Annotated in this window: 35 protein-coding genes and 1 pseudogene; 28 read left to right on the top strand and 8 right to left on the bottom strand. The window is 69.7% G+C overall.

What is annotated here, in order from left to right:
* Window positions 1-150 precede the first annotated feature (150 nt).
* The 7 genes from AW16_RS0114145 (at window position 151) to AW16_RS0114115 (ending at window position 8,039) form a co-directional block, all read left to right on the top strand.
* On the top strand, window positions 151-1,047 hold the full coding sequence (locus AW16_RS0114145; RefSeq protein ID WP_029291433.1) for a carbohydrate ABC transporter permease: 897 nt from the start codon (window positions 151-153) through the stop codon (window positions 1,045-1,047).
* Window positions 1,044-1,865 carry a carbohydrate ABC transporter permease gene (locus AW16_RS0114140; protein ID WP_029291431.1) on the top strand — a complete coding sequence of 274 codons (822 nt, stop codon included), beginning with the start codon at window positions 1,044-1,046 and terminating at the stop codon, window positions 1,863-1,865. The genes AW16_RS0114145 and AW16_RS0114140 overlap by 4 nt, the downstream gene beginning before the upstream one ends.
* A 17-nt stretch (window positions 1,866-1,882) precedes the next feature.
* Entirely contained in the window at window positions 1,883-4,348 is a 2,466-nt protein-coding gene (locus AW16_RS0114135; protein ID WP_029291429.1) for a glycoside hydrolase family 2 protein, read from the top strand.
* A 30-nt stretch (window positions 4,349-4,378) separates the two neighbouring features.
* Complete coding sequence (locus tag AW16_RS0114130) at window positions 4,379-5,227, top strand: LacI family DNA-binding transcriptional regulator (RefSeq protein WP_034649332.1); 849 nt, start codon at window positions 4,379-4,381, stop codon at window positions 5,225-5,227.
* Window positions 5,228-5,357: 130 nt separating this feature from the next.
* Complete coding sequence (locus AW16_RS0114125; RefSeq protein WP_029291426.1) at window positions 5,358-6,278, top strand: ABC transporter substrate-binding protein; 921 nt, start codon at window positions 5,358-5,360, stop codon at window positions 6,276-6,278.
* A gap of 4 nt (window positions 6,279-6,282) precedes the next feature.
* On the top strand, window positions 6,283-7,260 hold the full coding sequence (locus tag AW16_RS0114120) for an amino acid ABC transporter permease (RefSeq protein WP_029291425.1): 978 nt from the start codon (window positions 6,283-6,285) through the stop codon (window positions 7,258-7,260).
* A 23-nt stretch (window positions 7,261-7,283) separates the two neighbouring features.
* The gene (locus AW16_RS0114115) at window positions 7,284-8,039 is read left to right on the top strand and encodes an amino acid ABC transporter ATP-binding protein (protein ID WP_029291423.1); all 756 of its coding nucleotides are present in this window, start codon (window positions 7,284-7,286) and stop codon (window positions 8,037-8,039) included.
* Between the two features lie 120 nt (window positions 8,040-8,159).
* On the opposite strand, the gene AW16_RS0114110 is transcribed toward AW16_RS0114115, so the two are convergent.
* Complete coding sequence (locus tag AW16_RS0114110; protein ID WP_231496066.1) at window positions 8,160-8,711, bottom strand: DUF1990 family protein; 552 nt, start codon at window positions 8,709-8,711, stop codon at window positions 8,160-8,162.
* 181 nt (window positions 8,712-8,892) lie between these two features.
* Window positions 8,893-9,837 (bottom strand): GlxA family transcriptional regulator, encoded by a 945-nt coding sequence (locus AW16_RS0114105; RefSeq protein ID WP_029291420.1) that lies wholly within the window; start codon window positions 9,835-9,837, stop codon window positions 8,893-8,895.
* Window positions 9,838-9,908: 71 nt separating this feature from the next.
* Here AW16_RS0114105 and AW16_RS0114100 point away from each other — a divergent pair, with 71 nt between their 5' ends.
* From AW16_RS0114100 to AW16_RS0114090, 3 genes are all read left to right on the top strand, one after another.
* On the top strand, window positions 9,909-11,120 hold the full coding sequence (locus AW16_RS0114100; RefSeq protein WP_051681966.1) for an MFS transporter: 1,212 nt from the start codon (window positions 9,909-9,911) through the stop codon (window positions 11,118-11,120).
* 97 nt (window positions 11,121-11,217) lie between these two features.
* The gene (locus tag AW16_RS0114095; protein WP_029291417.1) at window positions 11,218-12,198 is read left to right on the top strand and encodes a daunorubicin resistance protein DrrA family ABC transporter ATP-binding protein; all 981 of its coding nucleotides are present in this window, start codon (window positions 11,218-11,220) and stop codon (window positions 12,196-12,198) included.
* Window positions 12,195-13,022, top strand: a complete 828-nt coding sequence (locus AW16_RS0114090; protein ID WP_029291416.1) for an ABC transporter permease — start codon at window positions 12,195-12,197, stop codon at window positions 13,020-13,022. The genes AW16_RS0114095 and AW16_RS0114090 overlap by 4 nt, the downstream gene beginning before the upstream one ends.
* Window positions 13,023-13,106: 84 nt before the next feature.
* Here AW16_RS0114090 and AW16_RS17275 read toward each other — a convergent pair whose 3' ends face one another.
* Complete coding sequence (locus tag AW16_RS17275; protein ID WP_034649340.1) at window positions 13,107-16,370, bottom strand: AAA family ATPase; 3,264 nt, start codon at window positions 16,368-16,370, stop codon at window positions 13,107-13,109.
* 519 nt (window positions 16,371-16,889) lie between these two features.
* Here AW16_RS17275 and nrdH point away from each other — a divergent pair.
* The 7 genes from nrdH to AW16_RS18215 all read left to right on the top strand — a co-directional run bounded on the left by nrdH (window position 16,890) and on the right by AW16_RS18215 (window position 26,269).
* Complete coding sequence (nrdH, locus tag AW16_RS0114075; protein WP_029291414.1) at window positions 16,890-17,135, top strand: glutaredoxin-like protein NrdH; 246 nt, start codon at window positions 16,890-16,892, stop codon at window positions 17,133-17,135.
* A 165-nt stretch (window positions 17,136-17,300) separates the two neighbouring features.
* Window positions 17,301-17,717 carry a class Ib ribonucleoside-diphosphate reductase assembly flavoprotein NrdI gene (gene nrdI, locus AW16_RS0114070; RefSeq protein WP_029291413.1) on the top strand — a complete coding sequence of 139 codons (417 nt, stop codon included), beginning with the start codon at window positions 17,301-17,303 and terminating at the stop codon, window positions 17,715-17,717.
* On the top strand, window positions 17,687-19,834 hold the full coding sequence (nrdE, locus tag AW16_RS0114065) for a class 1b ribonucleoside-diphosphate reductase subunit alpha (protein ID WP_029291412.1): 2,148 nt from the start codon (window positions 17,687-17,689) through the stop codon (window positions 19,832-19,834). Before nrdI ends, nrdE begins: the two co-directional genes overlap by 31 nt.
* Before the next feature lie 52 nt (window positions 19,835-19,886).
* Window positions 19,887-20,867, top strand: a complete 981-nt coding sequence (gene nrdF, locus AW16_RS0114060) for a class 1b ribonucleoside-diphosphate reductase subunit beta (RefSeq protein ID WP_034649325.1) — start codon at window positions 19,887-19,889, stop codon at window positions 20,865-20,867.
* A 604-nt stretch (window positions 20,868-21,471) separates the two neighbouring features.
* Window positions 21,472-22,770, top strand: coding sequence for a hypothetical protein (locus tag AW16_RS0114050; RefSeq protein ID WP_156044192.1), 1,299 nt, complete (start codon window positions 21,472-21,474; stop codon window positions 22,768-22,770).
* Window positions 22,764-25,205, top strand: coding sequence for a ThiF family adenylyltransferase (locus tag AW16_RS0114045; RefSeq protein WP_081861693.1), 2,442 nt, complete (start codon window positions 22,764-22,766; stop codon window positions 25,203-25,205). Before AW16_RS0114050 ends, AW16_RS0114045 begins: the two co-directional genes overlap by 7 nt.
* A complete protein-coding gene (locus AW16_RS18215; RefSeq protein ID WP_081861692.1) occupies window positions 25,202-26,269 on the top strand; it encodes a patatin-like phospholipase family protein in 1,068 nt (355 codons plus the stop codon). Before AW16_RS0114045 ends, AW16_RS18215 begins: the two co-directional genes overlap by 4 nt.
* Window positions 26,270-26,820: 551 nt before the next feature.
* On the opposite strand, the pseudogene AW16_RS0114035 reads toward AW16_RS18215, so the two are convergent.
* Window positions 26,821-27,968, bottom strand: a pseudogene (locus AW16_RS0114035) (IS3 family transposase).
* Window positions 27,969-28,962: 994 nt separating this feature from the next.
* On the opposite strand from AW16_RS0114035, the gene AW16_RS0114030 reads away from it, so the two are divergent.
* The 5 genes from AW16_RS0114030 to prfB all read left to right on the top strand — a co-directional run bounded on the left by AW16_RS0114030 (window position 28,963) and on the right by prfB (window position 33,234).
* Entirely contained in the window at window positions 28,963-30,387 is a 1,425-nt protein-coding gene (locus AW16_RS0114030; protein ID WP_029291402.1) for a hypothetical protein, read from the top strand.
* A 40-nt stretch (window positions 30,388-30,427) separates the two neighbouring features.
* Complete coding sequence (locus AW16_RS0114025) at window positions 30,428-30,754, top strand: Lsr2 family protein (RefSeq protein WP_029291400.1); 327 nt, start codon at window positions 30,428-30,430, stop codon at window positions 30,752-30,754.
* A 122-nt stretch (window positions 30,755-30,876) separates the two neighbouring features.
* On the top strand, window positions 30,877-31,659 hold the full coding sequence (locus AW16_RS0114020; RefSeq protein ID WP_034649322.1) for a hypothetical protein: 783 nt from the start codon (window positions 30,877-30,879) through the stop codon (window positions 31,657-31,659).
* A gap of 191 nt (window positions 31,660-31,850) precedes the next feature.
* Entirely contained in the window at window positions 31,851-32,063 is a 213-nt protein-coding gene (locus AW16_RS0114015; protein ID WP_156044191.1) for a hypothetical protein, read from the top strand.
* Between the two features lie 58 nt (window positions 32,064-32,121).
* Complete coding sequence (gene prfB / locus AW16_RS0114010; protein WP_029291395.1) at window positions 32,122-33,234, top strand: peptide chain release factor 2; 1,113 nt, start codon at window positions 32,122-32,124, stop codon at window positions 33,232-33,234.
* Window positions 33,235-33,404: 170 nt separating this feature from the next.
* Here prfB and AW16_RS0114005 read toward each other — a convergent pair whose 3' ends face one another.
* The 4 genes from AW16_RS0114005 to AW16_RS0113990 all read right to left on the bottom strand — a co-directional run bounded on the left by AW16_RS0114005 (window position 33,405) and on the right by AW16_RS0113990 (window position 38,800).
* Window positions 33,405-34,538, bottom strand: coding sequence for a sugar-binding protein (locus AW16_RS0114005; protein ID WP_029291393.1), 1,134 nt, complete (start codon window positions 34,536-34,538; stop codon window positions 33,405-33,407).
* 56 nt (window positions 34,539-34,594) lie between these two features.
* Window positions 34,595-35,878, bottom strand: coding sequence for a multiple monosaccharide ABC transporter permease (mmsB, locus tag AW16_RS0114000; RefSeq protein ID WP_029291391.1), 1,284 nt, complete (start codon window positions 35,876-35,878; stop codon window positions 34,595-34,597).
* Window positions 35,879-35,913: 35 nt separating this feature from the next.
* Window positions 35,914-37,470 carry a multiple monosaccharide ABC transporter ATP-binding protein gene (gene mmsA / locus AW16_RS0113995; protein ID WP_029291389.1) on the bottom strand — a complete coding sequence of 519 codons (1,557 nt, stop codon included), beginning with the start codon at window positions 37,468-37,470 and terminating at the stop codon, window positions 35,914-35,916.
* A 118-nt stretch (window positions 37,471-37,588) separates the two neighbouring features.
* The gene (locus AW16_RS0113990) at window positions 37,589-38,800 is read right to left on the bottom strand and encodes an ROK family transcriptional regulator (RefSeq protein ID WP_029291387.1); all 1,212 of its coding nucleotides are present in this window, start codon (window positions 38,798-38,800) and stop codon (window positions 37,589-37,591) included.
* Window positions 38,801-39,100: 300 nt separating this feature from the next.
* On the opposite strand from AW16_RS0113990, the gene ftsE reads away from it, so the two are divergent.
* From ftsE to AW16_RS0113960, 6 genes are all read left to right on the top strand, one after another.
* Window positions 39,101-39,790 (top strand): cell division ATP-binding protein FtsE, encoded by a 690-nt coding sequence (gene ftsE, locus AW16_RS0113985; RefSeq protein ID WP_029291385.1) that lies wholly within the window; start codon window positions 39,101-39,103, stop codon window positions 39,788-39,790.
* A 10-nt stretch (window positions 39,791-39,800) separates the two neighbouring features.
* The gene (ftsX, locus tag AW16_RS0113980; protein WP_029291382.1) at window positions 39,801-40,715 is read left to right on the top strand and encodes a permease-like cell division protein FtsX; all 915 of its coding nucleotides are present in this window, start codon (window positions 39,801-39,803) and stop codon (window positions 40,713-40,715) included.
* A 2-nt stretch (window positions 40,716-40,717) separates the two neighbouring features.
* Window positions 40,718-42,118, top strand: a complete 1,401-nt coding sequence (locus tag AW16_RS0113975; RefSeq protein ID WP_029291381.1) for a M23 family metallopeptidase — start codon at window positions 40,718-40,720, stop codon at window positions 42,116-42,118.
* A gap of 98 nt (window positions 42,119-42,216) precedes the next feature.
* Window positions 42,217-42,687, top strand: a complete 471-nt coding sequence (gene smpB / locus AW16_RS0113970) for an SsrA-binding protein SmpB (protein ID WP_029291379.1) — start codon at window positions 42,217-42,219, stop codon at window positions 42,685-42,687.
* Window positions 42,684-44,573 (top strand): DUF2207 domain-containing protein, encoded by a 1,890-nt coding sequence (locus AW16_RS0113965; RefSeq protein ID WP_051681962.1) that lies wholly within the window; start codon window positions 42,684-42,686, stop codon window positions 44,571-44,573. Before smpB ends, AW16_RS0113965 begins: the two co-directional genes overlap by 4 nt.
* Window positions 44,504-45,671 (top strand): DUF2207 domain-containing protein (locus AW16_RS0113960; protein WP_197021631.1); only part of this gene is annotated, 1,168 nt, incomplete at its 3' end. The genes AW16_RS0113965 and AW16_RS0113960, both read left to right, overlap by 70 nt.

Raw genomic sequence — 45,671 nt, 5'->3', positions numbered from 1 at the left:
GGCAAGGACCAGATCTTCGGGGGCCTGAACAAGAAGTGGGCCGCGGCCCGCGCGTCCGTCGGCTGATCGCAGGTCCGACGACAGGTCTGATCAGGGCCCGGCGGGGGGGGCCCCCCCCCCCCCGCCCGCCTGTCCCGGCAAGGAGATCCGATGAGCAACGCCCCCGTCCGCGCCACGCGCCGCGGCTGGCGCATCACCCCGTGGCTGTTCCTGCTCGTCCCGCTCGTGCTGCTCGTGACGTTCACGTACGTCCCGGTGGCCAACATGTTCTGGTACTCGACCACGGACTGGAACGGGATCAGCAAGGTCAAGAGCTCGGTGGGGCTCGACAACTACGTCGAGTTCTTCACGCGGCCGGAGCTGTTCCGGGTGTTCTGGGTGAGCCTGTACTACCTGGCGGCCTCCGTGGTGCAGATCGCGCTCGCGCTGTACTTCGCGACGATCCTCAGCTTCCGCACGCGGTTCAAGAACCTGTTCAAGGGGATCCTCTTCTTCCCCTACCTCATCAACGGGGTCGCGATCTCGTTCATCTTCCTGTTCTTCTTCCAGCCGGGCGGCACGCTCGACACCCTGATCGGGCTGTTCGGGGTGCCGCAGGAGTCGATGCCCCTGTGGCTGGGGGACCCGAGCATCATCAACTTCTCGCTCGCCGGCACCTCGATCTGGCGCTACCTGGGCCTGAACTTCGTGCTGTTCCTCGGCGCGATCCAGTCGATCCCGCCGCACCTGTACGAGGCGGCCGAGCTGGACGGCGCGGGCCGCTGGTCGCAGTTCCGCTACATCATCGCGCCGAGCATCAAGCCGATCATCAGCCTGTCGTTCATCCTCGCGGTCTCGGGCTCGCTCGCCGTGTTCGAGATCCCGTTCATCATGACCGACGGCGCGAACGGGTCCACGACGTTCGTCATCCAGACGATCAAGACGGCGTTCGAGTCCAACAAGGTGGGGCTCGCCTCCGCGATGGCCGTCGTGCTGCTCGTCATCGTGCTGCTCGTGACGTGGCTGCAGCGGCGGCTCGTGCCCGAGGAGGAGGTCGAGCTCTCGTGAAGAAGGTCCTCGCCGCGGGCGGCAAGTACACGAGCCTCGTCGTCGCGAGCCTGTGCGCGCTCGTGCCGATCGTCGTGATCGTCCTGACGTCGCTCAAGACGTCGCAGGACTACGCGACGAGCGGTCCGCTCGACCTGCCGAAGCACCCGACGCTGAGCAACTTCGTCACCGCGTTCCAGGACGCCGACATGGCGCGCGCGTTCGTGAACACGACGATCATCCTGGTGGTGTCGGTCGTCGGGACGATCGTCATCGGCTCGATGACCGCGTACGCGCTCGACAGGTTCCACTTCCGGTTCAAGAAGCTGGTGCTCGGCGCGTTCCTCGTCGCGACGCTCGTGCCCGGCGTGACGACGCAGGTCGCGACGTTCCAGGTGGTCAACCAGCTGGGTCTCTACAACACGCGCCTCGCGCCGATCGTCCTGTTCATGGGGACCGACATCGTGTCGATCTACATCTTCGTGCAGTTCATGCGGTCGATCCCGATCTCGCTCGACGAGGCCGCGACGCTCGACGGCGCGAACCACTTCACGATCTACCGCAAGGTGATCTTCCCGCTCCTCAAGCCGGCGATCGCCACGGTCGTCATCATCAAGGGCATCGCGATCTACAACGAGTTCTACATTCCGTTCCTCTACATGCCCTCGCGAGACCTCGGCGTCATCTCGACGTCCCTGTTCCGGTTCCGCGGCCCGCTCGGCACGCAGTGGGAGGTCCTGTCCGCCGGCGCGCTGCTGGTGATCATCCCGACGCTCGTCGTGTTCCTCGCGCTGCAGAAGTACATCTACAACGGCCTGTCGGCCGGTGCCACCAAGTGAGTGATGGAGCCCTCCCCATGAACCGCACGACCCTGCACGACGGCTGGACCCTGCGCTCGGCGGGCGGCCCCGTGCCGCGCGCGATCGCCGAGGCGACGGTCGCCGCCGAGGTGCCCGGCACCGCGCACACCGACCTGCTCGCCGCGGGCCTGATCGCGGACCCGTACGTGGACCTCGGCGAGAAGGCGCTGGCCTGGGCGCACCGCGCGGCGTGGCTGTACTCGAGGACGCTCACGATCGAGCCCGCGGCCGACGACGAGCGCGTCGACCTCGTCTTCGACGGCCTCGACACGGTCGCCACGATCACGCTCGACGGCCTCGAGATCGGCCGCACCGCCAACCAGCACCGCGGCTACCGGTTCGACGTGCGCGCGCACGCGGGCGAGCACCGCCTCGACGTGCGGTTCGACTCCGCTCTCGAGCACGCCGAGGCCGAGCAGGCCCGCATCGGCGCGCGCCCCGGTGCGTACCCTCACCCGCTCAACATGGTGCGCAAGATGGCGTGCAGCTTCGGGTGGGACTGGGGCCCGGACCTGCAGACCGCGGGGATCTGGAAGCCCGTGCGGCTCGAGCGGTGGCGCGTCGCGCGCATCGCCGCGGTGCGGCCCCGGGTGTCGTTCACCGACGAGGGCGCGGCGCTGGTCGACGTGCACGTGGACGTCGAGCGGTCGGGCCTGGGCGCCCACGAGCCGCTCGAGGTGCGGGTGCGGCTGCGCTCGCAGGACGTCACCGGGGTGGTGGCCGCGGATGCGACGACGGGTGTGGTCCGCGTCGTCGTCCCCGAGCCCGAGCTGTGGTGGCCCGTCGGGTACGGCGAGCAGCCGCTGTACGACCTGCTCGTCGAGGTCGCCGACGACGCGTGGGACGGCCGCGTGGGTCTGCGCTCGGTCGTCGTCGACACGTCCGACGACGAGCACGGCACCGCGTTCACCTTCGTCGTCAACGGCGTGCCGGTCTTCGCCAAGGGAGCCAACTGGATCCCCGACGACCACCTGCTCACGCGCATCACGCGCAAGCGCCTCGCGCGCCGCCTCGACCAGGCCGTCGACGCGAACATGAACCTGCTGCGCGTGTGGGGCGGCGGGATCTACGAGTCCGACGACTTCTACGACCTGTGCGACGAGCGCGGCCTCATGGTCTGGCAGGACTTCCCGCTCGCGTGCTTCGCGTACCCCGAGGAGGAGCCTCACCGCAGCCAGGTCGAGGCCGAGGCCCGCGAGAACGTCGCGCGCCTGTCGTCGCACGCGTCGCTCGTGCTGTGGAACGGCGGCAACGAGAACATCTGGGGCCACGAGGACTGGGGGTGGAAGGAGAAGCTCGGCGACCTCACGTGGGGCGCGGGCTACTACTACGACCTGTTCCCGTCGGTGATCGCCGAGCTGGACCCCACGCGCCCCTACAGCGCGGGCAGCCCGTTCTCCCCGCGCCGCGACCCGTCCGAGGTGCACCCCAACGATCCCGACCACGGCACGCACCACCAGTGGGAGGTGTGGAACCGCATCGACTACACGCACTACCGCGACGACGTGCCGCGGTTCAGCTCCGAGTTCGGCTTCCAGGGGCCGCCCACGTGGGCGACGCTCGAGCGCGCGGTCCGCAACGCCGACGGCTCGCCGCTCGGCAAGGACGACGAGGTGTGGCTCCTGCACCAGAAGGCCGACGACGGCAACGGCAAGCTCGACCGCGGCATGGAGCCGCACCTCGGGGTGCCCGCGGGCTTCACCGACTGGCACTGGGCCGCGCAGCTCAACCAGGCGCGCGCCGTCGCGCACGCGGTCACGCACTACCGCTCGTGGTGGCCGCGCACCGCGGGGTCCGTGGTGTGGCAGCTCAACGACTGCTGGCCCGTGACGTCGTGGGCCGCGATCGACGGCGACGAGCGGGTCAAGCCGCTGTGGTGGGCGCTGCGGGCCGCGTACGCGCCGCGGCTGCTGACCGTGCAGGAGCGCGACGGGCGTCCGGTGCTGGCGGTCGTCAACGACACCGACGTCCCGTGGGGCGGCACGGTGTCGGTGCGACGCGAGACGCTCGACGGCACGCGCCGCGCGGGGGCCGAGCTGCCCGTGGACGTCGCGGCACGCTCGGTGGGCATCGTGGCGCTGCCCGACGACGTGCGCGTGCCGGCCGACGCGGGCGGCGAGGTGCTCGTGGCCGAGCTCGACGGCGTGCGCGAGGTGCACACCTGGGTCGAGGACGTCGAGCTGCGGCTCGACCCGGCCACAGCCGACGTGCGGGTGACGCGGACGGGCGACGGGTACGACGTGACGGTCGTCGCCCGGTCGCTCGTGCGCGACCTCACGCTCCTCGTCGACCGCCTCGACCCTGCCGCGACGGTCGACGCCGCGCTCGTCACGCTGCCCGCGGGCTCGACCGCGACGCTGCGTGTGCGCACCGACGTCGACGGGCTCGAGGCCGCGCTCGCGGCGACGCCGGTGCTGCGGTCCGCGAACGACCTGGTGGCGCTGCGCAGCGTCTCGGCGTGACGCCGGGCACCAGGACCTAGGCTGGCGCGCGTGACGCACCGATCCGACGCCGTGGGCCTCGTGCTCGCGCGGCCCGCCCGGATGCTCGGCCACGAGCCGTTCTTCGGCGAGCTCATCGCGGGGATCGAGGAGGTGCTCGCGACCGAGGACCGTTCGTTGCTGCTGCACGTCGTCCCGGACCACGCCGCGGAGATCGAGGCGTACCGGCGCTGGGCCGCGGGCGGGATGGTCGACGCGGTGGTCGTCGTCAACGTCGTCGAGGACGACTCACGCATCGGGGTCGTGGCCGAGCTCGGGCTGCCGGCGGTCGTCGTCGGCGGCCCGTCGTCGGGCATGGAGTTCTCCAACGTGTGGATCGACGACGCGCAGGCCACGCGCGACGCCGTCGACTACCTCGTCGGCCTCGGGCACACCCAGCTCGCGCGCGTGTCCGGCCCGCACGCGCTGCTGCACACCCGCGCGCGCAGCGACGCGTTCACCGACGAGTGCGCACGCCGCGGCGTGCAGGGCGTCATCGTCGAGGGCGACTACGGCGAGGAGGCCGGCAAGCGCGCCGCGCGCTCGCTGCTGGGCCGGCGCGGGGCCCCGACGGCGATCGTGTTCGACAACGACGTCATGGCCCTCGCGGCGCTCGCTGTCGCGCACGAGATGGGGATCGACGTCCCCGCGCGCCTGTCGCTGCTCGCGTGGGACGACTCGGCGCTCTGCCGGCTGTCGAGCCCGCCGCTGTCCGCGATGACGCTCGACGTGCACGGCATGGGCCAGCAGGTGGGGCAGTGCGTGCTCAACACGTTGGCCGACGGTCCGGTGCGCGCCTACCAGGCGCCCATGCAGCGCCTGTCGGCGCGCGCGTCGACCGGCCGCGTCGCTACTGTCTGACCGGACGTCGCGACGGCGCGAAGTTACCGGCGAGCAACATGTGGGCGTTACGCTCCCGCACACGCCGCGCCCGCGGTGCCCGAGTGCCCCCGTCATTCATCCCGCGCCCCCGCGCGGCAAGGAGGACCCCTTGCGTCTGTTCCGCCCCGCACCCCTCACCGCGGTCGCCCTCGCGTCCGTGCTCCTGCTCGGCGCCTGCAGCACCGACGACGACGCGGGCTCGACCCCGTCCGGCGGCGCGACCGCCGCGACGTTCGACCCGGCGTCGGTCGCGAAGGACGACACGATCGCTGCGCTCGTGCCGCAGAAGGTCGCCAGCACGGGCAAGCTCGTCGTCGGCTCCGACACGTCGTACGCGCCGGCCGAGTACATCGACGAGGACGGCACCACGCCCGTCGGCTACGACGTGGAGCTCGCCAAGGCGCTCGCCGCGGTCATGGGCCTGACGGCGGACGTCCAGACCGCCGACTTCACGGGCATCATCCCGGCCATCGGGTCGAAGTACGACGTCGGCATCTCGTCGTTCACGATCAACCCGGAGCGCATGAAGGCCGCCAACATGGTCCAGTACTTCCAGGCCGGCGAGGCCTACGCGGTGCAGAAGGGCAACCCGAACAAGGTCGACCCGTCCGACCTGTGCGGCCTGACCGTCGGCGTCCAGACCGGCACGGTCGAGGACGACGAGCTCGCGGACATGGTCAAGAAGTGCGCCGACGAGGGCAAGAAGCCGATCAACCCGCTGAAGTACCCCAAGCAGTCGGACGTCACGACGGCGCTCGTCGGCGGCAAGGCGGACCTGATGTACGCCGACTCGCCGATCATCGCGTACGCGATCTCGCAGACCGCCGGCCAGCTCGAGCAGCTGGGGGACGTGTTCGCGAGCGCGCCGCAGGGCATCGTCGTCTCGAAGGACGACCAGGCGCTGACCGACGCCGTGCAGAAGGCGATGCAGAAGCTCATCGACGACGGCGACTACGCCAAGATCCTCACCGCGTGGGGCAACGAGGCCGGCGCCGTCAAGACCGCCGAGCTCAACCCGAAGGTCGACTGACGCCGTGACGACGACCACCGACCGACGCGGCGACGACGTGGAGCGCATCCACGCCGTCCCGGTGCGCTACCCGTGGCGCTGGGTGTCCGCGGCGGTGGTCGTCGTCCTGGCGGCCATGGCGGTCAACGCCCTGGCCACCAACCAGAACTTCCACTGGCCCACGGTGTGGAAGTACCTGTTCAGCAAGCAGATCATGCGCGGCGTGGGCTGGACGCTGTGGCTGACCGTCGCCTCGATGGCGATCGCGATCGTGCTCGCGCTGCTGCTCGCCGTGATGCGCCGCTCGGCGAACCCGGTGATGCGGTACGTGTCCTGGGTCTACATCTGGTTCTTCCGCGGCACGCCGATCTACACGCAGCTCATCTTCTGGGGCCTGGTGCCGGTGCTCTACCAGAAGCTGTCGCTCGGCGTCCCGTTCGGCCCGGAGTGGTGGACGTTCACGACGAAGGACGTGCTGACCGCGAGCCGCGCCGCGATCATCGGCCTCGCGCTCAACGAAGCCGCCTACCTCGCGGAGATCGTGCGTGCGGGCCTGCAGAGCGTCGACCGCGGGCAGTCCGAGGCGGCGCGGGCGCTCGGCATGAAGGACGGTGCGATCCTGCGCCGCATCGTCATCCCCCAGGCGATGCGCGTCATCATCCCCCCGACCGGCAACGAGACGATCTCGATGCTCAAGACGACGTCGCTGGTCATCGCGGTGCCGTTCACGCTCGAGCTCAACTTCGCGCAGTCCGCGGTCGCCAACCGGATCTTCCTGCCGGTCCCGCTGCTGGTCGTCGCGGCGCTCTGGTACCTGGTGATCACGAGCATCCTCATGGTCGGGCAGTACTACCTCGAGCGGTACTACGGGCGCGGGTTCGACGAGCACTCGCCGGCGCGCGGCCGACGAGGCGGCAGGCAGGCTGCCATCAACGCGGCGCACACGACGCCTGAGATCGGACCGATGGACGACATGGGCCGCCCGGCCGGAGGTGGCGTGTGAGCACGCAGGCAGTCGACGCGCCGATGGTCGAGATGCGCGGCGTGCACAAGTGGTACGGCGACGCGCACGTGCTGCGCGGCGTGGACCTCGTCGTCCCGCCCGGTTCCGTCACCGTGGTGCTCGGCCCGTCCGGCTCGGGCAAGTCCACCGCGCTGCGGTGCGTCAACCAGCTCGAGGAGATCGGCGCGGGCTCGATCCACGTCGAGGGCGAGCTCATGGGCTACCGCGAGGACTCGTCGGGCAGGCTGCACCGCCTGCACCCGAAGAAGATCGCGGACCAGCGCACGCGCATCGGCATGGTGTTCCAACGGTTCAACCTGTTCCCGCACATGACCGCGCTCGGGAACGTCATGGAGGCGCCGCGCCAGGTGCTCGGCGTGAGCAAGGCCGAGGCGCGCGAGCGGGCGGCGCAGGTGCTGACCCGCGTCGGTCTCGCGGACCGCCTCGAGCACTACCCGTCGCAGCTCTCGGGCGGTCAGCAGCAGCGCGTCGCCATCGCGCGTGCGCTCGCCATGAACCCGGACCTGATGCTGTTCGACGAGCCGACGTCGGCGCTCGACCCGGAGCTCGTGGGCGAGGTGCTGGGCGTCATGCGCGAGCTCGCCGCGTCGGGCATGACGATGATCGTCGTGACGCACGAGATCGGCTTCGCGCGTGAGGTCGCCGACCAGGTGGTGTTCATGGCCGACGGCGTCGTCGTCGAGCACGGCCCGGTCTCCCAGGTCATCGACGCCCCCCGCGAGCCCCGCACCCAGGACTTCCTGGCCCACGTCCTGTAGCCGACCGCCCCGCCTGCCGGCGGGCCCGCCGACCGTCGACCGCCGACCGTCGACCGCCGAGCAAGCACTTCGTCACGCCAACGGGCTCGATCCCGCAACCAACTGCTTGGTCGCGCGACGTCAGCCGGTCGCGAGGGCTCGCGCGTAGCGGCGGCGGTACCAGCGCTGCGCGATCAGGATCGCCGGGAACGCGAGCCGCCACCCGGCACGGCCCGCGCGCGTGCAGGAGCGGAGCGTGAGGCGGACCGTGCCCGCGTCGTCCCCTGTGCGGTCGCGGTGCACGACGAAGGCCTCCTCACCCGACACCGGGTGGCCGTCGAGCGTGCCGTACGCGAACCCGCAGCGGTCGTCGGTGTCGACGACGGCCACGACGCGCACCGGCTCCCGCACGACGACCGGCCCGAGCTCCGCGAGCACCCAGGTCCGCTCGTCGGCCACCACGGGGCCGTCCGAGAGCACGCGGAACCCGCTGCGCGTCTTGACCTCCCACCGCAGCACCGCGACGCGAGCCTCCTCCCAGAAGCGGTCCCCGCTGCCCACGACGACGGTCCGCTCGTGGGCCCGCCAGCCCCCCGGCGGGTCCCAGCCCGCGGCCCCGGGCGTCGTCAGGCTCCCCGCGGGCGAGGTCATCCCCCGCTCCGCGAGCCCGCCCCGAGCCCGCTCGCCGCTCATCCGACACTGCTCATCCGACACTGCTCATCCGCCACCCCACATCACGCCGCCACGCTACCGACCCCGCTGTCCGGCCCCGCGAGCAAGCAGTTGGTTGCTCGAACGCGGCCCATGGCGCAACCAGGTGCTTGGTCGGCGGGGATCGGACGAGCCGGGCGGCCGGGCGGCCGGGCGGCGGGGGTCAGTGGGTGAAGGTGCGGCGGTAGTCCGCCGGGGTGGTGGCCAGCAGGCGGCGGAAGTGCAGGCGCAGGTTGGTGGCCGTTCCGAGCCCGCACGCCGACGCGATGCGGTCCGCGCCCCAGTCGCGCGTCTCGAGCAGCTCACGCGCGCGGTCCACGCGGGCCGCCGTGAGCCAGCGCAGCGGGGACGTCCCCGTCTCGGCGACGAACGCGCGCGCGAACGTCCGCTCGGAGACGTGCGCGTGCCGTGCGAGGTCCGCGACCGTGAGGGGCTCGGCCAGGTGCGCGAGCGCCCACGCGCGCGTCGCGGCCAGGCCCGCCTCGACCGCGGGTGCAGCGACGCGCGGGATGAACTGCGCCTGCCCGCCGTCGCGGTGCGGTGCGGCGACGACCGTGCGGGCCACCTCGTTCGCGACGGCCGCGCCGTGGTCCGTGCGCACCAGGTGCAGGCACACGTCGATGCCGGCCGCGACGCCCGCGGACGTCACGACGTCGCCCTCGTCGACGAACAGCACGTCGGGGTCGACGTCGACCGCGGGGAACTCGCGCGCGAGCTCGTCGCAGAACGCCCAGTGCGTCGTCGCGCGCCGCCCGTCCAGCAGCCCGGCCTGCGCGAGAGAGAACGCCCCGACGCAGATCGACACCATGCGCGCTCCGCGGGCGTGCGCGGCCCGCAGCGCGTCCAGCACATCCGGCGGCAGCGGCTCGAGGTGGTCGCGGAACGCGGGGACGACGACGGTGCGTGCGTCCTCCAGCGCCTCGAGCCCGCGCTGCGCGACGACGGGGAAGCCACCGCTCGTCGGCACCGGGCCGGCGGTCGCGCCGCACAGCTCGACGTCGTACGGCAGCCCGACGCGGTTGACGAGAACCTGGAACGGCATCCCCACCTCCATCGGGAGCGCGCGCGGAAGCGCGAGCACGGCGACGCGGTGCGGGGACGACGACATGGCGGGAATCTATCGCACCGCGGCACTCCTGCCACTCGTCGTCGGCCTCGTGCACCGGAAGGCTCGAGGTCGTGACGACGACCACCACGAAGCCGACCGCCGCCGACACCCACCTCCTGCGCCGCCTGGTCCCCGCGCAGTCCCTGCTGGTCCTGGGGATGTCGGTCGACCTGACCCTCACCGGCATCGTCGGCGCCCACCTGGCCCCCACGCGCGCGCTCGCGACGCTCCCGTTCAGCCTCATCCCGGTGACCGCCGCGCTCAGCACGTTCGCGCTGTCGCGGCTGATCGGGCGCATCGGGTACCGCCGCACGTTCGCGATCGCGGCGTCGGTGGCCGTCCTCGCCGGGCTGCTCTCGGCGCTCGGCGTGCAGCGGCACTCGTTCCCGCTGTTCTGCCTCGGCACCGCGCTCGTCGGCGTGTACAACGCGGGCGGCGGCTACTACCGCTACGCGGCGGCGGAGTCGATGCCGCACGAGCGTGCCCGCGCCGTGAGCGTGCTGCTCGGCGGCGGCCTCGTCGCGGCGCTCGTCGGCCCGTTCCTGGCGACCGCCGCCCGGCACCTGACCTCCACCGAGTACGTCGGCTCCTACCTGCTCGTCGCCGGGTTCGCGGCGCTGGCCGCCGCCTGGAACCGCGCGCTCCCGCGCGAGCTCGACGACCTCACCGCGCCCGGCACGGTCCGCGCCGCGGGCGAGGCGCGGTCGCGGCGCGAGCTGTGGTCGCAGCCGACGCTCCTGCTCGGGGTCGGTGCCGGCGCGCTCGCGGCGCTCGCGATGACCTCGATGATGACCGCGGGACCGATGGCCGGCATGGACATGGGCCACGACGACGGGCTCGCGGCGCTCGCGATCCAGCTCCACCTCGTCGGCATGTACGCGCCCGGGTTCCTCGTCGCGCGGTGGATCGGTCGCGTCGGGGAGCGGCGGGTCGCGGCGCTGGGCGCGGGCGTGCTGGTGCTCGCCGGGGCCGCCGGGGCGGTGGGTGCCCCGACGGCGGCGTTCGTCGCCGCGATGCTCCTCGTCGGCGTCGGCTGGAACCTCGCGTCCAGCGGGGGCAGCGCGATGGTCGCGGCCTCCTACCGGCCGGCCGAGCGCGGTCGCGTGCAGCCCGTCGCGGAGCTCGTCGGGACCGGCACGCAGGTGGTGGGCGCGCTCAGCGCCGGCGTGCTCGCGACGGCGGCCGGCTGGGTCGAGCTCGGGTGGGTGGTCGTCGGGGCGTCGCTCGTCGCGCTCGTCGTCCTCGTGCGACGCCGGGCACGTTCCGTCCCAGAAGTGCGCTGACCTGCGGCGACGCGGCGTGTCGGCGCGTGTCAGCCGGCGTCGCGTCGTGTCAGCGACCTGTCGGCGCCGTGTCAGCGCCGGGGTCGATGGTTGTCCCATGACCACAGACCTGGTGATCGAGGCCGAGGGCCTCGTCAAGCACTTCGGCGAGACGAAGGCGCTGCAGGGCGTCGACCTCTCCGTCACGCGGGGCACCGTGCTCGGTGTCCTCGGCCCGAACGGCGCCGGCAAGACGACCGCCGTCCGCATCCTGTCCACCCTGCTGACCCCCGACGGGGGCTCGGCCCGCATCAACGGCCTCGACGTCGTGCGCGACGCCGAGCGCGTCCGTCAGGCGATCGGCCTCACCGGCCAGTACGCCTCGGTCGACGAGGACCTCACCGGCCGCCAGAACCTCGTGCTGTTCGGCACGCTGCTCGACCTCGGCCGCGCCGGCTCCCGCGCGCGGGCCGCCGAGCTGCTCGAGTGGTTCGACCTCACGGACGCCGCCGACCGGCCTGCCAAGACCTACTCCGGTGGCATGCGCCGCCGGCTCGACCTGGCCGCGAGCCTCGTCGGGCGTCCGGACGTCATCTTCCTCGACGAGCCGACGACCGGCCTCGACCCCGCCAAGCGCGAGGACATGTGGGACGTCGTGCGCTCGCTCGTCACCGACGGCTCGACCGTGCTGCTCACCACGCAGTACCTCGAGGAGGCCGACGCGCTGGCCGACGAGATCACGGTCATCGACCACGGTCGCGTCATCGCGCACGACACCTCGGAGGGGCTCAAGCGCGTCGTCGGGGGCCAGACCCTCGAGGTCCGACCGTCCGACGAGTCCCGCCTCGAGGAGACCGCCGCGATCCTGTCGCAGGTGTCCAGCGGCGCGCGAGCCGACGAGATCCGCAAGGGGATGCTCGCCGTCCCCGTGGTCGACGACTCCGCGATGACCGAGACGGTCGCGCGGCTCGCCGCCGCCGGCATCGGCGTCACCGAGCTGTCCCTGCACCTGCCCAGCCTCGACGAGGTGTTCTTCACGCTCACCGGGCGCACCGCCTCCGAGGACGACACCAACCCCTCCAAGGAGGTGGCGGCATGACCACGCTCACCGCCCAGCGCCCGTCGGCCACCGCGCCGACCCGGGCCGCGGCCCCCGCCAAGCGTCCGTTCCCGCTCGTGCGCCACTCGCTCGCGCTCACCAAGCGCAGCCTCATCAAGACGTGGCGCACGCCCGAGGCGCTGATCGACGTCACGCTCCAGCCGGTCATCTTCCTGGCGATCTTCACCTACATCTTCGGTGGCGCCGTCGCGGGCAGCACCGGGAGCTACCTGCAGTACCTGCTCCCCGGTGTGCTCGGGCAGACGATCGCCATGGGGGCCATCGCCATCGGCGTGAACCTCAACACCGACATGGAGAAGGGCATCTTCGACCGCTTCAAGTCGCTGCCGATCCCGCGCAGCGCACCGCTCATGGGCGCCGTGCTCGGCGACGTCGTGCGGTACGTGATCGTCGCGGTCGTCACGATCGCCACCGGCTACGTGATGGGCTTCCGCATCCAGACGAGCCCGCTCGAGGCCGTCGCGGGGTGCCTGCTCGCCGTGCTGTTCGCGCTGTGCCTGTCGTGGGTGTCGGTGTGGGTCGGCATGCTGGTGCGCACCTCGGGTGCCGTGCAGGGCGTGATGTTCCTGCTGATCATGCCGCTGACGTTCGGCTCCAACGTGTTCGTGCAGACCGAGACGCTGCCCGGCTGGATGCAGTCGTTCGTCAACGTGAACCCGCTGACCCACCTGGTCGACTCGATGCGTGGCCTGTTCCTCGGCACGCCGATCGGCAACCACGTGTGGTGGACGCTCGCGTGGTGCGTCGGGCTGGTCGCGGTGTTCATGCCGCTCGCGCTGCGGGGCTACCGCCGCAAGGTCTGAGCACGCACGACACATCGGCACGACGAACGAGAGCGCGTCGCCCGCACCCGCGGGTGGCGCGCTCTCGTCGCACGCCGTGAGGGGTCAGGCCGGCAGCACCTGGGCGACGAGCCCGCGGGCACGCGCCGCGATCTCGACCGGTCGCAGCTCGCGCAGCGGCGCGGCGAGCTCGAGGCGCGCCGCGTCGTCGCCGACGATCTCGTCCAGCCGCCCGCCCAGCTCGGTCTGGAACAGGCGCGCGAGGTTGGCGCCCACGCGGTACCCGAGCGCGCACAGGTCGCGCGCGAGATCGTCCTGCTGACGGGCGGCCGCGAGCTCGGCGCAGCCGAGCAGGAACGAGCCGAGCACGGGCAGGTCGGTCGACGACATCCCCTCGCCCTGGGCCGTGCGCAGCAGGGTCTCGGCGCGACGGACGAGCGCAGCCGCGTCGGGTCCGGCGGGAACGCCGCTCGCGGTGCTCGTGCTCGTGGTCAGGCCGGTCGTCGATCCCGCGACCCGCAGGTGCATCACGGCGGCCGCGACGAGGAAGCCGACGCGCGCCTGGAACGCGTGGACGCCCGCCGAGTCGACGAGCGCCGCGGCGCCGTCGGCGAACCGCACGGCGTCGTCGAGCCGCCCGTCGGACCACGCGATGAGCGCGAGCCCGAGCCGCGCCTGCGCGCCGTCCTGCAGGTCGGGCGCCTCGCGCGCGAGCTCCTCGATGCGGGCGCGCGCGTCGGCGTCGCCGCGGCCCGCGCGCTCGACGTCGAGGAGCACGCGCACGCTGCGGGCGTCCTGCGTCGCGCCGATCAGCTCGAGGTGGTGCACACCGCGCTCGAGCCACGTCTCCGCGTCGTCGGACCCGCGGCCCGCGACCCACTGCCCGATGCCCTGCGCGACCATGCCCATGCCCCAGTGGTCGCCCGCGGCCTCGAACCGCTCGTACGCGGCGTGCGCCTCGACGATCGACTGCTCGGGGTCGCCCGCGTTCTCGCCGACGGCCGCGCGCAGGAACATGCCGATGCCCTGCAGGAACGGGTCGTCGCGCTCGAGCAGGTCGCGCGCGATCTGCTCGTTCACCGTGGGCTCGACGCGCATCGCGGGCAGCGCGGCGACGAGCGCGCCGATGCGGGGCGTGGTCTCGCCCGCGCGCTCCTCGACGACCACGCGCGCGGCGCGCGACCCGAGCGCGGCGAGCCGCCCGGACTCGACCACGCCGCTGTTGACCGCGGTGAACATCGCGACGACCGCGGCGCTGTCGGCCTTCGACGGCCGGCCGCCCGAGCGTGCGCCGTTGAGCAGCGCGGACCGGCGGCGCCGTCCGAGGTCGTCGATCCCGAGCAGGCGCTCCGACCACGTCACCGCCTCGAGGTGCAGCCCGCGCACGGTCCACATCCAGAACAGCGCGGACAGGATGTCGACGACGTCGGGCTCGTCGTCGTGCTCGTCGGCCCACCGCGCCGCCGCGAGCATCGCCTCCTGGTCCTGCGCGCACGAGTCGAACGCGGCGACCTGACCGGGTCCGACGAAGTCGTCCCGCACGGCGACCGCGCGCGCCGCGGCCCACCGCACCAGACCCGCCATGGCGTCGGCGCGGCCGCCGTCGTCGTCGAGCCGCGCCTCGCCGTACTCGCGGACGGTCTCGAGCATGCGGTACCGGGCCGGCCCGTCGTCGTGGTCGGTGAGCGTCAGCAGGGACTGCTCGACGAGCACCGCGAGCCCCCGCCGCACCGCCGCCGCCGGGACGTCCCCCGCGACGGCCGCCGCGGTGTCGGACGCGAACGATCCCGCGACCACCGCGAGCCGCTGCAGCAGGTCCTGCTCGGGCGGGGCCAGCAGCTCGCGGCTCCAGTCGACCATCGCCCACAGCGTCGCGTGCCGCTCGGGCAGGCCGCGGAGCGCGTCGTCGAGCAGCGTGAAGCGCGCGCCCAGCCCGTCGAGCACGTCCTGCACCGGCATCGACCGCAGGCGCGCGGCCGCGAGCTCGAGCGCGAGGGGCAGGTTGTCGAGGCGGTGGCACAGGTCGAGCGCCAGCTCGGGGTCCCAGGCCGCGTCGGGGCGGCCCGCGCGCGTGCGCGCCTCGAGCAGCGCGAGCGCGTCCTCGTCGGGCAGCGTGTCGAGGCGGTGCACGGTCTCGCCGACGAGGCCCAGGGGCGCACGGCTCGTCGCGAGCACCGCGAGGTCGTCGGGGGCGACCTCGAGCAGGTCCGCGACCACCTGCGCGGCGCCGTCGAGCACGTGCTCGCAGTTGTCGAGCACGAGGAGCCCCTCGAGCTCCTGCGCGCCGAGCCGCAGGCGGTCGAGCGGCTCGAGCGCGCGCCGCTCGACGGTCAGCTCGCCGAGCGTCGCGGTCGACTCGGAGGCGCCGACCGCGGCGAGGACCGCGGGCAGCACCTCGTCGGGCGAGCGCAAGCCCGCGAGCTCGATGACGACGACACCCGCGCCCCGGCCCGCGCGCAGCCGGGCCAGCTCCGCGGCGAGGCGCGTCTTGCCCGAGCCGCCGGGTGCGACGAGCGTGACCAGCGGCGACGCGTCGAGCTCGGCGTCGAGCGCCGCGAGGTCCTGGTCGCGGCCGACCAGCGCCGTCGCGGACCGCCGCCACGAGGCGGGCAGCCGGACCGTCGGGACGTGCCGGTCGGCCGTCGCTGCCGCTGCTGCCGCCGGGCGCGGCGGTGCGGACGGTGCGGGCGAGAGCTCACCGCGGAGCAGGGCGAGGTGCGCCTGCGCGACGACGGGGGACGGGTCGGCGCCGTAGCGGTCGGCGAGCTCGGTGCGCACGCGTTCGACGAGCTCGAGCGCCTCGGCGTCGCGGCCCTGCGCGGCGAGCACGCGAACGAGCAGTGCGACCGCGGGCTCGTCGGGCGGTGTCCGGTCCACGAGGAGCTGGAGGTCCGTGCCGTCGAGGTCCCCTGCGCCGGCGAGCGCCGCCTGGGCGCGGACCGCGGCGACGTCGGTGAACAGGCGCGCGGTGAGGGGGTCGTCGAGGTCAGGCACCGCGGGTAGCAGGGAGCGGGCCTCGTCGGCCGCGCCGCGCGCCGACACCGCGTCGGCGGTGCGCATCGCGCGGGTCGCGGTGTCGACGAGCGTGCGCACCTCGTCGGCGTCGACCTGCACTCCCTCGACGGCGAGGCGGTAGCCCGTGGGGGTGCCGACGACCGGCACGCCCGTGCGCCGCAGGCGCGAGACGAGCGCCTGCACCGCACCGGTCGCGTCGTGCGGCTCGTCGTCCTCCCACACCGCGTCCACGAGCGCCGCGACGGAGACGCTGCGGCCACGTGCGTCGACGAGCGATCGCAGCACGGTGCCGAGCCGCTCCCCACGCACGGGGCGGCCGTCGACGGCCAGCTCGCCGAGGGTGGTGATGCGCACGGGTCCCAGCATCCCCTACCGGTGGGGTCGGGTGCGGCACCCGACCTGTGGCTGTCTCTCGTCGGCCGACACGACTCTCGGGGCCTGTTGGCGGTCGGATGCTGGTCGGTGCGTGCCCGGTGGGTCACGTATGTCCCGAGGTGCCGCACGCCACCCCTGTGGACGGGACTGGGGACGCGCCGCGTGTTGTTGTGGACGGTGTGTGGGTGACGCCGCGGCGTCGTGCCGAGGTCCGGCCGAACCCGCAGGCCAGGGGCTCGTGTCAGTGCCCACAGGTAGTGTGCAGAGCGACGCACAGGGTGAAAAACGACACGGATGTAACACAACACCTAGTGGTTCGTTGCGGTGTCAGACACTAGGTGTAGTGTCTTCCACACGCGCTCGGCACCGACCGAGGAGAGGGCCGCGAGGCTCTGTCCACGGATATCCACGGATGTCCACGGACGTCGCAGACGGGCGCCAGCGACGAGTTCAGCCACCAGTTCCACCCAGTTCCACCAGCTTCCACGGAGAGCCACGATGACGATCACGGTCTACAGCAAGCCGGCGTGCGTGCAGTGCAACGCGACGTACCGTGCCCTCGACAAGCTCGGTGCCGACTACACGGTGGTCGACATCAGCGAGGACGCCGACGCGCGCGACTACGTCATGTCGCTCGGCCACCTGCAGGCGCCTGTCGTCATCGTGGACGGCGAGCACTGGTCGGGCTACCGGCCGGACCGCATCAAGGCGCTCGAGCAGCGCCTGGCGGCCGTCGTCGCCTGACGCCCGTCGCGTCACCGCCGCACCACCGTCGAGCAGCATCTCGACGGATCGCGGCCACGGACGCCCCGGAGCGGCACCGACTCCCAGATCGTGCCGCTCCGGTCGGCTTCCACCCGGGTCCCCGGACCCGCCACCGCACCACCTGTCCGACCTGAGGGGGCGACGATGAGCTCGCTCGTCTACTTCTCCTCCGCGTCGAACAACACGCACCGCTTCGTCGAGAAGCTCGGCCTCCCCGCCACCCGCATCCCCCTGCGTCCCACCGACCCGTTCCTGCGCGTCGACGAGCCGTACGTGCTCGTCGTCCCCACGTACGGCGGTGGCAACGAGGGCGGCGCGGTGCCGCGTCAGGTGGTCAAGTTCCTCAACGACGAGGGCAACAGGGCACTCATCCGCGGCGTCATCGCCGCGGGCAACACGAACTTCGGCGAGGCGTACTGCATCGCGGGGGACATCATCGCGGCCAAGTGCCGCGTCCCCTACCTGTACGGCTTCGAGCTGATGGGGACCACCGAGGACGTCACCCGCGTCCGTGAGGGATTGGGACGATTTTGGCAGCGACAGTCACAGATTCCCGCGTAGAGACGCAGGGGCTCGACTACCACGCCCTCAACGCCATGCTGAACCTGTACGGCGCGGACGGGGAGATCCAGTTCGACAAGGACCGTGAGGCGGCGCGGCAGTACTTCCTGCAGCACGTCAACCAGAACACGGTCTTCTTCCACGACCTGGACGAGAAGCTCGAGTACCTCGTCGAGAACAAGTACTACGACCCCGAGGTGCTCGCGCAGTACGACCGCGCGTTCATCAGGACGCTCTTCGAGTACGCGTACTCGAAGAAGTTCCGCTTCCAGACGTTCCTCGGCGCGTTCAAGTACTACACGTCGTACACGCTCAAGACGTTCGACGGGAAGCGCTACCTCGAGCGCTTCGAGGACCGCGTGTGCATGGTGTCGCTCGCGCTGGCCGAGGGCGACGAGGACTTCGCGATCCACCTGGTCGACGAGATCGTCTCGGGCCGCTTCCAGCCGGCCACGCCGACGTTCCTCAACCTCGGCAAGGCGCAGCGCGGCGAGCCGGTCTCCTGCTTCCTGCTGCGCATCGAGGACAACATGGAGTCCATCGCGCGCGGCATCAACTCCGCGCTGCAGCTCTCCAAGCGCGGCGGCGGCGTGGCGCTGCTCCTGAGCAACATCCGCGAGCACGGCGCCCCCATCAAGCACATCGAGAACCAGAGCTCCGGCGTCATCCCCGTGATGAAGCTGCTCGAGGACTCGTTCAGCTACGCCAACCAGCTGGGTGCGCGCCAGGGCGCCGGCGCGGTCTACCTGCACGCGCACCACCCGGACATCTACCGCTTCCTCGACACCAAGCGCGAGAACGCGGACGAGAAGATCCGCATCAAGACGCTGTCGCTCGGCGTCGTCATCCCGGACATCACGTTCGAGCTGGCGAAGAAGAACGAGCCGATGTACCTGTTCTCGCCGTACGACGTCGAGCGCGTGTACGGCAAGCCGTTCGCGGACATCGACGTCACCGAGAAGTACTACGAGATGGTCGACAACGCGTCCATCCGCAAGACGAAGATCAACGCGCGCGAGTTCTTCCAGACCCTCGCGGAGCTGCAGTTCGAGTCCGGCTACCCCTACATCATGTTCGAGGACACGGTGAACCGGGCCAACCCGGTCAAGGGCAAGATCACGCACTCGAACCTGTGCTCGGAGATCCTGCAGGTCTCGACGCCGTCCACGTTCAACGAGGACCTCTCGTACGACCACGTGGGCCGCGACATCTCGTGCAACCTGGGCTCGATGAACATCGCGCTGTCGATGGACTCGCCGGACCTCGGCAAGACGGTCGAGACCGCGATCCGTGCACTGACCGCCGTGTCCGACCAGACCGACATCGAGTCGGTGCCGTCGGTCAAGCGCGCCAACGCGGGCGGCCACGCGATCGGCCTCGGCCAGATGAACCTGCACGGGTACCTGGCGCGCGAGCGGATCTTCTACGGCTCCGACGAGGGCCTCGACTTCACCAACATCTACTTCTACACGGTCGCCTACCACGCGATCCGGGCATCCAACCTGCTCGCGCAGGAGCGCGGGCGCGCGTTCGACGGCTTCGAGGACTCGAAGTACGCGACGGGCGAGTACTTCGACAAGTACGTCGACCGCACGTGGGAGCCGCGCACCGAGCGCGTCCGTGAGCTGTTCGCGACGGCCGGCGTGCACGTGCCGACGCAGGACGACTGGCGCGCGCTGGCCGAGCTGGTCAAGCAGCACGGCATCTACAACCAGAACCTGCAGGCCGTCCCGCCGACGGGATCGATCAGCTACATCAACCACTCGACGAGCTCGATCCACCCGATCGCGTCGAAGATCGAGATCCGCAAGGAAGGCAAGATCGGCCGCGTCTACTACCCGGCGCCGTTCATGACGAACGACAACCTGGAGTACTACCAGGATGCGTACGAGATCGGCTACGAGAAGGTCATCGACACGTACGCCGAGGCGACGCAGCACGTGGACCAGGGCCTGTCGCTGACGCTGTTCTTCAAGGACACCGCCACCACGCGTGACCTGAACCGCGCGCAGATCTACGCGTGGAAGAAGGGCATCAAGACCATCTACTACATCCGTCTGCGTCAGCTCGCGCTGGAGGGGACGGAAGTGGACGGTTGCGTCAGCTGCATGCTGTGACGCTCTGACCTGCGGTTATGCCCCTCACGACGAAGAAATGGCGAGTGCTCACATGATGTCCACCGGGAAGCTGAAGCTGATCGACCGGGTCTCGGCGATCAACTGGAACCGGCTCGAGGACGACAAGGACGCGGAGGTCTGGGACCGCCTCGTCGGCAACTTCTGGCTGCCGGAGAAGGTCCCGGTCTCGAACGACATCCAGTCGTGGGCGACGCTCACCGAGCAGGAGAAGACGCTCACGATGCGCGTCTTCACCGGCCTGACGCTGCTCGACACGATCCAGGGCACGGTGGGCGCGGTCTCGCTCATCCCGGACGCGATCACGCCGCACGAGGAGGCCGTCTACACGAACATCGCGTTCATGGAGTCGGTGCACGCCAAGTCCTACAGCTCGATCTTCTCGACGCTGTGCTCCACCAAGGAGATCGACGAGGCGTTCCGCTGGTCGGAGGAGAACCCCAACCTCCAGCGCAAGGCCGAGATCGTCATGGAGTACTACAAGGGCGACTCGCCCCTGAAGCGGAAGGTCGCGAGCACGCTGCTCGAGTCGTTCCTCTTCTACTCGGGCTTCTACCTGCCCATGTACTGGTCGAGCCGCGCGAAGCTGACGAACACGGCCGACCTCATCCGCCTCATCATCCGCGACGAGGCCGTGCACGGGTACTACATCGGCTACAAGTTCCAGAAGGGCCTCGAGCGTCTCTCGGATGCCGAGCGCACCGAGCTCAAGGACTACACGTTCGAGCTGCTCTTCGAGCTGTACGACAACGAGGTCGAGTACACGCAGGACCTCTACGACGGCGTCGGCCTCACCGAGGACGTCAAGAAGTTCCTGCGCTACAACGCCAACAAGGCCCTCATGAACCTGGGCTACGAGGCGCTGTTCCCGCGCGACGAGACCGACGTCAACCCGGCGATCCTCTCGGCCCTGTCGCCCAACGCCGACGAGAACCACGACTTCTTCTCGGGCTCCGGCTCGTCGTACGTCATCGGCAAGGCCGTGAACACCGAGGACGAGGACTGGGACTTCTGACGTGGACGCCGGCTGGTACGACGACTGTGAAGTGACAGCCATGTCTGTGCTTTGACATCGATCATTGTGGTGGTTGCCTCGAGTTGCAGGTCCGCGAGTACGCGAGTCCCGCGGACCGATCGATCGCTGGTAAGAATAGGCACTGCAGATAGGAAAAGCTTTGCTGTTCGATGGATCGCTCTTGATAGATCAGCATGCGGTGTACGCCGAGCCATCCGAGCCCGACGTTCGGGTGTGGGCATCGGGTCGGCGCGTAGTCGTCTCAAGCTTGATCCCGACGATGCCGTCAGAGCGTGCCGTGACGCGCAAGGCGATCGAGAAGGTCGGCGCTTCGCCCGTGATGTTCGAGGATCTCGGTCCTCTCGACGTCACTGCACAGCTGTGGCGTGCCAGTTTTCTCGGGACTGTGACACCAGACCCTGTGGTGTACACGGACGCCGTTCCCCGCGACCTCCGCTGTCTGAACCTGTGCTCGAGCGTGAGTTAGGGGTCGTAGCGGGAGGGCTCCCCAACCGCGCACAGCCTTGTCAGTGCTCATCGGTACGGTGCGTCACGGCGGGCGCCGCTGATTGAGCGTCATCACGAGACAACGGAAGGGATCGAGATGTCGGAGGGCTTGCCTGTTCGTGGTGTCGTGTTCTGGCCTGTGGGCACGGGCGACAGCTCGACGATCGTCGTCGACGAGTCGCTTGTAGTTCAGGTCGATCTGCACGACATGAGGAAGGCGCAGGCCGAGGCGAACCCCGAGGCCGCTGTTGTCGACGAACTCGTTGCCGCACTTCCGACCGTCGGCGAGGAGCCCTATCTGGCGGTTTTCGCACTCACGCACATCGACAAGGACCACTGTCTGGGGTTCGCCGACCTGCTCGCCCGTGTACGAATCGGCGAGATCTGGGCCACGCCGCGGATGTGGCGAGAGTACCTCGACGAGGAGATTGAAGAGCCGTGCGCGGACGCGGTCGCGTTCCGCGAGGAGTGCGAACGCCGTATCGCGGCCGTTACGCGCGACCTGGGCCTGGGTATCACCCCCTCGAGCGGCGATCGCATCCGCGTCATCGGGTACGACACCGACCACGACAAGCACGCGTACAACGAGCTCCCTGACGAGTACCTCGCGTGGCCTGGGCAGACGCTGACCGTTCTTGACGGCGAGGACTGCAGCGGACGGTTCGAAGCATTCATTCATGCGCCATTCAAGAACGATGAAGCCGAACCCCGCAACGACACGTCACTGGCAATGCAGGTAACGCTCATCGACGGGTCGGGCGTCGACGGCAAGGTGCTGCTCTTTGGTGACCTGGCGCACGACACGATCATGAAGATCTTCGATTACTCGGAGGCTCACGACCGTCCCGAGCGCCTCGAGTGGGATCTGCTTCTCGCGCCACACCACTGCTCGAAGTACGTGATGCACACCAGGGTCGACGGGGAGCTCATACTCCAGCAGGACGTGCTTGATGCTCTTGAGAAGCACGCCCGAGTGGGTGCCAAGATCGTGGCCAGTAGCAGTGAGTTTCCCGACGTGGATGTCGACGGCAACAACCCGCCGCACCGTGCCGCAGCGGACCGCTACGCCGAGATTTGCGACGAACTGATCTGCACCATGTCTTGGTTCGGCGACGGTGAGCCGGAACCGGTCGTTTTCGGCGTCGACGCGTCCGGCGCGCGGATTATCTCCGGCGAGTTGGTCGAACTGTCGGCGCAGGAGGCCGGCCGTGAGCTCCGCGCTTCCGCGGCTGGCGGTCGCTTCGCGGCGATCACCGCGGCAGCCAAGAAGGTCGCATCGACTCTTCCGGCCGCGTCGTCGTTGCGGACCACCGGGCCAGAGCGTGTGGCCGCGGCTGTCGCGGCGGACCGGGGAGGCGCGCGTGCGCCAGAGAATCCGGTCGGCTTCGGATGCTGAGCGGCCTGGCGGCGGTACAACTGCAGGATCTCGCTCGGGCCAGTGCGGGGGCCGTCGAGCTGCTTTCTTCGGCAGACGCCGCCTCGGGGCGATCGGTGTTCACGGTGTCCATCGACACCTCGGGTATCCCGCGCAGCGACGCTGGAATCACGGTTCGTACCCGCGAGCGCTTCGAGTTGAGCGTTCCGGCGGACTATCCGTTCAGCCCGCCCGCGGTGACTGTTCCTCACCGACGATGGGCAGGCACCCCCCACGTGCAGTGGGGCCGCCAACTCTGTCTGTACGCCGCACCGTCGGTCGAGTGGAACCCGTCCGAAGGCATGCGAGGCCTGCTCACAAGGTTGATGCTCTGGCTCGATCGCGCCGCAGCGGGTGACCTGGACCCCGCGGGCCAGCCGCTTCATCCGCCCGTCGCGTACAGCTCCTACGACCACGGGTGGATCGTCGTTCGCGCCGATCTCGGTGCCCGCGTGCCATGGGCTCCGTCCGGTGGCGGTCGGGCCGCCGTGGAGTTCGCGTGGTGCGTGCGGCGAGGCGACCGCGTCGACGTGCTTGAGTGGCTGACGTTTGCGGAGGCGCTCATGCGCATCGAGGAAGCGGGGGCGACCGACGATCGTGGTCGTCGAACGTTTGTGGCCCCGGCCGTGCTGGTGTGCGCGCCGCTGGACATGGAGTACCCGGACTCAGCCGCTGAGCTGGTCGCAGCCCTCGAGGACCGGGGAGTGAGCCGCACCGGGTTCTTGCAGGCATTGGTGTTCGCCGCCACGATGAACCGGATGCTCGCCGCGGGCAGGTCGGACGAGCTCGACGCGGCAGCTGTGCTGGTGCTCCTCGGTGCGCCAGCCCGTCGCCTGGAGGCGGGCGGTCCCATGCTCGCTCACCTAGCGGCATGGCGTCTGGACGATCTCGGCGCCGACATCGTGGATCTGCTCGACGGCCTCACGCCGGGGACTGACCTCGAGGCACGGGCCGTGGCGTTGGCTGATAAGTGGATCGACCTCGTTTCAGTGCGGTGGATGGTCGTGCACGAAGCGCGAGGGGAGGTCACCCGACGTCGGGATGGCGAATCGGCCGCCGAGTGGCTGTACGGCAAGCGGGTGGTCCTACTTGGTGCAGGCGCGCTTGGTGGACCCGTCTCCGAACAGTGCGCACGAGCCGGGGTTCGCGAGCTGACCGTCGTCGATAAGGGGGCCGTTACCCCCGGAATCCTTACCCGCCAGCCTTTCATGGACGACGACATCGGGTATTCCAAGGCGGAGATGCTCGCGAAGCGCCTCGGGCAGATCCGCGAGGATCTAGACGTCAAGTCCAGGCGACAGGACGTTGTGCGCCTGCTGTCGTCAGATCCGGCGCCGCTCCTGGCCGCCGACCTCATCATTGATGCGACGGCGGACGTCGGCGTGCGTCTCGCGCTGGAGGCCGCACGCGCTCCGCTGCGGGACCGTTGGCCGGCGACCGTGGGCCTCATGATCGGTCATGCCGCCGTGCATGGGATCGTAACTGTCGCGTTGCCGGGCGCGACCGGTGCCACGCACGACGTCGTGCGTCGCACCGCGATCCGCGTCGTCGCGGAACCGCCTCTGGGCTGGCGAGATGTCGGAGACGACTTCTTCCCCGACCCACCGCGGACCGACGACCCGTTTCTCCCTGAGCCAGGATGCTCGTCACCGACATACCGAGGGTCGGCCACACAGGTCACCGCGTTGGCATCCCTGATGTTCGAGGCAGCGCTGACCACGCTCGGGAGCGCATACTCGGAACCGATGACGGCGCATGCGGCATCGCTGGTGGGTGACGTAGTCGCGCGACCGCTGGCATGGCCGAACGATCTCGTTGTGCCAGAACCCGATGGCGACTGGGAAGTCAGAATCAGCGCGCGCGCACTCTCGGAGATGCGAGCCGAGGCGCGACGGGGGGCGCGGGTTCGTCCCAGGAACGTCGAGACCGGGGGGATGCTCCTCGGGAGCTTCGACGAAGCGACCCGGACGGTGTACGTCGACGTCACGACCGGACCCTCGCCGGACAGTTGGCTGTCGGCCTTATACCTGAGCCACGGGACAGAAGGCACGCAGGACGTCGTGGCGAGCTACCGGAGGATGACGCACAACCGGGTCGGCTTCGTCGGTATGTGGCACACGCACCCGTACGGCGTGGCTCGACCCAGCATCACCGACATCAACACCATGGACCAGATCGTCTCGCCCGACGGGCTGGGTCGACTTGCGCTCATGGTCATCCTCGGCGGTGACGACACCACGTGGGCTCGATGGCTGGAGGACTCGGGGTTGCCGGACGTGCACGCACGCGTTGTCGTCCGCGACGCCGTCGAACAGTCAAGCTCTTCGCGCTCTCCGGCAGTTGAGGTCGGTATCGCCGGCTTCCCGGGCGGCTACGGGTATCACGACCGGTCCGACCAGCCGGTGGCCGGCGCATGAGTGCACCCCGTATCGGGCTGGCACTTTCCGGAGGCGGCTTCCGGGCCACAGCGTTCGGCCTCGGGTGTCTGCGCGCACTGCACGACAGGGACTTGCTGCGTCACGTCACGGTTGTCTCCGGAATCAGCGGAGGCAGTCTGCTGACAGCCATGTGGGCCTATGGGCCCAGCGACTTCGAGTCGTTCGATGCATCCGTGGTGGACCTTCTGCGTCGCGGTCTGCACGTCGAACTCGCTCGAAGAGCGTTAGCTCCTCGGGCGATGGCGGGAAGCGTCGTGAGCGCTGCCAAGTCCGCCCTGACGCGCGCACCCCGAAAAGCAACACGCACCGATGCCCTGGTGGCCGCGCTGGCCGCGCGACCGTTTGGGGCCCGAACCATGGACCAGATCACCCATGCCGGGCTCAGGTCCGTGATCTCTGCGACCGACATCGCTTCAGGCAATGCGGTGCGGTTCGGAAGCACCGTCAGCTCGTGCTCCGCGTACGGAACTATCGACGGTCCTGTACGTGTCGCGGACGCCGTTGCAGCTTCAGCTGCGTACCCGGTCCTGCTGCCTGCGTTGGCGAGAACCTATGAGTTCCGTCGCCCCGACGGTGTCACCAGACGCCAGCTGTTGATGACCGACGGCGGTGTCTACGACAACCTCGGGGTGTCTCCACTCCTCCCCGGCCGCGAACGGGCGTACTCGGCTCATGTCTACGACCTCGACTACCTAGTTGTCGCGGATGCAGGCCGAGGGCGCGCGAACCGGAGACCGGCGCGCTTCCTGCTCGGCCGGCTGCCGCAGACTTTCGACGTCACCTACACCAAGGCCCAAGATGCCGGTCGCACTCGGGTCCACCAAGCCGTCCTGACCGGTGCACTGACCGGCTCGGTTCACGCGTACCTGGGCATGCCAGACGGTCGTTTACCCATTCCGATCGCGGACCTTGTTCCTCGTGAACGAGTTCATCGATACCCGACCAACTTCGCCCCAATGTCCCGAGGGGACCTGAATGCCATTTCGATCCGCGGGGAACAGTTGACGCGTGCGTTATTGACCACGTACTGTCCGAGCCTCTGAGCGTGACGGGAGCCTGGGCCGCACACTCGGAGACCACGCCTGTCGCGGGAGGACGCCACTCGCAGGGTGCGCTCTTGTGGACAAGGGCGCCGTACAGTCGCGTCTCAAGCTCTGCTGTGGTGCAAGCTTCGACCCGCGCGGCTCCGGTGGCGACCAGGCGGGGGACCGACGTCCCCAAACTGGCGCAAGGAGGACATCTTGCGATGGCATAGACCCCGGCAGAGAAGGACGACGCGCCACGGCTTGGCGTGAACCCGGACGTGACCACGACCACCACGCCCGTGGTCTCGGACAGTCCAGCGCGGTTCGACGGGATAGGCCTGTTCTCGGCCATCCTCACCACATGATCGCCTCACGGATCGGACGGGCGGGGCTGCTGGCAACCGAACTGCGGCCAACGTCGCTCTTCACGGGAAGAATGACGTAAGCCCGCGCCTTCGTTGCCCTGCCCGCTGACGGACGTACCATCACAGGCGATGTGTTTGAACCGCCCCGGGTCTGGTGGAGGCTCTTGGCCTGTCCCGGGTTCCGCGGAGTCGGATTTCTGGTTCTTAGGCCACGGTGATCGGTTGTCTGTTCTCGAACTCTATGGGTGTCAGCCAGCCGATCGCGGAGTGTCGGCGCTGGCGGTTGTGGAAGATCTCGAGGTACTCGAACATCGCGTTCGCGAGCTCGATCCGAGTCCGCCAACGGCGCCGGTTCAGCAGTTCGACCTGCATGCGGGACCAGAAGCTCTCGATGACGGCGTTGTCGTAGCAGTTGCCAATCGAGCCCATCGACGGGATCAGCCCGGAGTCGCGGGCGCGGCGGGTGAACGCCCAGCTGCCGAACTGGACGCCGTGATCCGAATGGATCACTGTGCCCGCCGGCGGGCGGCGCGAGTCGATCGCCATGCCGAGCGCGTTGGTGACCAGCGCGGCCGTCGGTGAGGAGTCGATCGACCAGCCAACCACGCGCCGCGAGCACGCGTCGAGCACGACCGCGCAGTACACCTTGCCCTCCCCGGTCGGGTGCTCAGTGATATCGGTGACCCACAGCTGATCCAGTCCGTCACGGCGGAACTGTCGGTCGACCAGGTCGGCGGAGATCAGGTCCGGATGCGGGCGGTGCCACTTCGGGCGTCCTGCCACGCCTCGCAGCCCGTCACGGGCCATCAGCATCTCGACCGTGCCGTGCCAGACCTGGATGTCGCGCCCGAGCGCCAGTTCAGCGTGGACGCGTCGGGCGCCGTAGATGCCGTTCGAGGCGGCGTGGATCTGGCGGATCGCGTCGGTCAAGATCACGTGCCGGATCGAACGCTGCGAGGGCGCCCGGGTGCGCCAGGCGTAGAAACCGGACTCCGAGGTACCCAGGACACGGGTCGCGACCTGCACGGCGTGGCCCTGGGCGGCCATCGCCGCGATGGCCTCGTACCGCCTTTTGGGGGCGCCACCTTCCCCAGCAACTCACTGGCCCGACGATGGATCGCCAGCTCGGCCTCCAGCTCAGCGATCCGCTTGCGTGCGGCCGACAGCTCGGACTTCTCCGCGCTGGTCAGTCCCGGGACCAGACCGCGATCGATCCGGTCCTGGCGCCGCCAGGTGTAGATCGACTCGGCGCTGATCTCCAGGTCCCTGGCCACGTCGGCCACGGACCGGCCGGCGTCGAGCAGGTCGAGCACTTTGCGCCGGAACTCCGGCGGGTATCCACGACGTCCCACGAGGCCCTCCTTCAAGGGTCAAGTGGCACAAGAATCCAGGAATCCGACTCCACGGAACGCGGGACACACCAGGTGCCGGGGTGCCATATCGGAAGTCCTTTCGCGTGCGAATGTCCTTTAAGGATATGTGTCCGCCCATACGCCGCAGGAAGTCTCGCGCCCATCCCGTACCCACCTGATAGGCACAGTGAAATACACCCCGGGACGGCACTCTGACCTGCATAAACGCACCCACCGTCCCACCATGTTCGTAGAGCGCGCAGTAGGAGGGTAATGAGAGTGTTGTTTGGCCGCCGGCCTCGTAGGTCTTCCGCCACGCAGGGCGGCCCGGTCTGGGAGCAGAGGGCAGGCTTCACCAGCCAGCTTCCACATCGGTCCAGCAGGAGCGGCTCGGGCCTTGCCCAGTGACGACCCAAGGCGACCAGGAAGCGGACCGGTGCGTGGCGCGCGTGGGTCACGGTCATGGTGCAGATGGTGGAGCGACTAACCGGTGGATGGTGGTGCGGGGTGGTGGTCACGTTGAGCGGGACGGTGCGGTCCGCCGGTGCGGTCGCTGACCGGTGCCCACGCCTACGCTCGCGGTGCTCGCTGGGCTGCACCGGTCTGCGACCTGCCGGCTCGTGTGTGGTCAACGGCCCGTGTGGTCGGGTGCCCGTACGCCGTGAGGCCGTGCTCGTTCCTGTGCTGGGAGACAAGCCCCACGAGCTGCTCGTGCTGCTGGGAGGTGGGGGTCGGGTCGGTTCGCCGCCTCGTCGCGGCAAGACGGCCCAGGGCGGACAGTGCGCGGGTGGGTCCCGGGTCGGGTGAGGTAGGAGGGTGACCGGTGCGGGGGACTGGCTGGATGCGTGCTCTCGGGTGCCGGTCCGTGGTCCAGGGGGCATCGGTCCAGAAAGCGTGGCGCATGGGTGCCGATGGTGTACTGGTGCCGACCCGTGAAGCTGAAGCCCCAACGGGATGCGGGCAGCGGGTCAGATCCACCGAGTACCGTCCGGGCATGACGATGTTTCGTGAGGGGCGCCCAACGGACGCCCGCATCGCGCGGTTCTCCGTCGAGTGTGAGGACCTCGTCGAGCGGAGCCCCGAATATGCGATGTGGCGAAGTCGTTTGCTGCGCGACGGTTCACCGTCCAGAGTTGGACTGAGCCTGGACCTGGGCAACAAGATCACGGCTCACCTCGCGGCAGAATCCGAGACCGAACAGCCGATCACCTTTGGCATCGCCAAGATGCCCGCGACACGGCTCAAACTTCGCCACGCTCGCCCCGACGACACTGAAACGCCACTGAGGCTCGAAACAAGCGAGCACTACTGGCTAGAGGCTTGGCGGTCCGACCCGTACCAGCAAATCGTCCGCATGGTGGAAGCGGTGACGCCGATTCGTATCGCGGTTGACGGAAGCCGGCGAGTTGTTACCTCAGTCAATGCGCCCGACCAGCCTCCGCTTGAGCTTCGAGCGGTCGGCACACGGCTCTGCGGCACCTTCACGCCCGATGGCGAGGCGCTCGACGTACTGAGGCTCGCCGAGGCGGAGTCCCTCTATGTGGGCGGGACGGTCGTCCCGATCGCATCGCTGCCGGGCACTCCAGAGGAGACGGCCGCGATCCTCCGGCGACTCTCGTTCCTGTCCGCCCCCGCTGCGAGACGACTCGTTCGTCTCCATGCTCAAGGGGAAGCGACAGAGGAAGTCGTACACCACCTTGTGCGCGGTAGCCTGCCTTCGAGCCCGACACGGCGGCACTGCGTTCTCTGCCAGGAGTGGTTCACGCCCTCGGTGTACGCGCTTGCGGTCGGGCCGGCGCGCGCCCGGATCTGCCCGAGTTGCCACGAAGCGTTCGACCGCGAACTTGCGGACGCAGGACCCAGTGAGCGCCCTCTCGACGTACTCATCTCTATCGCCGAGTTGATCGAGCGCGTTCCCTCACAAGGGTGGCTCGGAGACGTATTCGCAACTGATGACCCCGACCTCTATCTCAATGCGCTCCGCCTTCAAGCTTCACTCGGGCACGGTTGGCGTTCCCAGTACGGGACGTGGTTCGGCGCGCTCGTAGCATCCGGACTGATCAGCGACGGGGCGCAACGGATGGTCGTGGGCACCCGCGTGCTGGCTAACGACGGGCACATGTGCACGTCGCTCGGGGAGAAGACGATCGACGACTGGCTGCACGGCCTCGGAGTCGAACACTCGCGAGAACCGGTCTACCCCGGCAGCCAGAAGCGTGCCGACTTCCGAATCGGTGACATGTTCATCGAGTACTTCGGCTTGGCCGGGGTGCCTGCATATGACCGGAAGTCGGAGCTGAAGCGAAATCTGGCACGGGACGCGGGTATTCTCCTGGTTGAGATAACTCCGAGCGACCTGAGTAACTGGTCCACGACGCAGCATCGCGTCGCCCGTGAGCTCGGATTGACACTCAAGTAGCCCCGCATCAGCTGCGGCAATCACAACCCGTGTAGGGCCCATGGCGCAGCGCACGATTGTCACTTTGACGGACGACCTGGACGGGTCCGAGGCGTCGACCACGGTCGCGTTCTCGTACGCCGGCAAGTCGTACGAGATCGACTTGAACGAGCAGAACGTCGCTGCGTTCGAGGCGGCGGTTGCCCCCTACGTGAAGGCCGGCCGCCGTACCAGTGGGGCGACCACCCGCACGGCCTCCCGACGACCGGGGCGGGGCGCATCCAACACTGACGCCGCGCGGACCTGGCTGCGCGCCCAGGGACACGAAGTCGGCGACCGCGGCCGTATCCGACAGGACCTGCTCGACATCTATAACGCGGCTCACTGAGCGCAGTCCACACTCGGCGCTGAACGCCGCCTCCCGCCCACCAAGGGCGAGGGGCGGCGTTCAGTCGTTCGAGTGCTCGGCTACGCCTGTTCAGTGGCCACCCCTCGGGCTAGGTTCGCAACGTGAACTCTGACGACTGGGCCGTTGTGGCGGCCTTCATCGCAGCTGGTGTCGTGGCGTGGCAGTCGATTGAGACTCACCGCAGCGTCAAGGTGTCTGGTAGAGCGCTGAACACGGCGAACGAGGCACTCGCTGTCGCCCGTCGGGAAGAGTCAAACGGTCGCGAGCTGGTTCTTGAGACCCAGCGGGCGAGCATCAACGCAGCGATGCCGAGCGTGGCGGTGACGCTCTCCGACGTCGCCTGGCCACCACCCGCACTGCGAGGCGTGGAGACGCTTCGTCTGCCCAAGGATGGCGAGGACCGGATCGCGGCTAGTTGCGTCGTCAATGTGCGTAACGACGGCGACACCACCGTCGAGGTGACGATCTCTCACCGTCCACCTAGCGAGTCCGACTGGATGGCGTTCAAGTACACGCTCACGCCAGGCGAGACGCGACGCCAAGAACTCCAGGTCGAGCGAACAGTGGCGGGGTGGATGACTAACGAACGCGGCATCAAGGTTGATGGCGTCGACTTTCCACACGTCATGGTTGTGAGCTACGGCCTGCAGGCGGAAACCGGTGCAGACGACGAGTGGTTCATCGACATCGGAACCTCGATGCTCTGGCTCAACGACACCGAAGGCGATGGCTCAAGCCGCGAAGTCCTCATCCCAGAAAGCCTGCCTCGCGACCTGTTCATCGTTCGCCCTCGACAACGACGGTACTGGCTCTCTCGGTCAGACGGCGCCGCCCTCGCTCATCTCCCATCGCCTATCGCTGACGAGACCCCGTCCGGGCGTTAGGCGTCCGGACGAGCTGCTGCTGACGATCGGTCTCGTCGTGGTCGCGATGCTGCTCGTGACGGTCGTCGGGTCGGCCGCGGGAGTGCACCTGGAGCGCAAGCGGCTGGTCGCGCTGGCCGGACGTGTACTTCGACCCCGACCGCGCCCCGTCCCGCTCGGACCCGACCCGTCCGACGCTCACGGACGGGAGCGTGCACGCCGCCGTGGAGCAGTACCTGGAGGACAACCGCGACCAGGCCGGACGCTGGCGGGACCTCGCGTGGACCGCCGACGCATCGGCCGACGGCCGGACTGCGCGGGTCGAGGTCGAGGCGCTCGTGCGTCCGCCCCTGCTGTCGTGGGTGCTCGAGCCGTGGAGCGATGGCATCCGGATCCGCGCGACGTCCGATGCGCGCGCCGGCTGAGCGGCGCCCCGCACGCACCGACCGGTCGGTGCGCCGCGAGCGGGTAGCCTGGACGGTCGTGGCCACCACTGACTTCCCCGCCGAGATCCGCGACCTGCGCACGACCCTCGAGTCGATCCAGGCGGTGAGCGACCCGACGGCGCTGCAGGCGAAGATCGCGCAGCTGTCGGAGCAGGCCTCCGCGCCGGACCTGTGGGACGACCCGGACTCGGCGCAGAAGGTCACGAGCGCGCTGTCCGCCGCGCAGGCGGAGCTGGACCGCGTGAGCAAGCTCGGCAGCCGCATCGACGACCTCGAGACGCTCGTCGAGCTCGGCAACGAGATGCAGGACGAGGACAGCCTGCTCGAGGCCGAGGCCGACCTGGAGAAGATCCGCAAGGACCTGGGCGAGCTCGAGGTGCGGACGCTGCTCGCGGGGGAGTACGACCAGCGCGAGGCCGTCGTGACGATCCGCGCGGGTGCCGGTGGCGTCGACGCCGCCGACTTCGCCGAGATGCTCATGCGCATGTACCTGCGCTGGGCCGAGCGCCACGGCTACCCGACCACCGTGATGGACACCTCCTACGCGGAGGAGGCCGGCCTCAAGTCGGCGACGTTCGAGGTCAAGGCGCCCTATGCGTTCGGGCACCTGTCCGTCGAGGCCGGCACGCACCGCCTGGTGCGAATCTCGCCGTTCGACAACCAGGGCCGCCGCCAGACGTCGTTCGCCGCGGTCGAGGTCATCCCGCTCATCGAGCAGACCGACTCCATCGAGATCCCCGAGTCGGAGATCAAGGTCGACGTGTTCCGCTCGTCAGGCCCCGGGGGCCAGTCGGTCAACACCACCGACTCCGCGGTGCGCATGACGCACATCCCCACGGGCATCGTCGTGTCGATGCAGAACGAGAAGTCGCAGATCCAGAACCGCGCCGCCGCGCTGCGCGTCCTGCAGTCCCGCCTGCTGCTGGTCCGCAAGGCCGAGGAGGACGCGAAGAAGAAGGAGATGGCCGGAGACATCAAGGCCAGCTGGGGCGACCAGATGCGCTCCTACGTGCTGCAGCCGTACCAGATGGTCAAGGACCTGCGCACCGAGCATGAGGTCGGCAACCCGGCCGCCGTGTTCGACGGGGACATCGACGACTTCATCGAGGCCGGCATCCGCTGGCGCCGCTCGGCCGAGGTCAACGGCTGACGGCCACGCCGACGCGCACGACGAAGGCCCGCCGCGAGTGATCGCGGCGGGCCTTCGTCTTCCCCGGCGGGCTGCACCGAGAGAGAACCCCGAGAAGGACCGTGCCCCCCGGGAACGAAGGTGCCCCCCGGGTCGAGACCCGGGGGGCACCTTCAGTGCTGCTGGTCAGCTCACTTGGTGAGCGGGCCGAGCGTCGGGTCGTTCGCGTAGACCTCGGCAGCGTTCTCCTTGGTCACGACGACCGGCGTCAGCAGGTACGCCGGGACGATCTTCACACCGTTGTCGTAGGACTTGGTGTCGTTGACCTCGGGGTCCTTGCCGGCCTGGAGGTCCTTGATCGTCTTGACGGTCTGCGCGACGAGCTCACGCGTGTCCTTGTAGATCGTGGAGTACTGCACGCCCTCCATGATCGACTTGACCGACTCGACCTCGGAGTCCTGGCCGGTGATGACCGGGACGTCCGTCTGGCCGGCCTGCTTGACCGAGGTCAGCACGCCACGGGCCAGCGTGTCGTTGGGCGACAGGACGCCGTCCAGCTTGGTGCCGCCCGAGTAGTTCGCCGACATGATCGTGTCGAAGCGCTTCTGGACGTTCTCGGCCTTCCAGCCCTGCGTCGCGACCTGGTCGAAGCCGGTCTGCTTCGAGACGACCTTCAGCGTGCCGTCGTTGATCTTCGGCTGCAGGACCTGCATGGCGCCGTTGAAGAACGGGGTCGCGTTCGCGTCGTCCGGCGAGCCGGCGACGAGCTCGATGTTGTACGGGCCCGAGCCCTTGCGCTCGGCCAGACCCTTGAGGAGGGCCTCACCCTGCAGGACGCCGACCTTGAAGTTGTCGAACGCGATGTACAGGTCCACGGCGTCCGTGTTCTTCACGAGACGGTCGTAGGCGATGACGTACGCGCCCGAGTCCTTGGCGGCCTTGAGCTGCGTGCCGAGCTGCGAGCCGTCGATGGCGCCGACGACGATGACCTTGGCACCCTGCTCGACCATGGCCTGGATCTGGTTCTGCTGCTCGGCGACACCCGAGTTGCCGAACTGGACGATCGGCTTGAAGCCGGCGTCCTTCAGGTCCGTGTTGAACAGGTTCTCCGCGAGGACCCAGTTCTCCGAGGTCTTCTGCGGCAGGGCGACACCGATGGTCGAGTCGGCAGCGAAACCGGCGCCGCCGGTCGCACCGTCGGTCGAGCCAGCGGTCGGGGTCGACTTGCTGCCCGAGTCGCCGTCACGGTCGTTCGAGGAGCACGCGGAGAGCGACAGCGCACCCACGGCGGTCAGCGCGATGAACGCGGTGGCCAGCTTCTTCATGAGAAACCACTTTCTTGTCGGGCACCCGTCCTCGGGTGCACTTGGGGTGTGGTGGATCAGCCCTTGGCGGCGGTCTCGCCGGCGCTCACAGGGACACTTGCGGAATCCTCGGCGGCCTCGAGGCTCGCCTCACGGCGGGACTTGCCCCGCAGCAGGGTTCCGATGATGGAGGGACGGCCCTGCACCTTGTTGTAGACGTCGAACGCGACGGCCAGCAGCAGGACGAGGCCCTTGATGATCTGAGTCCAGTCGGAGCCGACGCCCTGGAGTGCGAGGCCGTTGTTGAGGACGGCCATGACCAGACCACCGATGACGGAGCCGAGCACTGTGCCGACACCGCCGGAGACGGCCGCGCCACCGATGAACACGGCCGCGATCGCGTCGAGCTCCCAGCCGACACCGTCGGACGGGCCGGACGAGGTGGACCGAGCGACGAACACCATGCCGGCGAGCGCCGCGAGCATCGACATGTTGGCCATGACGAAGAAGTTCACGTGCTTGATGTTCACACCGGACAGCGCGGCTGCGGAGCGGTTGCCACCCACGGCATAGACGTGGCGGCCCGTGATCGTGCGGTTCGCGACGAAGCTGTACACGAGGACGAGGAAGACGAGGATGCAGCCCGAGATCGGGAACGACGTGCCCGAGCGGCCCGAGCCGAACAGGTAGGTCAGGTAGGCGATCACGGCGCTGATGAGCACGGCGCGGGTGATGATCACCGGTGCGGGCGTCGTCGCGTCGAGGTCCTTGCTCTTGCTGATCTGGCGGAACGCGCTCCACAGCACCCAGGCGATGGCGATGAGGCCGAGCAGCAGCGTGGAGTTGTTGAGGCCCGTGCTGGGCCCCCACTCGGGCAGGTAGCCGGAGCCGATCTTCTGGAAGGAGTCCGGGACCGGCACCGAGTTGTTCTTGCCGATGAGCTGGTTCAGACCACGGAAGATGAGCATGCCCGCGAGGGTCGTGATGAAGCCTGGGATCCCTACATACGCGACCCAGGTGCCCTGCCACGCGCCGATCACGAGACCCACCACGAGGCCGAGCAGGATGCCCACCCACCACGGGATGTTCCAGTCGCGCATCGCGATCGCCACGATGATGCCGACCGCCGCGGCGACCGACCCGACGGAGAGGTCGATGTGGCCGGCGATGATGACGAGCACCATGCCGATCGCCAGGATCAGGATGTACGAGTTGCCGTTGATGATGTTCTGCGCGTTGGTCGGCGTCAGGACCTTGCCGCCGGTCTTCACCTGGAAGTACAGCGTCAGCACGACAAGCGCGATCACCATGCCGAACTGGCGCACCCCACCGCCGAACACCTGCTTGAGATAAGACGTCATCGTCGAGCTTCCTTCTTGTCGTTCGGGGGTGGTGGTCAGCTGGCCTTGGCCTCGGCGCTGCCGCCGGACCCGGTCATGAGGCGCATGAGGCTCTCCTGGTCCGCGTCGCCGCGGTTGAGGACGCCCGTGATGGTGCCCTCGAAGATCGTGTAGATGCGGTCCGCCAGGCCCAGCAGCTCGGGCAGCTCGGACGAGATCACGACGACGCCCTTGCCCTCGTCGGCCAGGCGCTGCACGAGACCGTAGATCTCGTACTTGGCGCCCACGTCGATGCCACGGGTGGGCTCGTCGAGGATCAGCAGGTCCGGCTCCGGGAACATCCACTTGGCCAGCAGCACCTTCTGCTGGTTGCCGCCGGAGAGCTTGGCGACACCCATCTCTACACTTGGCGCCTTGACGTTGAGCGACTTGCGGTACTGCTCCGCCGCCGCGTGGGCCGCGTCGCCGTCGATCACGGTGCGGCGCGAGATCTTCTTCAGGCCGGCCGAGACCATGGTGTCCTCGATGTTGTCGAGGAGGTTGAGGCCCAGGGCCTTGCGGTCCTCGGGCACGTAGGCGATCTTCGCGTCGATCGCCTGCTGCACGGTGTGCAGCGAAACCTCTTCGCCGTTGATCTTGATGGTGCCCTGGAGGTAGCGGCCGTACGAGCGGCCGAAGATCGACCGCGCGAGCTCGGTGCGCCCGGCGCCCATGATGCCCGCGAAGCCGACGATCTCGCCGCGGCGGACGAAGAAGTCGGACCCCTTGCACACGAGGCGGCCAGGGACTAGCGGGTGCTCGACGGTCCAGTCGTGCACCTCGAAGAACTTCTCGCCGATGTTCGGCGTGTGGTCCGGGAAGCGCGACTCGAGCGAGCGGCCCACCATCCCGCGGATGATCCGGTCCTCGTTCACCTCGCCCGCGGTGACGTCGAGCGTCTCGACCGAGCGACCGTCGCGGATGATCGTGATCGAGTCGGCGACAGCCTCGATCTCGTTGAGCTTGTGGCTGATCATGATGCTCGTCATGCCCTTGGAGCGCAGGCCCCGCAGCAGGTCGAGCAGGTGTGCCGAGTCGTCCTCGTTCAGGGCGGACGTGGGCTCGTCGAGGATGAGGAGCTTGACGTCCTTCGACAGGGCCTTGGCGATCTCGACGAGCTGCTGCTTGCCGACGCCGATGTTCTTGATGATCTCGCTCGGGTTCTCGTCCAGCCCGACGCGTGCGAGCAGCTCGCCCGCGCGCCGGTGCGCGGCGTCCCAGTCGATGCCGAGCCGGCCCTTGACCTCGTTGCCGAGGAAGATGTTCTCGGTGATCGAGAGCTCGGGGATGAGCGCCAGCTCCTGGTGGATGATGACGATCCCGGCGTCCTCGGACTGCTTGATGTTGCTGAACTCGACGACCTCGCCGTTGTAGACGATGTCGCCGCCGTACGTGCCGTGCGGGTAGACGCCCGACAGGATCTTCATCAGCGTGGACTTGCCGGCGCCGTTCTCGCCGCAGATCGCGTGGATCTCCCCGGCGTGCACCTTCATGGTCACGTTGTCGAGTGCCCGGACGCCCGGGAACTCCTTGGTGATCGACCTCATCTCGAGGATGACCGGTCCTTGAACCATCTGTCTCGCTCCTGACGCGACTCTGCTGTCGGAGGCCCGCCCTGCGGTCCCGGAAGGACACTAGGGAGGCCGCACCTTGTCGTCAACCTTTGAACACACGGGCGTGCCCATACCCACATCACTTCGATATCAAATCGTCACCTTCCGCGAGCGCGTGACGCAGCGCGAGCAGGCACGCGCCATGGACCTCTGCGTCGTCCGCGAGGTCGGAGAGCACGAACTGGGTGTGGCCGGTCGCCGCGGGCAGCGAACGCTGGCGGATCGACTGGCCGATGCCGTCGAGCAGGGGCTGCGCGACGCGCGTGAGCGGACCGCCCAGCACCAGGACGTCGGGGCTGAGCAGGTTGCAGATGGGCGCGAGCGCGCGGCCGACGAGCGCGCCGGCGTCGAGCAGCAGGCGCGTGACCACGGGGTCGCCGCCCGACGCCGCGTCGACGAGTCCTGCGACGTCGCCGCTGCGCTCGGGGCGGATGCGCGTGAGCTCGGCGCCGATGCGCCGGGTCGAGGCGACGGTCTCGAGGCAGCCTCGGTTGCCGCACGTGCAGATGTCGCCGTTCTCGACGACCTGCGTGTGGCCGATCTCGCCCGAGATCCCCGTGGTGCTGCCGTACACGCGACCGCGCAGCGCGAGACCTGCGCCGATGCCCGTGGCGACCTTGACGTAGACGAGGCACTCCACGTCCGCGAAGCGCCCCGTCACGGCGTGCGCGAGCGCCCCGAGGTTCGCGTCGTTCTCCACGATGACCGGCAGGTCGAACGCCTCGGACGTCGCGTCGACGATGTTGATCCCGGCCCACTCGGGCAGGACGTTGGCCTGCACGACCGAGCCGTGCACCGGGTCGAGCGACGCGGGGATCGCGATGCCCACGAGCGGCACGCGCGAGCGGTCCACGCCGTGCTCGGACAGGAGGGTGCCGATCAGCTCGTCGGCCAGCTTGAGCGTGTCCGCGGGCTCGTGGCCGGCGCGCAGCGGGACGTCGGCCCGCCCGAGCGGCTCGTGCGACGCGTCGAGAGCCATGACGCGCAGGTGCGAGCGGCCGATGTCCACGCCCACCACGACGCGGCGGTCCGGTGCGAGCGTGACCTCCGTCGAGCGACGTCCGCCGGTGACGACCGGGCTCGTCGTGACGCGCTCCGCCGCGGCGAGCTCCCGCACGATGTTCGAGACGGTTCCCGCGGACAGGCCGGTGTGCCGGGCGAGCGCCGCCTGCGACTGCGGGCCGTTGAGCCCGAGCGCCGTCACGACCAGTCGCGTGTTGCGTTCGCGGAGGGCCGTCTGCGATCCCGTGTCTCGTTGGGCGGCACCGGCGCCGCCGGGTCGCCCTGGCATGACACCGATGTCTACGCGGTGTTCACGCAGTCGTCAAGTCTTGAACGCTAGGACGCGTGACGCGTGCGAGCTCTGCATGCGGCTCGTCGGGCGCGAGCGGCGACCTCCGACGCGCGACGGCCGACATACCGGGCGAATCGTTCCGACCCGGTCGTCGTGCGAGCCGCTCACAGGTTCCCGCACGGCGTGTCCCCGGCGGACGCGCCGTGCGCGCTGCCTACTCTCGACGAGGCCAGCAGCACACCCGGCGCCGCCCAGGCGCCCCATGTCCACGCACATGGCGACCCCGCGAGAGCGATCGTGATCCGATTCGAGAACGTCACCAAGGTCTACGCACGAGGCGCCCGACCGGCGCTCGACCGCGTGTCCCTGGACGTCGAGCGGGGGGAGTTCGTCTTCCTCGTCGGCTCGTCGGGCTCCGGCAAGTCCACCTTCCTGCGCCTCGTGCTGCGTGAGGAGCGCGCGTCCGCGGGCCGCGTCTTCGTCGCCGGCAAGGAGCTGGGCTCGCTGTCGAGCTGGAAGGTCCCGCAGCTGCGTCGGCAGATCGGGGCGGTGTTCCAGGACTTCCGCCTGCTGCCCAACAAGACGGTGTTCGAGAACGTCGCGTTCGCGCTGCAGGTCATCGGCAAGCCGCGCCACCACATCTACACGACCGTGCCCGACGTGCTCGAGATGGTCGGCCTCGCGGGCAAGGAGAAGCGCCGCCCGCACGAGCTGTCCGGTGGCGAGCAGCAGCGCGTGGCGATCGCGCGCGCGTTCGTCAACCGTCCGCCGATCCTGCTGTGCGACGAGCCCACGGGAAACCTCGACCCGACGACCTCCCTGGGGATCATGCGCCTGCTCGACCGCATCAACCGCACCGGCACCACCGTGGTCATGGCCACGCACGACGACGAGATCGTCGACCAGATGCGCAAGCGCGTGGTCGAGCTGAGCACGGGCAGCATGGTGCGCGACCAGTCGCGCGGCGTGTACGGCTCGGACCGCTGAGGGGGTCGCCGTGCGCCTGCAGTTCATCCTGTCCGAGATCGGCATCGGTCTTCGTCGCAACCTGTCGATGACCGTCTCGGTCATCCTCGTCACGTTCGTCTCGCTCACGTTCGTCGGCTCGGCCGCGCTGCTGCAGATGCAGATCGGCAAGATGAAGGACGACTGGTACGACAAGGTCGAGGTCTCGGTCTTCCTGTGCCCGTCGAACTCGTCGGCGAAGACGTGCGCGGGCGGCGAGGTGACCGCCGAGCAGAAGGCCGACATCCAGGCAGCGCTCGACGCACCCGAGGTCAAGCCGTACGTGCAGAAGATCTACTTCGAGTCCAAGGAGCAGGCCTTCAAGGCGTTCCAGCGCCAGTTCAAGGGCCAGTTCTGGGCGTCGGCCGCGACGGTCGACGACATGAACTCGTCGTTCCGCATCAAGCTCACCGACCCCGAGAAGTACGCGGTGGTCGCCGAGGTGGTGCAGGGGCGGCAGGGCGTCGAGGCGGTCGAGGACCAGCGGCGCCTGTTCGACCGCCTGTTCCTGGTGCTCGACCGCGCGACGCTGCTCGCGGGCGGCCTCGCGGCGGTCATGCTCGTCGCGGCGGTGCTGCTCATCACGACGACCATCCGGCTGTCGGCGCTGTCACGCCGCCGCGAGACCGGCATCATGCGGCTCGTCGGTGCGTCCACGATGTTCATCCAGCTCCCGTTCATGCTCGAGGGCGCGATCGCGGCGACCATCGGCTCGCTGCTCGCGGTCGGCGGGCTGTGGCTGGGGGTCGAGTACCTCGTCACCGACTGGCTGGGCACGTCGGTGGGCTGGATCCCGTACGTCACGACGGCCGACGTCATGACCGTCGCACCGTTCCTCGTCGCCGCGGCGATCGTGCTCGCGGCCATCTCCTCCCTGGTGACCCTGAGCCGCTACACGAAGGTGTGACCATGCGCCCCGTCTCCCTGCGCCTGTCCGCGACCGCCGCCATGGCGGCCCTCGCCGCGGGCATCACGTTCACGAGCCTCGCGACGCCCGCCGCGGGCGACTCGATCGACGACCGCCGAGCGGCCGCGGAGAAGGCGCAGAAGGCGAACGAGAAGGAGCGCGCCGACGCCGAGGACGCGATGGAGGGCATCGACGACAAGCTCCAGGCGACGTCCGACCGGCTACTCGAGATCAAGTCCCAGATCCCCGCGGCACAGCTCAAGCTGGACGAGGCGAACGCCGCGCGGGACAAGGCGCAGCGCGAGGCGCAGCTCGTCGCGCAACGGCTGCAGGACGCGAAGGACCAGGCCACGACGTTGTCGACCTCGATCGAGAAGGACTCGGCCGAGGCGACCAAGATGCGTGCGGCGATCGGCCAGATGGCCCGCGAGGCGTACCGCACGGGCGGTGCCGTGTCCGGCGTCGCCGCGGTGCTCGACGCGACGAGCACCGACGACTTCGTCGAGCGCTACGGGATGATGACCACCGCGCTGCGCACGCAGGCGCAGGTGCTGGACGACCTGCGCACGTCCGAGGCGACCAACAAGAACGCGAACGTGCGGCTGGGCGCGGTGCAGGACCGCATCGGCGAGCTCAAGGAGCAGGCCGACGAGAAGGCCGCCGAGGCCCAGACCGCGGCCACGAGCGCCGCGAACGCGCGCAAGGCGCTCGACGCGCTCGTCGCCGAGCAGGAGTCGAAGCAGCAGACGCTCGAGTCGCAGAAGGCCCAGGTCCTCCAGCAGATCAAGAAGGCCGAGAACGAGGCCAAGACGCTCGAGAGCGACCTCAAGGCGGCGATCGCCGCGCAGAAGAAGCGCGACGACGAGGCGGCCCGCAAGAAGGCCGAGGCCGAGCGCAAGGCCCGCGAGGAGGCCGAGAAGGCCGGCAAGCCCGTGCCGCCGTCCACCGGCGGTGACGACGACGGCGGGACGAAGCCCTCGGGGTCGATCAGCGGCGCGATCTTCTCCAACCCGACGAGCGTCAGCCCCATCCACGTGACGTCCGAGTACGGGATGCGGTTCCACCCGATCCTGCACTACTGGCGCCTGCACGCCGGGATCGACCTGCGCACCTGGTGCGACACCAAGGTCTACGCAGCGCGCTCGGGCACGGTGCTGTGGTCGAAGTACCGGTTCGGCTACGGCAACCAGGTGATGGTCAGCAGCGGCACCTACCAGGGCAAGTCGCTCGCGGAGTCGTACAACCACCTCACACGCGGGGTCGTCAGCTCCGGCCAGCACGTCGCGCAGGGACAGCTCATCGGCTACTCGGGCAACACCGGGACCTCGGCCGCGTGCCACCTCCACTTCGAGGTGTACGTCAACGGCAGCACCGTCAACCCGCGCCCGCTGCTGGGGCTCTAATCACTCGACCCTCACGCGGGGTGTCCGGGTAGTCTCGACGGCTGGCGCGTGCGGCGGTCCGCACGCGTTCGCGCGAGCGGGGAAGAGGGACGACGACGATGGCGAAGGACACCGGGCGCAAGCTCGTGGCCTCCAACCGCAAGGCGCGGCACGACTACATCATCGAAGACGTCTTCGAGGCCGGCGTGATGCTCACGGGCACCGAGGTCAAGGCGCTCCGGGCCGGGCGCGCATCGCTCGTCGACGGCTGGTGCGAGGTCGACGGCCACGAGCTGTGGCTGCAGGGCGTGCACATCCCCGAGTACTCGCAGGGCACGTGGACCAACCACGCGCCGCGCCGCAAGCGCAAGCTCCTGCTGCACCGCGAGGAGATCGACCGGCTCGAGGCGAAGACGCGCGAGAAGGGGCAGACCATCGTGCCGCTCGCCCTCTACTTCCTCGACGGTCGGGCCAAGGTCGAGATCGCGCTGGCCCGCGGCAAGCGCGAGTACGACAAGCGGCAGGCGCTGCGCGAGCGGCAGGACAACCTGGAAGCCGACCGCGCCATGCGCGAGAAGCGCGACCGATGAGGCGCGCACGGCTCGCGGCGGCGCTCGGGCTCGCCGTCGGGCTCGTCGCTCTCGTCGTCGGCCCGACGTCTGTGGCCGGTGCAGCCACGCCCGACCAGACCAGCGGCCGCGAGATCACGCGCTACGACGTGACCGCGGACGTCGCCGACGACGGCACGATGCGCGTCGACATCGACCTGGACTTCGACTTCGGCGACGACCCGGGCCACGGCCCGTACCTGACGCTGCCGCTGCGCACGTCCTACGACGCCGACCGCGACCGCGTCTTCCGGTACTCCGACATCACGGCGACGAGCCCCAGCGGGGCACCCGCGCAGGTACACCGCGAGGACGACGGCGACGCGATGGTGCTGCGCATCGGCGACGAGGACGTCGACGACGTCTCAGGCGTCCAGACGTACGACATCGGCTACACCGTGCGAGGCTTCCTCAACCCCGCGAACGCGCAGCACACGGGCGACGAGCTGTACTGGAACGTGATCGGCGCGGGCTGGGAGATCCCGCTGGGTGACCTGTCCGTGCACGTCAGCGGGCCGGACGGCGTGCAGGGCGCGGTCTGCTACGCCGGGTCGTACGGGTCGACGACGTCGTGCACGTCGGCTGCGCACGACGCGTCGTCGGCGACGTTCACGCAGGACCTGCTGGGCGTCGGCGACCAGCTCTCGGTGACCGTCGGGTGGCCCGGCGGAACGTTCCCGCAGTCGGCCCTGCTGCTCGAGGACAAGCCCGACCCGCTCGGGCCGGTCCGGCCGCTCTCGGGTGGGGGAGCAGCGGCGCTGCTCGTGGTGGCCGCGGGCTCGTTCCTCGCGGTGCGACGCGTGCGCGCGACCGGGCGCGACCGCGCCTACCTCGGCCTCACGCCCGGCCTGCGGCCCGTCGGGGGTGCCGAGGGCTCCGCGGGCTACCGCGACAAGAGGGCTCCCGTCGCGGTCCAGTTCGCACCGCCCACGGACGTGCGGCCGGGCGCGCTCGGCACGCTCGTGGACGAGAAGGCTGACCCGGTCGACGTGACCGCGACGCTCGTCGACCTCGCCGTGCGTGGCTACCTGCGGATCGACGAGGTGCCGCGCTCCGACCCGCGCAAGAAGGTCAAGGACTGGACCCTCGTGCTCCTGCGCGACGACGACGCGGGCCTGGCGCCCGCCGAGACGACGCTGCTGCACGAGATCTTCTCGGGCTCGCGCAGCGTCAAGCTCTCCGACCTGCGCACCACCTTCGCGTCGTCGATGAAGAAGGTGCAGTCGCGCCTGTACGACGAGGTGACCGACCGCGGGTGGTTCCGCCGCAACCCGTCGTCGGTGCGTGGCTCGTGGGCGGCCGCCGGGATCGGGCTCGTCGTCGCGGCCGTGCTGCTGACGATCTTCGTGATGGCGTCGGGCGTCACGTGGCCCGGTGTCGCGCTGGTGCCGATCGGGCTCGGGCTCGTGGGCGTCGTCGTGCTCGCCTGTGCGCGCTTCGCGCCCGCGCGCACGGCTGACGGCACCGCGGTGCTCGCGCAGACCCTCGGGTTCCGGCAGTACCTCGCGACCGCCGAGGCCGAGCAGCTGCGGTTCGAGGAGGGCGAGGACATCTTCAGCCGCTACCTGCCGTACGCGATCGTGTTCGGGCTCGCGGAGCGGTGGGCGCGCGTGTTCGCGGACCTCGCCGCGCAGGGACGGGTCGTCGCGCAGCCGGCCTGGTACACGGGGTACTACCCGAACCCGCTGTGGATCACCACCTTCGCCGGCTCGATGGACCGGTTCTCGTCGGTCGCGACGGAGTCGATCAGCGCGCCGACTCCCGGCTCGTCGGGCTCGTCGGCGGAATGCTGCTGCCTGTGCTGCTGCCCGCGCTGCCGGCCGCGGCCGACGAGGGGCGGCAGGTCACCCGGTACGCCGCCGGGGTGACCCTCGCGCACGACGGCTCGGCGCACGTCGTCGTCGACCTCGACCTCGACTTCGCCGACGAGCCCGGCCACGGCGTGGAGCTCGAGCTGCCGAGCCACGTCGCCACCGACGACGGACAGGTGCGCGTCTACGACATCCACGACGTCACGGCGTCGAGCTCCACGGGGGCGCCCGACGACCTCGACGTGGAGGACGACGGCGAGACGACGACCGTGCGGGTCGGCGACCCGGACGTCGACGACGTCGACGGCGAGCAGAGCTACGAGATCGCGTACACCGTCGACGCCCTCGTGAACCCGGACTCGCTGACCTCGGACGGCGATCAGCTGTTCTGGGACGCGATCGGACCGCGCTGGCAGATCCCGCTCTCGGACGTCGACGTGACCGTCGTCGGCCCCGACGGCGTCACGCGGGCACGGTGCCTCGCCGGTGAGCCGGGATCGGACGCGTCCTGCACCGCGCACCACCGGACCGGTGCGGGTGCGACCTTCCACCAGGACACCGTGGAGCCCGGTGAGGCGTTGACCGTCGTCGTGGGATGGCCCGCGGGGACGTTCGACGTGGTGCCCTCGTTCGAGCAGCCGGACGACGCGGACGCCTCGGGGAGCGACGACGGCTCGGGCGACGACGACTGGGACGGCTCCGGCCTCGGGTTCCCGGACCCGGGGCAGCCGGGCGATCTCGACATCGGCGACCTCGGCTCGTTCGGGTCCGACGGGTTCGGGGCGTTCGGCGGGTTCGCGATCGTCGTCGGCGTGCTCTTCGTGGGTGTCCTGGTGACGATCGTCGTCTCGGTCGCGCGGCGAGCCGGCGGCTCGGGCGGCGGTGGTGTCGGCGTCGTGCCGACCGAGGTGCACTCGCTGGTGCGGCGCGGGTACGTGCGGATGGACCCGCTGGGGACCGTCGGCCCCGGCATGCGCCCCAACTGGGTCATGTCGCCGCTGCGGCCCGCGGACCCGTCACTGAGCGCACGCGAGGCGGCCTGGTACGCGGCGATGTTCGGTGCGGGCGCGGCGACGGTCGCGTGGTCGGACGTCGTCGGGCCCGCGGCGCGTGCCTCCGCCGGGGGCTGGAGCGGGTTCGGGGGCGGGTACTCGT

Origin of the sequence: Cellulomonas sp. HZM (assembly GCF_000708885.1) — a bacterium.
GTDB lineage: Bacteria > Actinomycetota > Actinomycetes > Actinomycetales > Cellulomonadaceae > Cellulomonas.
The sequence above is the reverse complement of the archived record's forward strand: the minus strand, read 5'-3'. Positions and strand labels throughout refer to the sequence as shown.

Bases quoted from the DNA above. Each gene is read 5' to 3' on its own strand.
- AW16_RS0114145 (WP_029291433.1), top strand. From the start codon at position 151: ATGAGCAACGCCCCCGTCCGCGCCACGCGCCGCGGCTGGCGCATCACC.
- AW16_RS0114135 (WP_029291429.1), top strand. From the start codon at position 1,883: ATGAACCGCACGACCCTGCACGACGGCTGGACCCTGCGCTCGGCGGGC.
- AW16_RS0114115 (WP_029291423.1), top strand. From the start codon at position 7,284: ATGGTCGAGATGCGCGGCGTGCACAAGTGGTACGGCGACGCGCACGTG.
- AW16_RS0114110 (WP_231496066.1), bottom strand. From the start codon at position 8,711: ATGAGCGGCGAGCGGGCTCGGGGCGGGCTCGCGGAGCGGGGGATGACC.
- AW16_RS0114105 (WP_029291420.1), bottom strand. From the start codon at position 9,837: ATGTCGTCGTCCCCGCACCGCGTCGCCGTGCTCGCGCTTCCGCGCGCG.
- AW16_RS0114095 (WP_029291417.1), top strand. From the start codon at position 11,218: ATGACCACAGACCTGGTGATCGAGGCCGAGGGCCTCGTCAAGCACTTC.
- AW16_RS0114090 (WP_029291416.1), top strand. From the start codon at position 12,195: ATGACCACGCTCACCGCCCAGCGCCCGTCGGCCACCGCGCCGACCCGG.
- nrdH (WP_029291414.1), top strand. From the start codon at position 16,890: ATGACGATCACGGTCTACAGCAAGCCGGCGTGCGTGCAGTGCAACGCG.
- nrdI (WP_029291413.1), top strand. From the start codon at position 17,301: ATGAGCTCGCTCGTCTACTTCTCCTCCGCGTCGAACAACACGCACCGC.
- nrdF (WP_034649325.1), top strand. From the start codon at position 19,887: ATGATGTCCACCGGGAAGCTGAAGCTGATCGACCGGGTCTCGGCGATC.
- AW16_RS0114050 (WP_156044192.1), top strand. From the start codon at position 21,472: ATGTCGGAGGGCTTGCCTGTTCGTGGTGTCGTGTTCTGGCCTGTGGGC.
- AW16_RS0114045 (WP_081861693.1), top strand. From the start codon at position 22,764: ATGCTGAGCGGCCTGGCGGCGGTACAACTGCAGGATCTCGCTCGGGCC.
- AW16_RS18215 (WP_081861692.1), top strand. From the start codon at position 25,202: ATGAGTGCACCCCGTATCGGGCTGGCACTTTCCGGAGGCGGCTTCCGG.
- AW16_RS0114030 (WP_029291402.1), top strand. From the start codon at position 28,963: ATGACGATGTTTCGTGAGGGGCGCCCAACGGACGCCCGCATCGCGCGG.
- AW16_RS0114025 (WP_029291400.1), top strand. From the start codon at position 30,428: ATGGCGCAGCGCACGATTGTCACTTTGACGGACGACCTGGACGGGTCC.
- AW16_RS0114005 (WP_029291393.1), bottom strand. From the start codon at position 34,538: ATGAAGAAGCTGGCCACCGCGTTCATCGCGCTGACCGCCGTGGGTGCG.
- mmsB (WP_029291391.1), bottom strand. From the start codon at position 35,878: ATGACGTCTTATCTCAAGCAGGTGTTCGGCGGTGGGGTGCGCCAGTTC.
- mmsA (WP_029291389.1), bottom strand. From the start codon at position 37,470: ATGGTTCAAGGACCGGTCATCCTCGAGATGAGGTCGATCACCAAGGAG.
- AW16_RS0113990 (WP_029291387.1), bottom strand. From the start codon at position 38,800: ATGCCAGGGCGACCCGGCGGCGCCGGTGCCGCCCAACGAGACACGGGA.
- AW16_RS0113975 (WP_029291381.1), top strand. From the start codon at position 40,718: ATGCGCCCCGTCTCCCTGCGCCTGTCCGCGACCGCCGCCATGGCGGCC.
- smpB (WP_029291379.1), top strand. From the start codon at position 42,217: ATGGCGAAGGACACCGGGCGCAAGCTCGTGGCCTCCAACCGCAAGGCG.
- AW16_RS0113965 (WP_051681962.1), top strand. From the start codon at position 42,684: ATGAGGCGCGCACGGCTCGCGGCGGCGCTCGGGCTCGCCGTCGGGCTC.